The sequence below is a fragment of the Streptomyces sp. NPDC024555 genome, assembly GCF_055559335.1.
In genome coordinates this window covers 57155-103321 of record NZ_JBVHKV010000026.1, presented here as the reverse complement: position 1 = coordinate 103321, position 46167 = coordinate 57155, and the positions used below count along the sequence as shown (strand labels likewise).

42 protein-coding genes and 1 pseudogene (1 of these 43 running past the window's edge) are annotated in these 46167 nt (G+C 72.6%); 28 read left to right on the top strand and 15 right to left on the bottom strand.

Annotated features, from left to right (window positions below):
* Positions 1 to 205: 205 nt before the first annotated feature.
* The 3 genes and pseudogenes from ACZ4FH_RS33060 to prcA form a co-directional block, all read left to right on the top strand.
* Positions 206 to 397 (top strand): annotated as a pseudogene (locus tag ACZ4FH_RS33060) (endonuclease domain-containing protein); the annotation flags it as partial.
* Positions 349 to 1197 carry a proteasome subunit beta gene (prcB, locus tag ACZ4FH_RS33055; RefSeq protein WP_383645514.1) on the top strand — a complete coding sequence of 283 codons (849 nt, stop codon included), beginning with the start codon at positions 349 to 351 and terminating at the stop codon, positions 1195 to 1197. The pseudogene ACZ4FH_RS33060 and the gene prcB, both read left to right, overlap by 49 nt.
* Positions 1198 to 1256: 59 nt before the next feature.
* Positions 1257 to 2111 (top strand): proteasome subunit alpha, encoded by an 855-nt coding sequence (prcA, locus tag ACZ4FH_RS33050; RefSeq protein ID WP_467309461.1) that lies wholly within the window; start codon positions 1257 to 1259, stop codon positions 2109 to 2111.
* Positions 2112 to 2168: 57 nt separating this feature from the next.
* Here the strand turns inward: prcA and ACZ4FH_RS33045 are convergent, their stop codons facing one another.
* Positions 2169 to 3206: a LacI family DNA-binding transcriptional regulator gene (locus tag ACZ4FH_RS33045; RefSeq protein WP_467309460.1), complete on the bottom strand. Its 1038-nt coding sequence runs from the start codon at positions 3204 to 3206 to the stop codon at positions 2169 to 2171.
* 133 nt (positions 3207 to 3339) lie between these two features.
* Between ACZ4FH_RS33045 and ACZ4FH_RS33040 the strand changes: the two genes are divergently transcribed.
* The 12 genes from ACZ4FH_RS33040 to ACZ4FH_RS32985 all read left to right on the top strand — a co-directional run bounded on the left by ACZ4FH_RS33040 (position 3340) and on the right by ACZ4FH_RS32985 (position 15382).
* Positions 3340 to 4602: an MFS transporter gene (locus ACZ4FH_RS33040; RefSeq protein ID WP_467309459.1), complete on the top strand. Its 1263-nt coding sequence runs from the start codon at positions 3340 to 3342 to the stop codon at positions 4600 to 4602.
* Between the two features lie 9 nt (positions 4603 to 4611).
* Positions 4612 to 5973, top strand: a complete 1362-nt coding sequence (gene pafA, locus ACZ4FH_RS33035) for a Pup--protein ligase (RefSeq protein WP_383645526.1) — start codon at positions 4612 to 4614, stop codon at positions 5971 to 5973.
* A 126-nt stretch (positions 5974 to 6099) separates the two neighbouring features.
* Positions 6100 to 7056, top strand: a complete 957-nt coding sequence (locus tag ACZ4FH_RS33030; protein ID WP_467309458.1) for an FKBP-type peptidyl-prolyl cis-trans isomerase — start codon at positions 6100 to 6102, stop codon at positions 7054 to 7056.
* Between the two features lie 44 nt (positions 7057 to 7100).
* Entirely contained in the window at positions 7101 to 7475 is a 375-nt protein-coding gene (locus ACZ4FH_RS33025) for an FKBP-type peptidyl-prolyl cis-trans isomerase (protein ID WP_467309457.1), read from the top strand.
* 114 nt (positions 7476 to 7589) lie between these two features.
* Positions 7590 to 8543, top strand: coding sequence for a helix-turn-helix transcriptional regulator (locus ACZ4FH_RS33020; protein ID WP_467309456.1), 954 nt, complete (start codon positions 7590 to 7592; stop codon positions 8541 to 8543).
* Between the two features lie 13 nt (positions 8544 to 8556).
* Positions 8557 to 9534, top strand: coding sequence for a helix-turn-helix transcriptional regulator (locus tag ACZ4FH_RS33015; protein WP_383645539.1), 978 nt, complete (start codon positions 8557 to 8559; stop codon positions 9532 to 9534).
* On the top strand, positions 9531 to 9809 hold the full coding sequence (locus ACZ4FH_RS33010) for a hypothetical protein (protein ID WP_467309455.1): 279 nt from the start codon (positions 9531 to 9533) through the stop codon (positions 9807 to 9809). The genes ACZ4FH_RS33015 and ACZ4FH_RS33010 overlap by 4 nt, the downstream gene beginning before the upstream one ends.
* Positions 9810 to 9853: 44 nt before the next feature.
* Positions 9854 to 10054, top strand: a complete 201-nt coding sequence (locus ACZ4FH_RS33005; protein WP_467309454.1) for a hypothetical protein — start codon at positions 9854 to 9856, stop codon at positions 10052 to 10054.
* A 223-nt stretch (positions 10055 to 10277) separates the two neighbouring features.
* A complete protein-coding gene (gene tatA / locus ACZ4FH_RS33000) occupies positions 10278 to 10571 on the top strand; it encodes a Sec-independent protein translocase subunit TatA (RefSeq protein WP_383646132.1) in 294 nt (97 codons plus the stop codon).
* A 49-nt stretch (positions 10572 to 10620) separates the two neighbouring features.
* Complete coding sequence (gene tatC / locus ACZ4FH_RS32995) at positions 10621 to 11577, top strand: twin-arginine translocase subunit TatC (protein ID WP_383645548.1); 957 nt, start codon at positions 10621 to 10623, stop codon at positions 11575 to 11577.
* Positions 11578 to 11594: 17 nt separating this feature from the next.
* A complete protein-coding gene (locus ACZ4FH_RS32990; RefSeq protein WP_467309453.1) occupies positions 11595 to 12503 on the top strand; it encodes a diacylglycerol kinase in 909 nt (302 codons plus the stop codon).
* 44 nt (positions 12504 to 12547) lie between these two features.
* Positions 12548 to 15382 (top strand): DEAD/DEAH box helicase, encoded by a 2835-nt coding sequence (locus tag ACZ4FH_RS32985; RefSeq protein WP_467309452.1) that lies wholly within the window; start codon positions 12548 to 12550, stop codon positions 15380 to 15382.
* Positions 15383 to 15527: 145 nt separating this feature from the next.
* On the opposite strand, the gene ACZ4FH_RS32980 is transcribed toward ACZ4FH_RS32985, so the two are convergent.
* From ACZ4FH_RS32980 to ACZ4FH_RS32965, 4 genes are all read right to left on the bottom strand, one after another.
* Positions 15528 to 15977, bottom strand: a complete 450-nt coding sequence (locus tag ACZ4FH_RS32980) for an SPW repeat protein (protein ID WP_467309451.1) — start codon at positions 15975 to 15977, stop codon at positions 15528 to 15530.
* A gap of 98 nt (positions 15978 to 16075) precedes the next feature.
* Positions 16076 to 17065 (bottom strand): ADP-ribosylglycohydrolase family protein, encoded by a 990-nt coding sequence (locus ACZ4FH_RS32975; RefSeq protein ID WP_467309450.1) that lies wholly within the window; start codon positions 17063 to 17065, stop codon positions 16076 to 16078.
* Between the two features lie 58 nt (positions 17066 to 17123).
* Positions 17124 to 17768, bottom strand: a complete 645-nt coding sequence (locus tag ACZ4FH_RS32970) for a fasciclin domain-containing protein (protein ID WP_467309449.1) — start codon at positions 17766 to 17768, stop codon at positions 17124 to 17126.
* 174 nt (positions 17769 to 17942) lie between these two features.
* Entirely contained in the window at positions 17943 to 19490 is a 1548-nt protein-coding gene (locus ACZ4FH_RS32965; RefSeq protein ID WP_467309466.1) for a molybdopterin-dependent oxidoreductase, read from the bottom strand.
* A gap of 702 nt (positions 19491 to 20192) precedes the next feature.
* On the opposite strand from ACZ4FH_RS32965, the gene ACZ4FH_RS32960 reads away from it, so the two are divergent.
* The 3 genes from ACZ4FH_RS32960 to ACZ4FH_RS32950 all read left to right on the top strand — a co-directional run bounded on the left by ACZ4FH_RS32960 (position 20193) and on the right by ACZ4FH_RS32950 (position 22862).
* Positions 20193 to 20855, top strand: coding sequence for a PadR family transcriptional regulator (locus ACZ4FH_RS32960; RefSeq protein ID WP_467309448.1), 663 nt, complete (start codon positions 20193 to 20195; stop codon positions 20853 to 20855).
* A gap of 214 nt (positions 20856 to 21069) precedes the next feature.
* Positions 21070 to 22086 (top strand): ATP-binding cassette domain-containing protein, encoded by a 1017-nt coding sequence (locus tag ACZ4FH_RS32955; RefSeq protein WP_467309447.1) that lies wholly within the window; start codon positions 21070 to 21072, stop codon positions 22084 to 22086.
* On the top strand, positions 22083 to 22862 hold the full coding sequence (locus ACZ4FH_RS32950) for an ABC transporter permease (RefSeq protein WP_467309446.1): 780 nt from the start codon (positions 22083 to 22085) through the stop codon (positions 22860 to 22862). Before ACZ4FH_RS32955 ends, ACZ4FH_RS32950 begins: the two co-directional genes overlap by 4 nt.
* Before the next feature lie 10 nt (positions 22863 to 22872).
* On the opposite strand, the gene ACZ4FH_RS32945 is transcribed toward ACZ4FH_RS32950, so the two are convergent.
* Together ACZ4FH_RS32945 and ACZ4FH_RS32940 are read right to left on the bottom strand one after the other, a co-directional pair.
* Complete coding sequence (locus tag ACZ4FH_RS32945) at positions 22873 to 23364, bottom strand: ABA4-like family protein (RefSeq protein WP_467309445.1); 492 nt, start codon at positions 23362 to 23364, stop codon at positions 22873 to 22875.
* Positions 23361 to 24293: a hypothetical protein gene (locus ACZ4FH_RS32940; protein WP_467309444.1), complete on the bottom strand. Its 933-nt coding sequence runs from the start codon at positions 24291 to 24293 to the stop codon at positions 23361 to 23363. The genes ACZ4FH_RS32945 and ACZ4FH_RS32940 overlap by 4 nt, the downstream gene beginning before the upstream one ends.
* Before the next feature lie 155 nt (positions 24294 to 24448).
* On the opposite strand from ACZ4FH_RS32940, the gene ACZ4FH_RS32935 reads away from it, so the two are divergent.
* A complete protein-coding gene (locus ACZ4FH_RS32935; protein ID WP_467309443.1) occupies positions 24449 to 25087 on the top strand; it encodes a MerR family transcriptional regulator in 639 nt (212 codons plus the stop codon).
* A gap of 241 nt (positions 25088 to 25328) precedes the next feature.
* Here ACZ4FH_RS32935 and ACZ4FH_RS32930 read toward each other — a convergent pair whose 3' ends face one another.
* Together ACZ4FH_RS32930 and ACZ4FH_RS32925 are read right to left on the bottom strand one after the other, a co-directional pair.
* Positions 25329 to 26171, bottom strand: a complete 843-nt coding sequence (locus ACZ4FH_RS32930) for a siderophore-interacting protein (protein WP_467309442.1) — start codon at positions 26169 to 26171, stop codon at positions 25329 to 25331.
* An 80-nt stretch (positions 26172 to 26251) separates the two neighbouring features.
* Positions 26252 to 27160, bottom strand: coding sequence for a 5'-3' exonuclease (locus ACZ4FH_RS32925; RefSeq protein WP_467309465.1), 909 nt, complete (start codon positions 27158 to 27160; stop codon positions 26252 to 26254).
* 325 nt (positions 27161 to 27485) lie between these two features.
* Between ACZ4FH_RS32925 and ACZ4FH_RS32920 the strand changes: the two genes are divergently transcribed.
* The 3 genes from ACZ4FH_RS32920 to ACZ4FH_RS32910 all read left to right on the top strand — a co-directional run bounded on the left by ACZ4FH_RS32920 (position 27486) and on the right by ACZ4FH_RS32910 (position 31870).
* Positions 27486 to 28544 carry a quaternary amine ABC transporter ATP-binding protein gene (locus ACZ4FH_RS32920; RefSeq protein ID WP_467309441.1) on the top strand — a complete coding sequence of 353 codons (1059 nt, stop codon included), beginning with the start codon at positions 27486 to 27488 and terminating at the stop codon, positions 28542 to 28544.
* The gene (locus ACZ4FH_RS32915) at positions 28537 to 31170 is read left to right on the top strand and encodes an ABC transporter permease/substrate binding protein (RefSeq protein WP_467309440.1); all 2634 of its coding nucleotides are present in this window, start codon (positions 28537 to 28539) and stop codon (positions 31168 to 31170) included. Before ACZ4FH_RS32920 ends, ACZ4FH_RS32915 begins: the two co-directional genes overlap by 8 nt.
* A 154-nt stretch (positions 31171 to 31324) precedes the next feature.
* A complete protein-coding gene (locus tag ACZ4FH_RS32910; protein WP_467309439.1) occupies positions 31325 to 31870 on the top strand; it encodes a helix-turn-helix domain-containing protein in 546 nt (181 codons plus the stop codon).
* Positions 31871 to 31885: 15 nt separating this feature from the next.
* Here ACZ4FH_RS32910 and ACZ4FH_RS32905 read toward each other — a convergent pair whose 3' ends face one another.
* Complete coding sequence (locus tag ACZ4FH_RS32905) at positions 31886 to 33034, bottom strand: TDT family transporter (protein ID WP_467309438.1); 1149 nt, start codon at positions 33032 to 33034, stop codon at positions 31886 to 31888.
* A 71-nt stretch (positions 33035 to 33105) separates the two neighbouring features.
* On the opposite strand from ACZ4FH_RS32905, the gene ACZ4FH_RS32900 reads away from it, so the two are divergent.
* Positions 33106 to 34038, top strand: coding sequence for a LysR family transcriptional regulator (locus ACZ4FH_RS32900; protein ID WP_467309437.1), 933 nt, complete (start codon positions 33106 to 33108; stop codon positions 34036 to 34038).
* Between the two features lie 63 nt (positions 34039 to 34101).
* On the top strand, positions 34102 to 35061 hold the full coding sequence (locus ACZ4FH_RS32895) for an aminoglycoside phosphotransferase family protein (RefSeq protein WP_467309436.1): 960 nt from the start codon (positions 34102 to 34104) through the stop codon (positions 35059 to 35061).
* A 16-nt stretch (positions 35062 to 35077) separates the two neighbouring features.
* On the opposite strand, the gene ACZ4FH_RS32890 is transcribed toward ACZ4FH_RS32895, so the two are convergent.
* The 4 genes from ACZ4FH_RS32890 to ACZ4FH_RS32875 all read right to left on the bottom strand — a co-directional run bounded on the left by ACZ4FH_RS32890 (position 35078) and on the right by ACZ4FH_RS32875 (position 39309).
* Positions 35078 to 36142: a class I SAM-dependent methyltransferase gene (locus ACZ4FH_RS32890; RefSeq protein ID WP_467309435.1), complete on the bottom strand. Its 1065-nt coding sequence runs from the start codon at positions 36140 to 36142 to the stop codon at positions 35078 to 35080.
* Between the two features lie 186 nt (positions 36143 to 36328).
* Positions 36329 to 37078, bottom strand: coding sequence for an ethanolamine ammonia-lyase subunit EutC (eutC, locus tag ACZ4FH_RS32885; protein WP_467309434.1), 750 nt, complete (start codon positions 37076 to 37078; stop codon positions 36329 to 36331).
* On the bottom strand, positions 37078 to 38475 hold the full coding sequence (locus tag ACZ4FH_RS32880) for an ethanolamine ammonia-lyase subunit EutB (protein ID WP_467309433.1): 1398 nt from the start codon (positions 38473 to 38475) through the stop codon (positions 37078 to 37080). Before ACZ4FH_RS32880 ends, eutC begins: the two co-directional genes overlap by 1 nt.
* Before the next feature lie 12 nt (positions 38476 to 38487).
* Positions 38488 to 39309 carry a hypothetical protein gene (locus ACZ4FH_RS32875; protein ID WP_467309432.1) on the bottom strand — a complete coding sequence of 274 codons (822 nt, stop codon included), beginning with the start codon at positions 39307 to 39309 and terminating at the stop codon, positions 38488 to 38490.
* A gap of 158 nt (positions 39310 to 39467) precedes the next feature.
* Between ACZ4FH_RS32875 and ACZ4FH_RS32870 the strand changes: the two genes are divergently transcribed.
* Both ACZ4FH_RS32870 and ACZ4FH_RS32865 read left to right on the top strand, forming a co-directional pair.
* Positions 39468 to 40607, top strand: coding sequence for a hypothetical protein (locus tag ACZ4FH_RS32870; RefSeq protein WP_467309431.1), 1140 nt, complete (start codon positions 39468 to 39470; stop codon positions 40605 to 40607).
* A gap of 30 nt (positions 40608 to 40637) precedes the next feature.
* Positions 40638 to 41564, top strand: a complete 927-nt coding sequence (locus ACZ4FH_RS32865) for a DUF2510 domain-containing protein (protein ID WP_467309430.1) — start codon at positions 40638 to 40640, stop codon at positions 41562 to 41564.
* Positions 41565 to 41592: 28 nt separating this feature from the next.
* Here the strand turns inward: ACZ4FH_RS32865 and ACZ4FH_RS32860 are convergent, their stop codons facing one another.
* Positions 41593 to 42795: an amino acid deaminase/aldolase gene (locus tag ACZ4FH_RS32860; protein ID WP_383645618.1), complete on the bottom strand. Its 1203-nt coding sequence runs from the start codon at positions 42793 to 42795 to the stop codon at positions 41593 to 41595.
* A 1479-nt stretch (positions 42796 to 44274) separates the two neighbouring features.
* Here ACZ4FH_RS32860 and ACZ4FH_RS32855 point away from each other — a divergent pair.
* Together ACZ4FH_RS32855 and mycP are read left to right on the top strand one after the other, a co-directional pair.
* On the top strand, positions 44275 to 45165 hold the full coding sequence (locus tag ACZ4FH_RS32855; protein WP_467309464.1) for a hypothetical protein: 891 nt from the start codon (positions 44275 to 44277) through the stop codon (positions 45163 to 45165).
* A protein-coding gene (gene mycP, locus ACZ4FH_RS32850) for a type VII secretion-associated serine protease mycosin (protein ID WP_467309429.1) crosses the window boundary here: on the top strand, positions 45162 to 46167 show its 5' portion. It continues 200 nt past the right edge of the window; the window shows 1006 of its 1206 coding nt (coding positions 1-1006); its start codon is at positions 45162 to 45164; its stop codon lies beyond the right edge, outside the window. Before ACZ4FH_RS32855 ends, mycP begins: the two co-directional genes overlap by 4 nt.

Here is a 46167-nt window from a genome sequence, read left to right as displayed (position 1 = left end):
GCGCACTCTGGCTGTCGGCGGCCTGTGCCGTGTCCGTCCTGGCGGTGGGCCGCCGCGACCACTGAGCCCCGGGACCGGCGCACCGGACGGCGGTGGGGCCCCCCCCCGCCCCCCGGGGGGGGGGGGGGGGGGGGGGGGGGGGGGGGGGGGGGGGGGCGCCCCCCCCCCCCCCCCCCACGGCGCGCACCGGGCGATCGGTCCGAATGCCTCCGCCACACATGTGGATCACCGCCCTCGGACGGGTAGGGTCCGTGGCATACGGTGCTTCAACTGCAATTCGGCCGTAGGCAAGTTGGCAGACGCTCCTGACACCTTGCGCGGGGCCATCGCTTACCTGGAGGGAAACGCGTGGAAGCCAACACTCGTAGCACCGGGCGTCTACCAGCAGCCTTCCTGACGCCTGGATCGTCCTCCTTCATGGACTTCCTGTCCGCGCAGTCGCCCGAGCTGCTTCCGGGCAACCGGCAGCTCCCGGTCACCAGCGGCGTCGTCGAGGCGCCGCACGGCACGACGATCGTCGCGGCGACCTTCCCCGGCGGCGTCGTCCTGGCCGGTGACCGGCGGGCGACCATGGGGAACATGATCGCGCAGCGCGACATCGAGAAGGTCTTCCCGGCCGACGAGTACTCGGCGGTGGGCATCGCCGGTACGGCCGGTCTGGCCGTGGAGATGGTCAAGCTCTTCCAGCTCGAGCTGGAGCATTTCGAGAAGGTCGAGGGCGCCCAGCTCTCCCTGGAGGGCAAGGCCAACCGGCTCTCCACCATGATCCGCAGCAATCTCGCGATGGCCATGCAGGGGCTGGCCGTGGTGCCGCTCTTCGCCGGGTACGACGTGGACCGCGAGCGGGGCCGCATCTTCAGTTACGACGTCACCGGCGGGCGTTCCGAGGAGCACGTCGGCTACGCGTCCACCGGCTCCGGCTCGATCTTCGCCCGGGGCTCGATGAAGAAGCTCTACCGCGAGGACCTGACGGAGGCGGAGGCGCTGACGCTGGTCGTGCAGGCGCTGTACGACGCGGCGGACGACGACTCGGCGACCGGTGGCCCGGACGTCGCCCGGCGGATCTATCCGATCGTCACCGTCATCACCGAGGAGGGTTTCCGGAGGCTGCCCGAGGCGGAATCCTCGGAGATCGCCCGCTCGATTCTGGAACGCCGGCTGGAACACCCCGACGGCCCCCGCGCCGCGCTGCTCTGACGTCCCGTTCCCTGGCTTCTTCGATGCTCCTGCCACTGACAGAAAGGGACGGATAGCCGGTGTCGACGCCGTTCTATGTCTCACCTCAGCAGGCCATGGCCGACCGGGCGGAATACGCCCGGAAGGGCATCGCCCGTGGTCGCAGCCTGGTTGTGCTGCAGTACGCCGACGGCATTGTGTTCGTCGGCGAGAACCCGTCCCGTGCGCTGCACAAGTTCAGCGAGATCTACGACCGGATCGGTTTCGCCGCCGCCGGAAAGTACAACGAGTACGAGAATCTCCGCATCGGCGGCGTGCGCTACGCCGATCTGCGCGGATACACCTACGACCGCGACGACGTGACGGCGCGTGGACTGGCGAACGTCTACGCGCAGACGCTCGGCACCATTTTCTCCAGTGCGGCCGAGAAGCCGTACGAGGTGGAGCTGGTGGTCGCGGAGGTGGGTGCCGAGCCGGAGGGGGACCAGATCTACCGGCTGCCGCACGACGGCTCCATCGTGGACGAGCACGGCTCGGTCGCGGTCGGCGGCAACGCCGAGCAGATCAGCACCTTCCTGGACCAGCGGCACCGTGACGGAATGTCGCTCGCCGAGGCGCTGAAGCTCGCGGTGCAGGCGCTCTCCCGCGATCCCAACGGAAGCGAGCGGGAGATCCCCGCGGAGCGTCTCGAGGTCGCGGTCCTGGACCGCACGCGACCGCAGCAGCGCAAGTTCAAGCGGATCGTCGGGCGGCAGCTGGCCCGGCTGCTGGAGGCCGACGGTGCGGGCTCCACGCCCACGGACGCGCCGTCGGACGCCGAGGACGGCGAGGGCGCGGACACCTCCGCGGCCACGCCGGAGTCCGGCGGCACGGACAAGAAGAAGGCCGCCCCCGACGCCGGCGGGTCCACCGACTCGGGCGGCGACGTGGAGTAGCCGGCCCGCCCCGGCCCGTGGTGCCCCGGTCCGCCCTTCCGGCGGGCCGGGGCACCGTCATGCGGTGGGGCGGACCGGTGGCGGCGCGCTGGAGCCCCGGACCACCAGCCGCACGGGCAGGCTGCCGGTCTCTGCCGGCCGGCCGTCCAGCACGGCGAGCAGGGCGCGCATCCCGCGTTCCCCGACCTCCTCGGCGGGCAGCCGCACCGTGGTGAGCTCCGGTTCCACGGCCGTGGCCAGGGCCAGATCGTCGAAGCCGGTGACGGACAGGTCGTCGGGGACCCGCAGTCCCAGCCGCCGGGCCGCCTTGCAGGCTCCCGCGGCCAGGATGTCGTCGTCGCACACCAGCGCGGTGGGGCGCGGTCCCGGGCCCGCCAGGGCTTCCTCGGCGGCCCGCCGTCCGGCCCGGACGTCCAGTGCGGCGGGGACGGTGACGACCTCGGTGCCGGGGACCGCGCGCACCGCCTCGTGCAGCGCGCGGGCCCGGACGGCGAAGGTCCAGGAGCCGACCGCCGAGGCGAGGTGGACGAAGCGGCGGTGTCCGAGCCCGAGGAGATGGTCCATCACCTGCCGCATGCCGTCGGCGATGTCCAGGTTGACCCGGGCGGCGGGACCGGGCGCGGCCGGATCGCTGTCGAGCATCACGAGGGGGAGCCCGGCCCCGTGCAGGGCGCCGAGCGCGTCGGCCGCCATGGAGGAGGCGATCACGCCGTCCAGGGCCGCGCGGGCCGAGGCGAAGGGGTCCCGGGCCGGGCCGACCCCGTCCGGCGAGGGGTAGAGGACCACCCCGAACTCATGGGCGGCGGCGACCGCGGCGGCACCCGTGTAGACACGGGCGAAGAACTCGTTGGTCAGCGCGGGGACGACGAGCAGCGCGGTGCGGGTGCGGCCGAGCCGCAGATTTCGGGCGGCGAGATTGGGCCGGTAGCCGAGCCCGCGGGCGGCGTCCCGCACCCGGCCCGCGGTGGCCTCGGAGACCCGGCCGCGCCATTTGTCGCCGAGGACGAGGGAGACGGTCGCCTGGGAGACACCGGCGGCCCGTGCCACGTCGCGACTGGTGGGGCGGGGCGGGCCGGGCGGTGCTGGGGTGGTCACGCGGGCCTCCGGGCCGCTCGGGCAGGCGCGCTGAGGTGGACCTGCGGACTGGCCTCATGGTACGTATGAACCCGGAAGTTATACGTAAAACTTCGGGTGCTCCGACCGGCGCTCCCAGGAAGAGGGGCGGGCCATGGCCGCGGGATATCTGGACATCCTCCGGGCGCGGCATGCCGCCCGGCTGCTGACGGGCACCCTGGTGGGCCGGCTGCCGAACGGCACCGCCAACATCGCCATCGTGCTGTTCATCCGCGCCGAGGGCGGCAGCTACGCCCTCGCGGGGGCGCTCGCCGCGGTCTACGGCCTGGCCACGGCGGTCGGGCAGCCGCTGCTGGGCCGGGCCGTCGACCTGTACGGGCAGCCCCGGGTCCAGCTCCCGGCCGCCGTCGTCTCCGCCCTCGGCATGGCCCTCCTCGCCGCGGCCGGGCTCGGGACGCTGCCGCTCGCGTACGCGGCCGTGACCGTGGCCGGCCTCTTCACCCCGCCGCTGGAGGGCGGACTGCGGGCCCTGTGGCCGAGCGTGCTGGGCGGCGAGGAACAGCGGGTGCACCGCGCGTACGCCATGGACGCGGTGGCCCAGGAGGTCATGTTCACCGTCGGACCGCTGCTGGTGACCCTGCTGGTCTCCCTCTGGTCCCCGGCCGCCGCCCTGCTCGTCATCAACGCCATAGGCGTCCTCGGCGCCCTCTCCGTCGTCGTCTCCCGGCCCTCCCGGGAGTGGCGTTCCGCCCCGCGCGAGGCGCACTGGCTCGGCGCCCTGCGCTCGCGCGGGCTGCTGGCCCTGCTGGGCTCGTTCTTCTTCGTCGGGCTCGCGCTCGGCTCGATCACCGTCGCGGGCGTGGCCTACGCCGACGACCACGGCCGCGCGTCCGTCTACGGCTGGCTGATGGCGGCGCTGGGACTGGGGGCGCTGATCGGCGGGGCCGTGTACGGGGCGCGGCAGTGGTCCGGGGCGCCCGAGCGCCGGCTCCGGGTGATCGTGGCGCTGCTGGCGCTGGGCTATCTGCCCCTGGTGCTGACCCCGGGGCCGGTCGCGATGACGGCGCTGGCCGCGGTCTCCGGAGTGTTCCTCGCCCCCGCCGTCGCCTGTTCGTTCATCGTGGTGGACCGGCACGCCCCGCGCGGCACGGTGACCGAGGCGTTCTCCTGGTTGGTGACGACCTTCGGGGTGGGCGCGGCGGCCGGCACGGCCGTGGCGGGCCCGGCCGTGGAACTGGGCGGGACCTCGTGGAGCTTCGCCGTCGCGGGCGCCGGGGGAGTGGCCGCGCTGCTCGTCCTGCTGGCCACCGGAAAGGTCCTCGCAGCTCCCGGGCGTACTGCCGTCGCGGTGCGAGGATCGGAAAATGATCGAAACGGTGCCGTCGAACCCGGTTTCAGCTCGGGCCATCAGGCGTAATGTTCAGTCATGGACCGCCGCATTTTCGGGCTGGAGAACGAGTACGGCGTCACGTGCACGTTCAGGGGACAGCGCCGACTGTCCCCTGATGAAGTGGCGCGCTACCTCTTCCGCCGTGTTGTGTCATGGGGCCGCAGCAGCAATGTCTTTCTGCGGAACGGCGCCCGCCTCTACCTCGACGTGGGATCGCATCCGGAATATGCAACCCCCGAATGCGACAACCTGACCGAACTGGTCACCCACGACAAGGCCGGTGAGCGCATTCTCGAAGGCCTGCTCGTCGACGCCGAGCGCCGCCTGCACGAGGAGGGAATCGCGGGCGACGTCTATCTCTTCAAGAACAACACCGACTCCGCGGGAAACTCCTACGGATGCCACGAGAACTACCTCGTGGCCCGGCACGGAGAATTCTCCCGGCTCGCGGACATCCTCATTCCCTTCCTCGTCACCAGGCAGCTGATCTGCGGCGCCGGCAAGGTGCTGCAGACCCCCCGGGGCGCCGTGTACTGCGTCAGCCAGCGTGCCGAGCACATCTGGGAGGGCGTCAGTTCCGCGACCACCCGTTCGCGTCCGATCATCAACACCCGCGACGAACCGCACGCGGACGCGGAGCGCTACCGCCGCCTCCACGTCATCGTCGGCGACTCCAACATGTCCGAGACGACGATGCTCCTCAAGGTCGGGGCCACCGACCTCGTGCTCCGCATGATCGAGGCGGGCACGGTGATGCGCGATCTGACGCTGGAGAACCCGATCCGGGCGATCCGCGAGGTCAGCCACGACATCACGGGGCAGCGCAAGGTCCGCCTGGCCAGCGGTCGCGAGGCCTCCGCCATCGAGGTGCAGCGCGAGTACTACGAGAAGGCCGTGGACTTCGTGGACCGCCGCGGCATCCGCACCGGCAACGTCGAGCGCGTGCTCGAACTGTGGGGCCGCACGCTCGACGCCATCGAGGCCCAGGACCTCGACCGGCTCGACACCGAGATCGACTGGGTCATGAAGTACAAGCTCATCGAGCGGTACCGGGCCAAGCACAACATGACGATGTCGAACCCGCGGGTCGCCCAGATAGACCTCGCCTACCACGACATCCACCGTCGCCGCGGCCTCTACTACCTCCTGGAGCGCAAGGGGCAGGCGGCCCGCGTCTGCAACGACCTGAAGATCTTCGAGGGCAAGTCCGTGCCCCCGCAGACCACCAGGGCGCGACTGCGCGGCGACTTCATCCGCCGGGCCCAGGAGCAGCGCCGCGACTTCACCGTCGACTGGGTCCATCTCAAGCTCAACGACCAGGCGCAGCGCACCGTGCTCTGCAAGGACCCGTTCCGCTCGGTCGACGACAGGGTGGAGAAGCTGATCGCGGGTATGTGAGACCACTCCGGGCCGTCCCCCGGCCCCACGCGCGACGCGGGCCCCGTACGTTCCTCGTACGGGGCCCTGCGCACGCCCTAGAGTGTCGGGGACCCCCTAATGTGTCGTCTGAGATCTGAGGAACCAGTGCGCCGACTTGCCGGCCTTCTCGTCGTCCCCCTGCTGCTGGTATCAGCGGCCTGCGGCAGCGACGACAAGGGCTCCGACTCCGCTTCCGCCTCCGCGTCCGCCCCCAGCAAGGGCGGCTTCCCCGCCATCACCGCGGGCGCGAAGTTCGGTGAGAAGCCCACCCTGGCCAAGGGCACGGGTACCCCGCCCAAGGAGCTGAAGACCAAGGTCATCAGCGAAGGGGACGGCGCGACGCTCAAGAACGGCGACGCGATCCAGGTCAACTACCTGGGCCAGTCCTGGGACTCCGACAAGCCGTTCGACAACAGCTTCGACCGCAAGCAGCCGTTCGACCTGACCCTCGGCGCCGGCATGGTCATCCAGGGCTGGGACAAGGGCCTGGTCGGCCAGAAGGTCGGCAGCAGGGTCCAGCTCGTCATCCCGCCGGACCTCGGCTACGGCGCCCAGGGCCAGGGCGACATCAAGCCCAACGCCACCCTCGTCTTCGTCGTCGACGTCCTGAAGGCGCAGCAGATCCCCACGTCGGCCAAGGGCACCGAGGTCCCGCAGACCGACGCGGCCCTGCCCAAGGTCGGCACCAACACCGACGGCAAGGCCCCCACCGTCAAGATCCCCACCAAGACGGACCCGCCGAAGAAGCTCGTCTCCAACTACGTCCTGGAGTCCAAGGGCGACGTCATCAAGGAGACCGACAGCGTCATCGTGAACTACGTGGGCCTGCTGTGGAAGGACGGAAAGACCTTCGACAGCACCTACGCGACCGGCAAGACGCAGACCTTCCCGCTGGCCCAGGTCACGCTCAAGGGCCTCAAGGACGGGCTGATCGGCAAGAAGATCGGCAGCCGGGTGCTCCTCGTCATCCCGCCGGACCAGGCGTTCGGCGACAAGGAGCAGCAGACCATCCCCAAGAACTCCACGCTCGTGTTCGCCGTGGACGTCCTCGCGAAGATGTAAGACTGTCCCGGTTGCGCAGTTCATCAGTAAAGAGGAGCGAGTCAGTGAGCATCGACAAGCCGGAGATCGACTTCCCGGAAGGCCCGGCGCCGACGGAACTGGAGATCAAGGACATCTGGGTGGGCGAGGGCGCCGAGGCCAAGGCCGGCCAGACCGTCTCCGTCCACTACGTCGGAGTCGCCTTCTCCACCGGCGAGGAGTTCGACGCCTCCTGGAACCGCGGCAGGCCGCTCGAGTTCCAGCTCGGCGCCGGCCAGGTCATCAAGGGCTGGGACCAGGGCGTGCAGGGCATGAAGGTCGGCGGGCGCCGCCGGCTGACCATCCCCTCGCACCTCGCGTACGGCGAGCGCGGCGCCGGCGGCGGCGCGATCGCCCCGGGCGAGACGCTGATCTTCGTCTGCGACCTGGTCGCCGTCTGACCGGCGCGCGTACCGCTCCGAGGGCCCGTGCCGCAAGGCGCGGGCCCTCGCTTTTGTCCCGGCACTCCGGGGCGGTACGGTCGACGGTCGTAGAGCGAAACAGAAAGGGCGTCGATGGCGATTGCCAAGGCCGAGCGGCTGATGAACCTGGCACTGTGTCTGCTCGGGACCCGGCGCCCGCTCAGCAAGCGCGAGCTGCGCGGATCCATCGAGGCCTACCTCGAAGCCGCCTCCGACGACGCCTTCAACCGGATGTTCGAGCGCGACAAGGACGATCTGCGCGAACTCGGACTGGTCATCGAGACCGTCGAGAACCTGGACGGCGACACCGGCTACCTCGCCCGCCGCGACAGCAACCGGCTGCCCCCGATCACGCTCGACGCGGAGGAGGCCGCCGCCCTGGGACTGGCCGCCAAGGTGTGGCAGCAGGCCCGGCTCGCCGGCGCCGCCAGCGGCGCCCTGCAGAAGCTGCGCGCCGCCGGCATGCCGGAGACCGAGGACACCTACGAGGTGCACAGCGCCCTGGAGCCGCGCATCCCCGTCCACGAGGCCGCCTTCGAACCCCTGATGCTCGCCTGCCGCGACCGCCGCCCGGTCACCTTCGACTACCGCAAGGCCAACGCCGCCCGCCCCGAGCAGCGCCACGTCGAACCGTGGACGCTGGAGTGCTGGCGCGGCCACTGGTACCTGGCGGGCTGGGACCGCGACCGCGGGGCGGAGCGGGTCTTCCGGCTCTCCCGGATCAGCGGCAAGGTCCGCTCCCGGGCCGGCGCCTTCACCGCCGAGGTCCCCGACGTGGTCACCGTCCGCGAGACCGTCGAGAGCTGGGCCGGCGAGACCGCCACCCGCACCGCGCTCATCCGGCTCCGCGCCGACTCCGGCTACCCGCTGCGGGCACGGGCCGTATCGGTCCGGGAACTCGGAGACGGGTGGGAGGAGTTGGAGATTCCGTACGGACACGGTCTGGACGCCTGGCTCGTCGAGTTCGGCCCCGACGTCGTCGTGACCGGTCCCGCTGACCTGCGGGCCGACGTGGTGGACCGGCTGCGCGCCGTGGCCAAGGACTGAGGGGACCGTATTCATGGCCGCGAACGCCATCGACCAGACGCGCCGGATGCTCTCCCTGGTGACCTATCTGCGCGAGCGCCCGGGGGCGCACGTCCAGGACGTCGCCCGCGCCTTCGGGATCACCGAGGACGAACTGATCTCGGACCTCGACGTGCTGCCCATGTGCGGCACCAGCTTCCGCGGCGGCGACCTGCTCGACATCGACACCGACGGCGACCGGATCTGGTGGCACAACCCCGACGACGTCGCCGAACCGCTACGGCTCGCGGCCGACGAGGCGACGGCTCTGCTGGTCGCCGCCCGCGCCGTGGCCACGCTGCCCGGACTGCGCGAGAGCGACCGCCAGGCGCTGCTGCGCGCCACCGCCAAGCTGGAGACCGCCGCCGGTGAGGTGGGCGCCGCCAGCTCCCGGCTCTCGGTCACCTTCGAGTCCGAGGGCGGCGTCTTCGCCGACGTGGACCGGGCGATCTCGGAGCGCCGCAGGCTCTGGCTGCGCTACTACTCTCCCGCCCGCGACGAGCTCACCGAGCGCGAGGTGGACCCGATCCGGCTGTTCGCCGTCGGGCACACCTATATGGAGGCCTGGTGCCGCTCCTCGGAGGACCGGCGGACCTTCCGGCTCGACCGGGTCGCCGAGATCCGGCTCCTCGACGAGCCCGCCGCACCCCCGGAGCTGGAGCTGCGGGACCTGTCCGAGGGACTCGTCCAGCCCGCGGCCGAGGACCCGGAGGTCGTGGTCGAGGTCGGCCCCGGCGGCCGCTGGGTCGCCGAGTACTATCCGCACGACCGCGCGGAGGAGCTGCCCGACGGCGGGCTGCGGATCACACTGCGCACCCCCGATCCGGCGTCGCTGCGCCGGCTGGCGCTGCGGCTCGGCCGGGAGGGGCGCATCGTCTCGCCGCCGGAGCTGGCCCGCAGCGCGCGGGACGCGGCCCGCGCGGCGCTCGCCGCGTACGACGAACCGGCCCGGGGGACGACCGAGGAGCGATGACTCATATGCCTGTGGTGTCGGACGTCCCGGCCGTGCCGACGGTCGTCGTTCCCGAATCGGTGCGGTTCAAGGCCGCGTGCCCGGAGTGCCGGGCCCGGTTCGAGCTGGCCGCCGCGGAGTTCCGGCTCGCGATCGGCGCCAGCAGCCGGACCACGTTCTACTCCTTCACCTGCCCCTCCTGCGAGGCCTCGGTCCGCCGGCCGGCGGGGGAGCGGATAGTGGAACTCCTCACCGGCGGCGGGGTGCGCACGCTCCGCCTGCACCCCGGTGTCTGACGGCCCACCCGACTCCGTACACGAGACACATCGAGGCTCCGCGCATGTTCTGGCCCATGCTCGCCATCGCCCTGGGATTCCTCGGGATCGCCGTTCTGGGCGTGCTGGCCGTCAAGGTCTTCGTCGAGGCGCAGCGCCTCGGCCGGCAGGTGGCCGCCACCACCGAGCGCATCAACCGGGCGGCCGAGGACCTGGAGCGGGCGGCCGTCGGTCTCGCCGCCGGAAGCGGCCGGAACCGCTCCTAGCGGTGCCGTCCCGCCCGTGGACGCGGCCTCCAGTTTCCCCGTTCCGGGAGGTAGGCTGCTCGGAACGGCCCAGGCAGGGAGGTGCGGGCCGCTACGAAAGTATGCACGGGCATTGCCTCGCGTTTACTCCCGCGGGTTACGATCGCTGCCAGCGAAGGGTCGGACGGGTGTCCGGCCAAGGGCAGTGAGCCCACCTCCAGCCGCCTCAGCGAGAAGGAAGCACATCATGGGCAATCTGAAGCCTCTCGAGATCGTTCTGATCATCGCTGTCATTCTGCTGCTGTTCGGCGCCAAGAAGCTTCCCGACATGGCCCGTTCGCTCGGCAAGTCGGCCCGCATCCTGAAGAGCGAGGCCAAGGCGATGCGCAAGGACGACGAGCCCGCGGCCACCGCCACCACCGAGGCCGCCGCCGACCAGAGCGCCCAGCAGCCCGCCGCGCGTACGATCCAGGCCGCCCCCGGCGACGTCACCAGCTCCCGCCCGGTGAGCGAGCCGAAGCCCACCACCCAGAGCTGATCGCCGACGGGTCCTCCCGGAAGCTGCCGCACGAGACGAGGGAAGTGGGTTGCTCAAGTCTGCCCGCAAGCAGGAGAAGGACAGCGAGGGGCGGATGCCTCTCGCTGATCACCTGCGAGAGTTGCGTAACCGACTGCTGATCTCGGTCGTGGCGGTCATCGTGATCACATCGATCACGGCCTTCTTCTACAAGGAACTGATCGACTTCCTGATCCGGCCGATCCTCGGATCGGTCGGCTGTGCCGACGGCCAGCACAAGCAGGTCAACGGGCGGCCCTGTGCGGAGATGACGGTCAACGGTCTGGTCGGTCCGTTCTCGATCGCGCTCAAGGTCTCCCTCATGGCGGGTGTGGTCTTCTCCACCCCGGTCTGGCTCTACCAGCTCTGGGCGTTCCTCGCCCCGGGCCTGCACAAGCACGAGAAGAAGTACGCGCTGAGCTTCGTGGGCGCCGGAGTGCCGCTGTTCCTCGTCGGCGCCGCCCTCGCGTACGTCCTCATGCCGCAGACCGCGGAGGTCCTGCTCGGCTTCACCCCGGACAACACGACCAACCTGCTGCCCGTCGACGACTACCTCAACATCGTCACGCGCATGGTCATCGTGTTCGGTCTGGCCTTCGAGCTCCCGCTCCTGCTGGTCCTGCTCAACTTCACCGGGGTGCTCTCGGCCAAGCGGCTCGCCTCCTGGTGGCGCGCCATGGTCATGGGGATCACGATCTTCGCGGCCGTCGCCACCCCGACCGGCGACCCGCTCACGATGATCACGCTGGCCGCGCCGATCGTGCTGCTGTACTTCCTGGCGCTCGGCATCTGCATGGTCAACGACAGCCGTCGGCGCCGCGGCAACCCCGATGCCGAACTGGACGACGACGAGGCGTCCGATCTGGACCTCACGCCCTCGGACCTCGGCGACATGGAGCACGTCTCCGCCTCGCTGCCCGAGCAGGCGGACGGGGAACGGGACGGCGGACGGTCCTCCCGGCGAGACGGTTTCGACGACATCACCTGACCGGTAAGGTCCCCCGGGTGACCAGCGAGATCACCCTCTTCGTCAATCCCACCGCGGGAAGCGGCCGGGGCGCGCGTGCCGCGCAGCCGGCCGCTTCCGCGTTGCGGGACGCCGGATTCTCCGTCCGTACGGTCCTCGGGGAGGACGCCGAGGACGCCCTGCGCCGGGCCCGCGAGGCCGTGGGCGGCGGAACCGGCGCGCTCATAGCCGTCGGCGGGGACGGACTGATGTCCCTCGCCCTCCAGGCCGTCGCCGGGACTTCGACCCCGCTCGGCGTCGTCGCCGTCGGCACGGGCAACGACTTCGCCCGCGCCCTGGGCCTGCCGATACGGGATCCCGCCGCGGCGGGACGGCTGGCCGCCGAGGCCCTCAAGCAGGGCACGGTGCGCACGATCGACCTCGGCCGGATCGGCGAGCGGTGGTTCGGCTCCGTGCTCGCCTCCGGCTTCGACTCCCGGGTCAACGACCGGGGCAACCGGATGCGCTGGATCGGCGGCCGCTTCAAGTACGACCTGGCGATCCTCGCCGAACTCGCCGCGTTCCGCCCGACCGCCTACCGCGTCCGGCTGGACGGCGGGCCGGTCCGGGAGATCGAGGCGACGCTGATCGCCGTCGGCAACGGCACCTCCTACGGCGGCGGGATGCGGATCTGCGCCGACGCCGTCATGGACGACGGCCTCTTCGACGTGACCGTGGTGGGCGACTGCAGCCGCACCACCCTCCTCAAGGTCTTCCCCCGGGTCTACAAGGGGACGCACCTCGACCACCCCGTCGTCACCGTGCACCGGGCCGCCTCCATCGAACTGGAAGCGGTCGGCGTCACCGCGTACGCGGACGGCGAGCCGCTCGGCCCCCTGCCGGTCGCCGCCACCTGTGTGCCCGGCGCGGCCCGGGTGCTCGGTGCGGTGCCTGCGACCGCTCGATAAAGATCGCGTCACTGTCGGAGGCGGCGGGTAGGCTCGTGGACAAGATGACAGAAGACCTCTCACCAGCTGAGCGATACCAGGCTTCCAGGCTCCGGGCCGCCGATCGGGCGACCGCGCTCGGACCGTTCCGCGAGATGTACGAGTTCGATCTGGACCCCTACCAGATCGAGGCGTGCAAGGCGCTGGAGGCCGGCAAGGGTGTGCTCGTCGCCGCCCCGACGGGTTCGGGCAAGACGATCGTGGGCGAGTTCGCCGTCCACCTCGCCCTGGCCCAGGGCCGCAAATGCTTCTACACCACGCCGATCAAGGCGCTGTCCAACCAGAAGTTCGCCGACCTCGTCAAGCGCTACGGCGCGGACAGGGTCGGCCTGCTGACCGGGGACAACAGCGTCAACGCCGACGCACCGGTGGTCGTCATGACCACCGAGGTGCTGAGGAACATGCTGTACGCGGGCTCCCAGGCGCTGGACGGCCTCGGTCACGTGGTCATGGACGAGGTCCACTACCTCTCCGACCGCTTCCGGGGCGCCGTCTGGGAGGAAGTGATCATCCACCTCCCCGAGTCGGTCACGCTGGTGTCCCTGTCGGCGACCGTGTCCAACGCGGAGGAGTTCGGCGACTGGCTGGACACCGTCCGCGGCGACACCGAGGTGATCGTCTCCGAGCATCGCCCCGTCCCGCTCTGGCAACACGTGCTGGCCGGGCGCCGGATGTACGACCTCTTCGAGGAGGAGAGCGACCACGGCGGCCGCGGCGCGGGACGCCGCGAGGTCAACCCCGACCTCGTCCGGCTCGCCCGCATGGAGAACCAGCGCGGGTACAACCCGCGCGAACGCCGCCGCGGGAAGATGGTCCGCGAGGCCGACCGCGAGCGCGAGCGGCGCCAGCGCAGCCGGATCTGGACCCCCTCGCGGCCCGAGGTCATCGACCGGCTGGACGCCGAGGGGCTGCTGCCCGCCATCACCTTCATCTTCAGCCGGGCCGGCTGCGAGGCCGCCGTCCAGCAGTGCCTGCACGCCGGGCTGCGCCTCAACGACGAGGAGAAGCGGCGGCTGGTCCGCGAGATCGTCGAGCAGCGCACCGCGTCCATCCCCACCGAGGACCTGCACGTCCTCGGCTACTACGAATGGCTCGAAGGCCTGGAGCGGGGCATCGCCGCGCACCACGCCGGCATGCTGCCCACGTTCAAGGAGGTCGTCGAGGAGCTGTTCGTCCGCGGCCTCGTCAAGGCGGTCTTCGCCACGGAGACCCTGGCCCTCGGCATCAACATGCCGGCGCGCTCGGTGGTCCTGGAGAAGCTCGTCAAGTGGAACGGCGAGCAGCACGCCGACATCACCCCCGGCGAGTACACCCAGCTCACCGGTCGGGCCGGGCGCCGCGGCATCGACGTGGAGGGCCACGCCGTGGTCCTCTGGCAGCGCGGCATGGACCCGGGCGGACTGGCCGGTCTCGCCGGGACGCGGACATATCCCCTGCGCTCCAGCTTCCGCCCCTCGTACAACATGGCGGTCAATCTGGTCCAGCAGTTCGGCCGGCACCGTTCGCGCGAGCTGCTGGAGACCTCCTTCGCCCAGTTCCAGGCGGACCGCTCGGTCGTCGGGATCTCCCGCCAGGTCCAGAAGAACGAGGAGGGCCTGGAGGGGTACCGGGAGGGCATGACCTGCCACCTCGGCGACTTCGAGGAGTACGCGCGGCTGCGCCGCGAGCTCAAGGACCGCGAGACGGAGCTGGCCAAGCAGGGGGCGACCCAGCGGCGGGCAGCGGCCGCGGCCTCGCTGGAGAAGCTCAAGCCGGGCGATGTCATCCATGTCCCGACCGGGAAGTTCGCCGGACTGGCGCTGGTCCTCGACCCGGGGCTCCCGGGCGGCCGGACCAATGGGCACGGACACCGGGGCACGGAGTACCACGACGGGCCGCGGCCCCTGGTGCTGACGGCGGAGCGCCAGGTGAAGCGGCTGGCCTCGATCGATTTCCCGGTGCCGGTGGAGGCGCTGGAGCGGATGAGGGTCCCGAAGTCCTTCAACCCCCGTTCGCCGCAGTCGCGCCGCGATCTGGCGTCCGCGCTGCGGACCAAGGCCGGGCACATCGTGCCGGACCGGCACCGACGGCAGCGGTCCGCCGCCGCCGACGACCGCGAGATCGCCCGTCTGCGGACCGAGCTGCGCGCGCACCCGTGCCATGGATGCGACGAGCGCGAGGACCACGCCCGCTGGGCAGAGCGCTACTACCGCCTCCAGCGCGACACCCGGCAGCTGGAGCGGCGGATCGAGGGACGGACGAACACGATCGCCCGCACCTTCGACCGGATCGTGGCCCTGCTGACCGAGCTGGACTATCTGCGGGGCAGCGAGGTCACCGAGCACGGCCGGCGGCTGGCCCGGCTCTACGGGGAGCTGGACCTGCTCGCCAGCGAGTGCCTGCGGGCCGGCGTGTGGGAGGGGCTCAACCCGGCCGAGCTGGCCGCGTGCGTCTCGGCCCTGGTGTACGAGGCACGGCAGTCCGACGACGCGGTGGCCCCGAAGCTGCCGTCCGGGCCCGCGCGGACCGCGCTCGGCGAGATGGTCCGCATCTGGGGCCGGCTCGACGCCCTGGAGGAGGACTTCAAGATCAACCAGGCGGAGGGGGTCGGCCAGCGCGAGCCCGATCTCGGCTTCGCCTGGGCCGTCTACATGTGGGCCTCCGGGCGGAGCCTGGACGAGGTGCTGCGCGAGGCGGAGATGCCGGCCGGTGACTTCGTACGGTGGTGCAAGCAGGTGATCGATGTGCTCGGACAGATCGCCGCCGCCGCGCCGCGCGAGGAGAGTTCGGTGGCGCGCAGCGCGCGCAAGGCCGTCGACGAGGTGCTGCGCGGCGTGGTGGCGTACAGCTCGGTGGGCTGAGCCCACGGGCCGCGGGCCCTCGGGTACGCCGATCGGCCGGTCCCTGTGCGGGCCGGCCGACGGTCGTACGGAATCGTGGATCCTTTCTCCGGCCCGGACGGCGTGCGTCCGGGGACGCGGCGGGTGCGGGGCGCGGGTCCGGACGTCAGGTCTTGGCGTGCCTGCTCCCGCTCCTCATGGACGCACCGGCGCAGACCAGTCCCAGCAGGGCGGTCAGACCGCCGATGATGACGTTGTTGAGCACGACACCGGTGTCCGGGCTGCTGCCCACCACCCACGGCGAGATGATCATCCAGGCGCCCATGGCGCAGATGGCCCAGCTCAGGCCGTACATGCGCTGCGGCATCACGGTGAACCCGAGTCCCAGCACGGCGATCGCGATGCCCATGACCAGGTTGTGGGTCACCAGCGGGGTCTGCGAGGTCGTGAAGTGCAGGACCCACGGCGAGACGGCGCAGTACAGACCGACCAGGAAGACCGGGGCGTCCACGAGCGCCACATCGCGCCCGCCCATCATCCGGTCGTAGCGGTCGCGCATTTCGGAGACATCGGGATGTCCGGCCATGTCATGGCCGACATGCGAGACGTTTGACATGAAGCTCGTCTCCTTCGGTCGCGCAGGCCACGGTGCTGCTCTGTTCGACAAGCGGCCTGCTCTGCCATTCTGCTCTTATATGTCCCTTATGTGTAGGGTCAAGGCGTCGGAATATCCGCAGGATCCGCACCGGTCGCCGCGTCGTCCAGCCGCCGGGCCAGGGAGACCAGCTCCGGCGTCCGCAGCACACGGTCGCCGTACCCGGGAAGCGGGACGTGCAGGGGCTCCGTCCAGCGCGCGGGAATCGCCGCGAGGCCGTACACGGCCCCGGCGAGCGCTCCCGTGACCGCCGCCACGGTGTCCGTGTCCCCGCCCGCGTCGACGGCCGAGGCGAGCGCCTCCTCGTACGACCCCGTCGTGCGCAACGCCCACAGCGCCGTACCCAGGCACGGCCACACCGCACCGTTGAACTCCGTCGCGCACTCCGGCCGCCAGTCGGCGGCCAGAACGGTCGTCCACCGTTCGCGGTGCGCGGCGTCCACCCGGGCCAGTGCGTCCGGAACGGCGGCGAGCGGGTCGTCGCCGTTCAGTGCCACCCGGATCAGCTCGTGCAGCACGGCCGTGCCCTCCCGGGCGGCACGGTCCCCGTGGGTGAGGGCGGCGATCCGGCGAGCGGCCTCCATGGTCAGCTCCCGGGCCTCGGCGGCCGGACGGTCCGGTGCGGCGAAGCGCACGGCGGAGGTGGCGGCGCGCATCAGTGAACCGTTGCCCGCCGCACGGCTGTTGACCTGGAAATGCAGCGCCGCCGCGAGGTCCCAGGGGTCCCCGCCGGTCAGGACCGCCTCCGTCTGGAGGCCGATGTCCTTCGGATCGCCGGCCGCCCACCGCCGGAAGCGGGCGAAGAGCTCGGGCAGGTCCAGGCCGCCGCACTCCAGGAGGGACTCCGCGACGAGCACCGCCATCTGCGTGTCGTCCGTCGCCTCGCCCGGATCCCAGCCACCGCCGCCGCACATCGTGCCCGCGCCGTCGGGGAAGCGGGCGCTGTAGGCCCCCGGCGGCCCGAACTCGAACGGTGCGCCCAGGGCGTCACCGACGGCCGATCCGACCACGGCGCCCGCCGCTCGGTCCCGTCTGTGCGAGGAGCTCATGCGGTCAGCCTACGGAGGTCCGGTCCTCCGTAGGCCGCCGCCGGGAGATCCGTGCGCGTCAGTCGGCCGGCATCAGCACCGTGTCGACGAGGTACACGGTCGCGTTGGCGGTCGGCACGTTCCCGCAGACGACCTTGGACGAGTCGTTCACGGTGTACGTCACGCCCGAGCCCGAGGTCTTCAGTTCGCTCTTCTCCAGCGTGCTGAAGGAGCCGTGCGCCAGCTGTTCCGGCGTCAGCTTCCGGCCCACCACGTGATACGTCAGCACCTTGGTGAGCGCTGCCCGGTCGGCGAGGAGCTTGTCGAGGTCGGCCTTCGGGACCTTGGCGAACGCCGCGTCGGTCGGGGCGAACACGGTGATGTTCCGGGCGTTGTTCAGGGTGTCGACCAGATCGGCCCTCTTCACGGCCGCGACCAGGGTCGAGAGCGAGGGATTGTGCGAGGCGGCCGTGGCGACCGGGTCCGCGGCCATGCCGTTGAACGAACCCGCGCCGCTCTTCGGCACCGCCGAACAGCCCGGTCCGAAGGGTGCCTTCATGGGATCGACGGCGGCCTCGGACGCGGGTGCGGAAGCCTTGGACGAGCTCGCCTCGGAGCCCGCTGCGCTGTCCTCGGACTCACCGGAACAGGCCGTCAGGGCCAGGGGGAGGATGAGCGCGGCGGTCAGGGCGACAGCGGCGCGGCGGGTGTGCAGGACGTTCATGATGTACTCCCTTTCGCTCTGCGTGAGCGAAGCTTTGCTTTGTGTGATCACTTGATCGTTTGGTCGATTGAGCGGTTGGCTTTTTCGTTTGATCGTTTGGCTGATCGTTTGGCTGGTCGTTTGGCTGATGGGTCGGATGACGGAGGCCGCGCCCGGAGGGGCGGGATGTGTCCGTCAGGACACGTCGAGCACCACCGTGTGGTGACCGGTCGCTCCGTCGGGGACGGTGCCCGTGCGCCGGGCGGTCTGCGTGGCGCCGGTGCCGTCGGTCGCGCGGACTTCGAGGGTGTGGCGGCCGGACGTGGCCGGCCAGTTCCACACCCACTGGCGCCAGGTGTCGCGGCTGTCCTGGGCGGCCAGGCGGGCGGTGTGCCACGGGCCGCCGTCGACCCGGACCTCGACCCGGGAGATGCCCCGGTGCTGGGCCCAGGCGACCCCGGCGACCGGGACGCGGCCGGCCTTCGGGGAGGACAGGGGGCGGGGGGTGTCGATGCGGGACTGGGTCTTGACGGGGGCCTGTGCGGACCAGGACCGCTTCACCCAGTACGCGTCGTAGTCGGCGAACGTCGTCAGTTCGATGTCCTTGATCCATTTGCAGGCCGACACGTATCCGTACAGACCCGGGACCACCATCCGCACCGGGAAACCGTGTGTGAACGAAAGCGGTTCCCCGTTCATGCCGAAAGCGAGCAGGGCGTCCCGTCCGTCCATGACGGCTTCGACCGGGGTGCCGATCGTCATGCCGTCCACCGACCGGGCCACCAGCTGGTCGGCGGGCCCGCCCCGGGACGGCGGCTCCACCCCGGCCTCGCGCAGCACGTCGGCCAGTCGTACGCCGAGCCACCGGGCGTTGCCGACGTACGGACCGCCGACCTCGTTGGAGACGCAGGCCAGCGTGATGTCGCGCTCGACGGTCTCGCGGCGCAGCAGGTCCCGCAGTGTGAGCGTCAGCGGGGTGCGGACGCCGCGGCCGTGGATCCGCAGCCGCCAGCCGTCGGCGTCGATACGCGGGACGACCAGGGCCGTGTCCACGCGGTAGAAGTCGCCGGCCGGGGTGGTGAACGGGCCGAGCCCGCGGATGTGGAGGTCGGCGCCCGGGGGGACCGGGCGCGCGGGCGAGTCCGGTACGGGGAGCACCAGGTCGCGCCGGGAGGCCTCGGCCCCGGCCTGGACGGAGGAGGTCAGCCGCCGGCCGAGGAACCCCGCGCCGGCCGAGGCCGCGGCCGTGACCGCCGCGGCGACGACGAACCGCCGTCGGTCGAAGGCGTCTTCGGTCTGCCCGGGGGCGGGCGTGCGCACCGGTGCGAGCCGTCCGACGAGGAGGTACAGCACCCCCGCCGCCACCACGGCACCCACCACCGACGGCAGGGCGTCGGACAGCCGGCCCTCCGGCCGGCCGACCGCCGCGGCCGCCCCGATCCCGCCGAAGACCAGCACCGCCGCCGCGCCGGTCCGCCGGTGCCGCAGCGCCAGCAGTCCGACGAGCACGGCGAAGACCGCGAGCAGGACCACGATGCCCAGCTCCAGCACCAGCTTGTCGCGCGTGCCGAAGTTCCGTACGGCAAAGTCCTTGAGCGCCGGGGGAGTGCGATCGATCACCGCGCCGCCCACCGCCGTGACCGGCCCCGCCTCGGGGCGGACCACCGCCGCGACGAACTCGGCCACGGCCAGGGCGCAGAATCCGGCGATCAGCCCGGCGAGTGCGGCGCACGCGGCACGCAGCAGGCGCGGCGGCCGGGACGCCCGGGGGCGGTCCCGGTGTGCGGCGTCGGGGCCGTTTGCGTCCCCGGTTCCGTTGCCGCTTTCGCTTCCACTTCCGCTTTCGTTTCTGCTTTCGCTTTCGTTTTTGCCCGGCGGTTGCTTTCGATCTTCGCTCACGAAAGGGATTCGTACCCCATCGCCGTCCGGATGTGTCGCTCACTCCGACGAGTGAGGTGCGGACATCAGTGCGCCCCGCACACCGGCCGCCTCCCAACGGCCAGATGTGCGGGGCGATCACCGCGAAGCGGTCGTGGCCCGCCCGGGACGACCCGGCCCGGTCGGGCGCCTCGACCGCCGCGTCAGGGGGGTGGGCCGGCTTCCCGTGCGGCCGCCCACGGTGAACGGATGCCCCTTCGCGTGCCGTTCACGCCGGTGGGAGGGGTGCCGGAGTCCGCGGTGCGGTCGGGGCGCGCCTCGGGGCGGCGGGGCGCGTCGTTCCTCTGCGGTCGGTTGATGCGTACGTCTTCCTTCACACGGGTCTCCTTCCGGGGTGACGGGCGGTGCTCCCGGGGGATCCGGGGGCCGGTCGGGCGGCGGTTGCGTCCAGGCGCGAGATCTTTCCATGCCCTCGAAGATTCGCGATACATCGCGGTTGACCCTCCGAAGAGATTCGCGATATGTTCGTGGACGAGTATTCGATGGCGGAGAAGGGGGTGGGAGGCGGTGGCCAAGCGGCGCAAGCTCAGCAATCCGCTGGCGCTCACGGTCATGGTGCTGCTCGACGAGGGCCCCATGCACCCGTACCAGATCGCCCAGACCCTCCGCCGCCGAGGCAAACAGCACAGCGTGAAGATCAACTTCGGCTCGCTCTACACCGTGGTCCAGAACCTGGAGAAGCACGGATATGTCGAGGTCACGGGCGTGCAGCGGGAGGGGAACCGCCCCGAGCGCACGCTGTACGGCCTGACCGAGGCGGGGCGCGACGAGATGCTCGCGTGGCTCTCCGATCTGATCGCGGTGCCGGCCGACGAGTTCCCCGTCTTCGAGACGGCCCTGTCCCTCCTCCCGGCGCTTCCGCCGGGCGAGGTGGCGGAACTGCTGGCGGACCGGGAGCAGACCCTCGTCGTACAGGCCGCGGCGTTCCGGGGCGTCCTCACTCAATTGGGTGACACGCTTCCCCGCATCTTCATCATCGAGACCGAATTCCAGCTGCACATGATCGAGGCGCAGCTGGAGTGGGTGAGGGGCTTCCGCAAGGAGCTGACCGAATCCACGCTCGAAGGCATCGAACAGTGGAGGACCTTCCACGACACGGGCGCGGTGCCCGAGGAGTGGAAGGACCTCGACGAGCAGGACATCGTCCTCGACCCCGGCCAGGAGGACTGACCCGGGGGAGGGGCGAAGAGAGGAGGACCCCGGCGGGGGCTGTTGCAGCAGCACCCGCCGGGGTCTCGAACCCCGGACCGGACACGCCGTGAAAGCGCGCGGGCCATCGAGGTGCGGCACACCCAGGATAGCCCGGCGACACTCACGCGGACCGGTTCGGCCCATCGGGCGCACGGAACACCGTGCGCCCCGCCGACCACAGGAGAGCTCCGCCATGAGCACCCGTGCGCCCGCCGTCGAGGCGCGGCAGCTGATCAAGACCTATCCCGGTGACGTCACCGCGCTGAACGGCATGGACCTCACCGTCGCGCCCGGCACCGTCTTCGGGCTCCTCGGGCCCAACGGCGCCGGGAAGTCCACCACCGTCAAGATCCTCACCACTCTCGCCCGCCCGGACTCCGGTACCGCGTCCGTCGCCGGGCACGACGTCCTCGCCCACCCCGACCGGGTCCGCCGGTCGATCGGCGTGGTCGCCCAGAAGTCCGGCGCCGACCCGGTCGCCACCGGCCGGGAGAACCTGCTGCTCCAGGGCCGCCTCTACGGAATGCGGGGCGCCGCCGTCCAGCGCCGCGCCGATGAGCTGCTGGAACGCTTCGACCTCGCCGATGCCGGGAAGCGCCTGGTGAAGGGGTACTCCGGCGGGATGCAGCGCCGGCTCGACGTGGCGATCGGCCTGGTCCACCGCCCCGAGGTGCTCTTCCTGGACGAGCCGACGACCGGCCTCGACCCGGAGGCCCGCACCGCCATGTGGGACGAGATCTCCCGGCTGGCCGGTGAGGAGGGGCTGACCATCGTGCTCACCACGCACTATCTGGAGGAGGCCGACCGCCTCGCCGAACGCGTCGCGATCGTCGACCGCGGCCGGGTCGTCGTCGAGGGCACCCCCGACGCGCTCAAGGGCGAACTGCGCGGCGACGCCGTCCATCTGGAACTGCGCGCCGCCCATGTCCCCGACGGCACGACCGCCGTGCTCGACGGACTGCCCGGGGTGCACGAGGTCCTGGCCGACGGCCGCCGGGTCAGCGTCCGCGCCGAGGACGGCGCCGCCGCCGTCCCGGTGCTGCTCGCCGCCCTGGAACGGGCCGGTACGGGCGTGGCCTCGGCCACCGTGGCCCGTCCGTCCCTCGACGACGTGTATCTGCGCTACGCAGGCCGCCGCTTCGCGGAGGCGGAGGCGGACGCCCCGTCCGCCTCCGCTCCCGCCCCGGCCGTCGCGGGAGGTGTCCGATGAGCAGTCAGTCGTTCGCCCAGACCTGGTACATGACCCAGCGCCAGCTGATGCAGATCCTGCGTCAGCCGGTCTTCGTCGTCATCTCGCTGATCCAGCCGGTGATCTGGCTGTTCCTGTTCGGCAACCTCTTCAGGAAGGTCGTCGAACTCGGCGGGTTCGGCACCACCTCCTACCTGGACTACCTGATCCCCGGCATCGTGGTGATGAGCGCCCTCGGATCGAGCATGTGGGCCGGTATGGGGACCCTGGAGGAGATCGAGCGCGGCACGCTCAACCGCTTCCTGACCACGCCGGTCAGCCGCAACGCGTTGATGAACGCCAACGTGGTGCAGACCGGCATCAGCACGGCGTTGCAGTCCCTGGTCATCATCCTGCTCGGCCGGGCGGCCGGAGCCGCCTATCCGGGCGGGGCCGCCGGGCTGTTCGTGCTCGTCGCGGCCTCGATCCTGCTCGGGACGATCTTCGGGGCGCTGTCCAACGCGCTCGGCATGCTGGTGCGCCAGCGGGAGTCGATCATCGGCATCAACACCTTCCTGCTGCTGCCGCTGACCTTCTTGTCGTCGTCCTTCATGGCACCGAGCCAGATGCCGTCGTGGATGAGCCGCGTCGCCGACTTCAACCCGGTCAACTGGGCCATGGTCGCCGGCCGGTCGGCGCTGAACGGGAATCCCGACTGGGGGCTCGTGCTCGGCCGGGGCGCGGCGCTGCTGGCGCTGGCCGCGGTTGCCGTCTGGCTGTCCACCCGCACCTTCCGCTCGTACCAGAAGTCCGTCTGAGCGCCGGGGCTCACCGGTCCGCAACCGTGTCCCGGACGGGTGCGGACCGGCTCCCGGCCGTGCCGGGAGCCGACGCGGACCGGGCCCCGCGCAGCCGGGCCGCGCGCAGGGCGAGGAAGATCAGCAGGGCGAACGGCGAGAGCAGGATGGTGAGCACCAGCAGCGGGCCCATCGCATAGGGCGTGACACCCAGCCGTCGGCCCTCCAAATACATCCACTGCCCCAGCAGCAGATCCCAGGCGATCACCTGCGCCCAGACGGCCCCGGCCCCGTTCGCCAGGGCCGTCAGGTCGCGGAAGGTGTCGATGTCCGGGCTCCGTACGGCCGTCCAGAGCTCCGGGAGGACGGGCAGGGCCATCGTCAGATAGACGGCCAGGACCGGCAGCACCGTCAGCGGTGACCGGGCGACGCGGGCCGTCACCTCCCGGCCGGGCAGGAAGATCATCATCAGCCAGAACGGCGCCGCCAGCAGGAAGGCGGCCTCGAAGAGCGCACCGGTCATGACACGGACTCCTTCACGGAAGGGGAAGCGGGGGGTTCGGGGGCGCCGGACGGGTCCGGTACGGGGGAGCGGCGCAGCGCTCCGTACGTCCCGGCCGCCGTGGCGGCCACGATCAGAGCGGCGGCCGCGAGGGTCGCGCCGTCCGGGTGGACGAGCGGCTGACCGCGCAGCGCCTGCCAGGTGACCAGGGCGGTGAGTGCCGCGTACGCCGCGGAGGCGACCAGCACCAGCCGCAGGCGGACCTGGGGGTCGCGCAGCCGGGCGAAGCGCGGGGCCAGGGCCATGAGCGTCATCAGGAGGAGCGGCAGCAACTGGAGCGCGTGCATGCCCACGAAGTGCGGGACGCGCAGATCCCCGCCGGTCGTGGACCAGCCGGTGAACGGCATCGAGGGGCCGCCGTCCGGCACGCCCACGGCATGTCCGCCGATCACGTCGGCCGTGTCCAGACCGCCCGCCGCCCGCTGCTCCTCGGTCGGTTGCGTCATCAGGAAACCGAGCCCCGCGCCCAGCAGGGCGAGGATCACGCCGGACCGGATCGCCCAGGCGGCGGCCCGGTCCGGTATTCGGGCCCGGAGCAGCAGGACCGCGATGACCAGGGTGCCGGCCCAGAGGACCACGACCGTCACCGCCATCGCGTCGAACAGCGCCGAGTCGAACGGCGTGGCGTGGTTGAAGTGGCTCCGTTTCCCCCGGACCACCTGCCCCGTGATGATCGCCATCTCCACGAGGCTGGACACCGCGACCACCGTCCCCGCCCACCAGCCGACGCGCCGGCCCCGGGTGAGCAGCGTCAGCATCCACGCGAGCGCCAGCGCGTACACCACGAACGACACGGCGAACTTGAAGGGCTTGGCCCAGATCGCCGCCCCCACGAGGATCCGGTCGTCGACCAGCAGGCCGACGGCCGAGACGATCGTCATGACCGCCATGGAAGCGGCGAAGAGGACTAACGGACGGTGCCAGGTACGCCATTGAGGCATAGGTCCCCCCAGGGAGTTATAGATAGTGGAGCTTACCGCTATCCGATAGGGGAACTATCTATGATGGGGTTCGGTCTGGCAAGCAGGAGTGGGGAGAACGCGCGGTGCGCATCGGCGAGTTGAGCCGCAGGTCCGGGGTTCCGGTTCCGACGATCAAGTTCTATGTGCGGGAGGGGCTGCTGCCCGCCGGTCGGCTGACCAGCCCCAACCAGGCCAGCTACGACGAGGGGCACGAGCGCCGGCTGCGGCTGATCCGCGCCCTGCTGGATGTCGGGGGGCTGTCGCTGTCGGCCATCGGGGAGGTGCTGAAGGCCACGGAGGACCCCGTGCGGACCGTGCACGACGTGCTGGGGGCGGCGGCGAAGCGTCTGACGCCGGCCCAGGCGGACGACGCCGGGCCCGAGTTCGACGACGCGCGCGAGGACGTGGCGGACCTGCTGGAGCGCCGGGGCTGGCTGGCCGGGGCGGGGAGTCCGGGCGGGGAGGCGCTCGCCGAGGTGCTGGTCGCGCTTCGCCGGGCCGGGCACGGCGGCTTCGTCGAACTGCTCGACGTCTACGCGAGCGCGGCCGAGGGGATCGCGCGGGCCGACCTCGACTACGTCGGGCGGCGGGTGGCCCGGGAGGACCTCGTGGAGAGTGTCGTCGTCGGCACGGTCCTGGGCGAGGCGATGTTCGGTGCCCTGCGCCGCCTCGCACACGTGAACGCCTCCGTGCGCGCGTACGGCGAGGGGGCGGACGGCTGAGAAGCGCTGCGGACACCCGCACGCGTGGGCGTACGGCGAGGGTCGGCCACTCCCGTACGCCGGGACGTCCGCGATCAGCCGCACAGCGGCCGCCCGGCCCCGCCACCGCACAGTGTCCGCCCGCCCCCGCCCCGCGCGCTCGCCGGTTCGCGGTCGTCCGCACCCCGCCCCGCGTACGACGACGCCCGCGCCCCGGTACGGAAATCGGGGCGCGGGCGTCGAGGCGTGGGGAAGGCGTGGGTCAGGCGGCGTTCTCCTGCTCGCGTTCCACCTGCTCGTTCCAGGCGCGCTTGACGGAGCGCCAGGCGTCGTCGTTCTGGCCGAGCCGCCAGTAGCCGGAGATCGACAGCTGCGGCAGCGGAACGCCGCGCTCCAGGCGGAGGTGGCGGCGGATCTCCTTGACGAAGCCCGCCTCGCCGTGGACGAAGGCCTGCACCTCGCCCGCCGGGAACTCCAGCTCCCGCACGGCGGCCACGAGCGCCTCGCCCACCGGGCGTTCGCCGCGGTGCAGCCAGGTGACCTCGACGCCGTCCGGCGTGGCGATCTTCTGCTCCTCGGAGGCGTCGGACACCTCAAGGAAGGCGTGCACCACCGCGCCCGGCGGCATCTGCTCCACCGCCACCGCGACGGCGGGCAGCGCGCTCTCGTCGCCCACCAGCAGATGCCAGTCGGCCGAGGCCTCGGGGCCGTAACCGCCGCCCGGTCCCAGGAACGTCACCCGGTCGCCGGGCACGGCACGCGCCGCCCACGGACCGGCCAGGCCCTCGTCGCCGTGGACCACGAAGTCGATCGCCAGCTCCCGGGTGGCCGGGTCCCAGGAACGCACCGTGTACGTACGCGTGGTGGGCCACAGCTCGCGCGGGAACTCCTCGCGGATGCGGGCCACGTCGAAGGGGTGCTCGTACGTCGCGCCCTCGGGCGCGAAGCACAGCTTGACGTAGTGGTCGGTGAAGCCCGAGAGGGCGAAGTCGGCGAGGCCGTCACCGCCGAGCACCACCCGGACCATGTGCGGAGTGATCCGCTCGGTGCGCAGGACCTCCGCACCCCGCGCACGGGGTGCCTGGCGTGCCGGTCGTTCTGCCACGGGTCGTCTCCCTGCTGCCGGTAACCGGACCGAGGAACCCCGAACGGCCCATCAGTCTTAGGGTTACCTAACCTAACACCTCAGACGGTGAGTGTGGACAGCAGGCGCTGCAGCGCCCCACCCAGCCCCCACCGCTCCGCGAGCGCGTCCAGCGCGGCGGGATCGCGGGGCGCGGCGGGCAGGGCGGCGTCGAACGCGGGCAGCGGGACGTCCCCGGCGACCCGGACCACCTTCGGGGCCACCGCCACGTAGTCGCGGGCCTCGTCGAGCCGCTTGCGCTGCGAGGGGGTGAGCCCGGCGGCCGGGTCGTCGACGGCGGCCATGATCCCCGCGAGGTCGCCGAAGGCGTCCAGCAGCTTCGCCGCCGTCTTCTCGCCGATCCCGGGCACCCCCGGCAGCCCGTCGCTCGGGTCGCCCCGCAGCAGCGCGAGGTCGACGTACCCGGGACCGGACACCCCGTACTTCTCGCGCAGCCACGCCTCGTCCGTCAGCTGAAGGGTGCCGACGCCCTTCAGGGGGTAGAGCACCCGCACCTCCCGGGCGTCGTCCACCAGCTGGTACAGGTCCCGGTCGCCCGTGACGATGTCCACCGGGCCGGTCGCGCGGCCCGTCAGGGTCCCGATCACGTCGTCCGCCTCGTACCCCGCGACACCCACCCGGGCGATGCCGAGCGCGTCCAGCACCTCGGCGATCACCGGCACCTGCGGGGCCAGCGTGTCCGGCGTCTCCTCCTCGTCGGGCACGCCCCGGTCCGTCTCCTCCGCGACGCGGTGCGCCTTGTACGAGGGGATCAGGTCGACCCGCCACTGCGGACGCCAGTCCGCGTCCCAGCAGGCCACGAGGTCGTCCGGGCGGTGGTCCTGCACCAGCCGGCCGATGAAGTCCAGGAGTCCGCGCACGGCGTTGACCGGGGTCCCGTCCGGTGCGCGCACCGAGTCGGGGACGCCGAAGTAGGCGCGGAAGTAGAGGGAGGCGGTGTCGAGGAGCATCAGGCGTCGCGTCACACCCCGATGATGCCGCACCCCACCGACACCGCCGCCCCTGGACGCGGTTCCCGGATCGAGGCCGCTCTTCTGTGACCTGGCTCACTCTTGTGTTTGCTCCGTGTAAGCGGGGGCAGGCGCGGCATCGGAGCGAACCACGTCGCATTTTCAACTAATGCATGTGCCATGCGGGCCGAACCCGCACCGCTCCACGGTCTGCCGGAGGGGGTGGCAGAGCGTATTCGGTTCAACGCGTGAGGTGTATGTGTCAAGGCTGCAGGCCGAGCACTTGTACAAGGTGTTCGGCAGACGACCCGATCAAGCCGTACGAATGCTGGAGAGCGGCACGGACCGCGAGGAACTGCGCGCCGACGGAACGACCGCCGCGGTGATCGACGCCTCGTTCACCGTGGAGCCCGGCCAGATCTTCGTCGTGATGGGTCTGTCGGGGTCCGGCAAGTCCACGTTGCTGCGCATGCTCAACGGACTGCTGGAGCCCACCGCCGGCCAGGTGCTCTTCGACGGCCAGGACCTGACCGCCCTGAGCCCCGCGGAGCTCCGCCACGTCCGCTCCACCAAGATCAGCATGGTGTTCCAGCACTTCGCGCTCTTCCCCCACCGGAGCGTTCTGGAGAACGCCGCGTACGGCCTGGAGGTGCAGGGCGTCCCGCGCGCCGAGCGCGAGCGCCGCGCCACCGAGGCACTGGAGCTGACCGGCCTCGCCGGCTGGGAGAAGTCCTGGCCCGACGAGCTGTCCGGGGGCATGCAGCAGCGCGTCGGCCTGGCCCGCGCGCTGGCCACCGACGCCGATCTGCTGCTCATGGACGAGTCGTTCAGCGCGCTCGACCCGCTGATCCGCCGCGATATGCAGGACCAGCTCCTGGAGCTGCAGAAGCGGCTGAAGAAGACCATCGTCTTCATCACCCACGACCTCAACGAGGCCATGCGCCTCGGCGACCGCATCGCCGTGATGCGCGACGGCCGGATCGTCCAGCTGGGCACCGCCGAGGACATCCTCGTCACGCCCGCCAACGACTACGTCGCCTCCTTCACCCAGGACGTGGACCGCACCCGGGTGCTGACCGCCGGCGCCATCATGGCCGAGACGCAGACCGTCATGGGCACCCTGTGCGACCAGGGCAAGGAACTGAGGAGCGCGGACGACGTGCTGCGGGCCACCCCGGCCACCGTCACCGAGTCCACACCGATCATCGAGCTGTTCACGCCCTGCTCGCGCAGCAGGGTCGCGGTGGCCGTGACCGACGACAAGGGCAAGCTGCTCGGCGTCGTCCCCCGGGAGCGCCTGCTCGCCGTCCTCGGCGAGCCCATGACCCCCGCCGACGCCGCACCGTCCGCCCCGATCTCCACGAAGAAGGTGGCCGGTGTTTAGGCTCCACCTCGGCGACTGGGTCGACTCCGCCGTCGACTGGCTCCAGTCCCATCTGTCCTGGCTCTTCGACGCCATCAGCTCCGTGGTGAGCGGCATGTTCGACGGCATCGCCGCCGTGCTCTCCGCCCCCGCCCCGCTGCTCTTCGCGGGCATCGTCGCCGTCATCGCCTGGTGGCTGCGCGGTCTGCTCGCCGGTGTCCTCGCGTTCGCGGGCTTCGCCCTCATCGACTCCGTCGAGCTGTGGGACGAGGCGATGGACACCCTCACCCTGGTGCTCGTCGCGACGATCGTGACGCTGGTGCTGGCCGTCCCGCTCGGCATCTGGGCCTCCCGGTCCAAGGCCGTCAGCGCGGTGACCCGGCCGGTCCTGGACTTCATGCAGACCATGCCGGCCATGGTCTACCTGATCCCCGGCGTCATCTTCTTCGGCGTCGGCGTGGTCCCCGGGATCATCGCCACCATCATCTTCGCGCTGCCCCCGGGCGTACGGATGACCGAACTCGGCATCCGCCAGGTGGACGGCGAACTCGTCGAGGCGGCCGAGGCCTTCGGCACCACCTCGCGCAACACCCTGCTGAAGGTCCAGCTGCCGCTGGCCCTGCCCACGATCATGGCGGGCGTCAACCAGGTCATCATGCTGGGCCTGTCCATGGTGGTCATCGCCGGCATGGTCGGCGGCGGCGGCCTCGGCGGCTCCGTCTACCGCGCCATCGGCAACGTCGACGTGGGCCTCGGATTCGAGGCGGGCGTCTCCATCGTCATCCTGGCGATGTACCTGGACCGCATGACCGGTGCGCTGGGCCGCGAGGTCTCCCCGCTCGGCCGGCGCGCGGTCGCCAAGGCGCAGGCGATGGCCGGCGGACTCAAGGTGTGGAACCACCGCCCGCAGCCCGTCGTGGCCGTGGTCGGCGTCGTGGTCCTCGCCCTCGTCGCCGGAGGCATGGGTCTGTTCGGATCCTCCGACACGGACGACACCGCGGGCTCGGACCCGGCGAAGATCGGTGCCGGCAAGAAGATCAGCATGGGCTACATCCCCTGGGACGAGGGCATCGCCTCCACGTTCCTGTGGAAGGAGCTGCTGGAGCGGCGCGGCTTCGAGGTCGAGGTCAAGCAGTACGAGGCCGGCGCGCTGTACACCGGCATGGCGGGCGGCCAGATCGACTTCGAGACGGACTCCTGGCTGCCGGTCACGCACGCCGCGTACTGGAAGAAGTACAAGGACCGCCTGGAGGACATGGGCTCCTGGTACGGCCCCACCTCGCTGGAGCTGGCCGTCCCCTCGTACGTGAAGGGCGTCGAATCGCTCGCCGACCTCAAGGGGAAGGCGTCCGACTTCAAGGGCCGGATCGTCGGCATCGAGCCGAGCGCCGGTGAGTCGGGGCTGCTCAAGGACAAGATCCTGCCGGGCTACGGCCTGGACAAGGAGTACAAGGTCGTCGACGGCTCCACGCCGTCCATGCTGGCCGAGCTGAAGCGCGCGTACGGCAAGAAGGAACCGATCGTCGTTCCGCTCTGGTCGCCGCACTGGGCGTACAACCAGTACGAGCTGACCAAGCTCAAGGACCCCAAGAACCTCTGGGGCAAGGGCGACGGCATCCACACGCTGGCCCGCAAGGGCTTCTCGGCCGACAACCCCGAGGTCGGGGCGTGGCTGAAGAACTTCAAGATGACCGAGGACCAGCTCACCAGTCTGGAGGCGCAGATCCAGAAGAGCGGTACCGGCAAGGAGCAGGAGGCCGTCCGCACCTGGCTGAAGGCCAACCCGGACGCCGCCGACGCCTGGACCCCGGTCGCCGGGGCCGCCGCCAAGGGCGCGAACGGCAAGGACGAGCGCGACCGTCCCATCGAGATGGCCTGGTTCCCCTGGGAGGAGGACATCGCCGCCACGTACCTGTGGAAGGCCGTCCTGGAGGAGCGCGGCTACACGATCAACCTGAAGCAGTTCGAGGTCGGCCCGATGTACGCCGCGATGTCCCGCGGCCAGATCGACGTGCAGTTCGACGGCTGGCTCCCGTACACCCAGAAGAACTACTGGGACAAGTACGGCACGAAGCTGACGGACATCGGCTCCTGGTACGGCCCGACCTCGCTGGAGGTCGCGGTGCCCGACTACGTCAAGGACGTGAAGTCCCTGGCCGACCTCAAGGGCAAGGGCTCGCGGTTCAAGAACCGGATCGTCGGGATCGAGCCGGGCACGGCCACGATGGAGAACCTGAAGAAGAACGTGCTCCCGGCCTACGGTCTGGACGACGAGTACAAGGTCCTCGACGGCTCCACCCCGGCCATGCTCGCCGAGCTGAAGCGCGCGTACGCCAAGAAGGAGCCCATCGCCGTCCTGCTGTGGACCCCGCACTGGGCGTACAGCGAGTACTCCATGACCAAGCTGAAGGACCCGAAGAAGGCCTTCGGCGACGGTGACCGGCTGCACACCATCGCCTCCAAGCAGTTCCCGGAGCTGTACCCGCGGCTGACCGAGTGGTTCAAGGACTTCAAGCTCAGCGAGGACCAGCTCGCCGGACTGGAGAACGAGATCCAGAAGCGCGGCAGCGGCCACGAGGCCGAAGCGGTGCGCGCCTGGATGGACGAGAACCCCGGCATCGCGGACACCCTGGCGCCGCAGAGCTGACCGGCCCCCGGACGAAGGAAGGGGTGGGCACCGCCGACGGCGGAGCCCACCCCTTCCGGCGTGTCCGGACCCACCATTACCCGCCGTCCTCGCGCAACGGAGTGCGTAAGGTGCTGGCAGCCGGGAGGATGGCGAGTCGGGAGGGAGCGGGACTATGGACGAGAAGGAAACACTCCGGGTGGGTGCCGCGGTCCGGCGACAGCGCAGGTCCCTGGGACTGACCCTGGCCGCCGTCGCCGCGCGCAGCGGCCTGTCCGTGCCGTTCCTCAGCCAGATCGAGAACGAACGGGCCAGACCCAGCCCCCGTTCCCTCGACCGCGTCGCCGAGGCACTGGAGACCACCACCGCCCGGTTGCGCGCCGCGGCGGACTCGGCCCGCGCCGTCGACGTGGTGCGCGGCACCGAGGAGGAGGGGGCGCGCCGGGTGGTGCGCGGACGCCACCAGCTCACCGCCGTGGAGTTCTCCGGCGAGATCGATCCCGGGCGGGAGTTCCAGCACCGCAACGACGAGGTGCTGTACGTCGTCGAGGGCGCCGCCGAGGTCGAGGCCGAGGGCCAGGCCTACCGGCTGGAGCGGGGCGACACGCTGTTCCTCTCGGGCGGGGTGCGCCACCGCTGGCGGGCCGCGGACCCCGGCACCCGGCTGCTGTTCGTCGCCGTCGCCGAGCACATCGACGCCACCTTCGACCCGCGGCGCTGAGCCTCCGGCGCCCGGTCAGACCGTACGGACGGCGAGCGGGGCCGGCGGACGCGGGGCGGCGAGCAGCGCCCCGTCCAGCAGCCCGCGCACGGTCCGCACCCCGGCCACCGCCCAGGCCGCCACCAGCAGCGCGTACAGCGCCACCGCCAGCCACTCGAAGGCCACCAGACCGGTGTGCCGGGCGAGGCCCGAGGCCCCCGTGACGCACGTCCCCACGGGGAAGGTGAAGCCCCACCAGGTCATGGCGAACGTCATCCCGCCGCGCACCGCCCGCACCACCAGCGCGACCGACAGGGCCAGCCACAGCAGCGCGAAACCCATCACCGGCACCCCGTACAGCACCGCGAAGGCACCCAGGGCCTCCGCGTACGGCGCCCCGACCGCGCCCGGCGCCGCGTCCGCCAGCGCGTTCACCGCGGTCGTCGACTGGCCCAGCGGACCGAGCACCAGGAAGAGCGTGGGCGTCAGCACCAGCGGCAGCGGACCGTGGTGGACCAGCCGGGCGAAGACCAGCGGCAGCATCACCAGCGTCGCCAGGAGGCTCAGCCCGAACATCGCGTAGCAGCCGAGCAGCAGCGCCTCCCGGCCCTGGCCGGCCGGCAGCTCCGTCACCAGCAGCGGCCCGAGCGCGGCCGACACCATGGGCGCCACCACCGGCAGCAGCCACACCGGGGACGCGCTCCCCGGCTCGGTGCGGTGGCGCGTGATCATCAGGTACGGGATCGCCGCCGCGGCCACCAGACCGGTCACCGTGCCCGCGGTGAACAGCACCACGTCCAGCACCAGGGCCGCCCCGTGCCCGATCAGGTCCCGGCCCACCACCATCCCGGAGCCCCCGACGGCGAGCAGCGCCATCGACAGACAGCCGTAGAACGGCGCCACCGCCGGGTCCAGGAGATGGGCACGGGCCTGGTCGCGGTGGGCGGCCCAGTGACCGGCGCGGGCCGTGAGCACCGCGGCCAGCAGCAGCGCGGACAGCGCCCAGACGAGGGCGCAGACCGGACGCAGCCCCGGCACGTCCACCGGCAGGGTGGCGCCCGCGCTCGCCACGATGGCGGTGCCCATCACCGTGGCGTACCAGTTGGGCCCGAAGTGCCGCAGCGCCGGGCGGCGGACGGTCCCGGAGGGAGGGGGAGCGGGAAGGGTGCGCGGAAAGGTGGCCATGCCATCGATTTTCGGCGCCCGGATCGTCCCCCACCAGGGAGTCCCGCCCTATGAGGTCATAAGGTGGGTTTATGTCCAGTGAGCCGTCCGCACCGCTGTCCCACCGCGTCCCCGACCTCGGCGCCCTGGAACTCCTCCTCGCCGTCGCCCGCCACGGCAGCCTCGGCCGCGCCGCCCGGGACCTCGGCATCACCCAGCCCGCCGCCAGCAGCCGGGTCCGCTCGATGGAACGGCAGTTGGGCCTCGCCCTCCTGGACCGCTCGCCGCGCGGCTCCCGGCTCACCGACGCGGGCGCGCTCGTCACCGACTGGGCCCGCCGGGTCGTGGAGGCCGCCGAGGCCTTCGACGCCGGCGCCCAGGCGCTGCGCGACCGCCGCGACTCCCGGCTGCGGGTGGCCGCCTCGCTGACCATCGCCGAGTACCTGCTCCCCGGCTGGCTGATAGCGCTGCGCGGCGCCCGCCCGGACACCGCCGTCTCCCTGCTGGCCGGGAACTCCGCCGCCGTCGCCCGCCGGCTGACGAGCGGCGAGGCGGACCTCGGCTTCGTCGAGGGCCTGTCCGTCCCCGAAGGGCTCGACGGGACCGTCATCGCCCACGACCGCCTGGTCGTCGCCGTCGCCCCCGCGCACGCCTGGGCCCGCCGCCGCACCGCGCTGACCCCCCGGGAGCTGGCCGCCACCCCCCTCATCCTGCGCGAGCACGGCTCCGGCACCCGCCAGGTCCTGGACGCCGCCCTCGCCGTCCACGGCCCGCTCGCCCCGCCGCTGCTCGAACTCTCCTCGACGACCGCCGTGAAGGGCGCCGCGGAGAGCGGCGCCGGCCCCTGCGTCCTGAGCGAACTGGCCCTCGGCGAGGAACTCTCCGCCCGCCGCCTGGTCACCGTGCCCATCGCCGGCGTCCGGCTCCGCCGCCAGCTCCGCGCCGTCTGGCCCTCCGGCCACCGCCCCACCGGACCCGCCCGCGACCTGCTCTCCCTCACCCGGTCCGGCCCGGCCGAACACTGAGCCTCGCCCGAGTCCGCCGAAATCCGCTGGCCCGCCCGTCCGCCGCACCGGAAGGATGGGCCCATGACCGTCACCGCCCCGCCCGCCGAAGGCGTCCGCCACCACTGGGCCGATCTGCCCGCCGTCGTACGCGAGGCCGTCACGGACATCCTCGGCGCACCCGTCGTCGAGGCCCGCACCCAGAACGGCGGATTCTCCCCGGGCGTCGCCGCCCGGGTCCGCCTCGCGGACGGCCGCCGCGCCTTCGTCAAGGCGGTGAGCGCCGAGACCAACCCCGGCAGCCCCGGTCTGCACCGCGCGGAGGCCCGCAACACCGCCGCCCTGCCGCCGCACGCCCCCGTACCCCGGCTCCTCGGCTCGTACGACGACGGCACCACGGTCGCGCTCGTGCTGGAGGACATCGACGGACACCAGCCGCGCGTCCCCTGGGACCGGGACGAACTCGACCGCGTCCTGGACGCCGTCGCCCGGCTCGGCACGCTCCTCACCCCCGCCCCCTTCGACGCGCCGGACATCGCCGTACGCGAGGACTCGATGTTCACCGGCTGGCGGAGCCTCCACGCGGCGGGGGACACCGCCCGCCTCGACCCCTGGGCGGCCCGGCACCTCGGGGCCCTCGCGGACCTGGAAGCGGGCTGGGCGGCACCCGCCACCGGCGACACCCTCGTCCACGCCGACCTGCGCGCCGACAACATCCTCCTCACCGAGGACCGCGTCGTCTTCGTCGACTGGCCGCACGCCCGGCGCGCCGCACCCTGGTTCGACCTGCTGGCCATGCTCCCGAGCGTGGCCGCCCAGGGCGGCCCCGACCCGGAGGCGGTCTTCACCGCGCACCCGCTCGGCCGGGACGCCGACCCCGACGGGGTCACCGCCGTCCTCGCCGCACTGGCCGGCTACTTCGTCGCGCACTCACTGCGCCCCGACCCGCCGGGCCTGCCCACGGTCAGGGCGTTCCAGGCCGCACAGGGCGCGGCCGCGCTGGACTGGCTGCGGCGCCGGCCGGGGCCCGGCCTCGACGGCTGATCCCGTAGGCCACCGCTCAGCGCCGCGCCACGTAGTACACGTTCAGGATGTCGCCCTCCACGCGCCGGGTCTCCACGTCGCCGAAACCGGCCTCGGCGAGCATCCTCCGGGCGGTCTGCTCGCCCCAGACGGTGCCCAGCCCCTCACCGCCCTCGCCCAGCGACACGCTCATGCAGTAGAACACCGAGAACGTGTAGAGCGCCGGGCCCAGCGGATGGTCGATGTTCTCCTCCAGACGGCTCGACGCCGCGATGTCCCCCATCAGGAACACCCCGTCCGCGGCCAGCGCGGTGTGGACGGCGGCCAGCGCACGCGCCGGCCGGGCCAGATCGTGGACGACGTCGAACGCGGTGATCAGATCGTAGGAACCGTCCACCTCGGCGCAGTCACCGATGTCGAAGGCGGTGTTGCCCAGTCCGAGCGCGGCGGCCTCCGCACGCGCGGCGGCGATGCCCTCCTCGGACATGTCGATCCCCTGGAAACGGCTCGCCGGGAAGGCCCCGGCCAGCACGTTGACCGCGTGGCCGTGGCCGGTGCCGATGTCCAGCACCTCGATCCCGGCCCGCAGCCGCTCGGGCAGACCGGGCACCAGCGGTACGATGGCGTTCACCAGCGCCAGATCGAAGACCTCCCCGGACTCCTCGGCCTGGAGGGACTGGAACCGCGGATACGCGGAGTACGGCAGCCCGCGCCCGGTGCGGAACGCCTCCAGCACCTGCTGCTCCACCTCGCCCATCATCCCGAAGTCCTGCGCGATCCGGGCCAGGTTGTCGGGGCCCGCCGCCCGCGTCAGCGAGGCCGCGTGCTCCGGCGGCAGCGCGTACGTCCCGTGGTCGGGGTCGTAGTCGACGACGCCCCCGACGACCATCGCGCCCAGCCACTCCCTGACATAGCGCTCGTTCAGCCCGGCGGCCTCCGCGATCTCCGCACTGGTGCCCGGCGCCCGGCCGGACATCGTGTCGAACAGACCGCTCTGGTGCCCCAGCCCCGCCATCAGCCCCAGGCAGGTGTCGTTGACCACCTGGACCATGCGGCCCGCGAACGCCTCCTGTTTCACCTTGTCCGGTGCTGTCACGGACATCGTTCCTCCTTTCGCCGCCGGGCCGCGGGAGGGAGGCGGGACAGGCGGCCGACGCGCTCACGGCGGGCGGCCCGACGAGACGGCGACGGATACGCTCCTGTCCGCCACGCTACGCCGCGGCGGCGGCCACGGCCGCCCGGGACCGCCGCCCTTCCCGCGGGACCACCGAACCGCCGCGCCGCCCGCTCACACCCCGTCGCCCGAGGCCGGTCCCAGCGCCGCGTCGCCCAGCGCCAGCCCCGTCGCGCCCTGCCGCAGCGCGCGCTCCACCAGGTCCGCGAGGGCCACCGCCGCCGCGCGGTGGCCCAGCCCCCCGGGCGGGTGGATGTTCGAGAGACAGGTGCGCTCGGCGTCCCGGCGGCCCACCCGGGGCGCGTACGTCACATAGACCCCGAGACTGTCGGCGGCGCTCAGTCCGGGGCGCTCCCCGATCAGGACGACGACGAGCCGGGCACCGGTCAGCTCGCCCACCTCGTCGCCGAGGGCCACCCGCGCCTGGGACGCCAGCACCACGGGGGCGGTGCCCAACGGGCCCAGCAGCGGGCGCAGTTCGGTCAGCAGCGGCAGCGCGTGCGCCCCGACCGCCGTGGCCGACAGCCCGTCCGCGACGACGAACACCAATTCCTTGGCCCGGACCCCGGAGAGCAGCCCCGCATCGTCCGGACGCACCCGCCGCCCGAGATCGGGACGGCGCAGATACGTGGCGCGGTCGGGGGCGGCGCTGCGCACCTCCACGACCCGGTGCCCGGTCAGCCCCGCCCGCAGCGCCGAGAAGTCCACCGGCGTGTGCACGGCGTCCCGTGCCAGGGCGTGCGCCGCCTGGAACTCCAGCAGCCGGCCGGCCGGCAGCCCCGCCCCGGTGCGCCCCAGCCCGATCCGGGCCGGGGTGTGCCGGCGCAACGGCTCCCACAGCTCCGGCGGCACCTCCCCGTCCATCACGCCCCCTCGATCATCGCGGCCATCCCGGCCGTCAGCCCGGAGTGCGGCACCGGGCTCCGCAGCGCCCCCGCGTCGTCGTACATCCCCATCCGCTCCAGCCAGGCCTCGAACTCCGGCGCGGGGCGCAGATTCAGGGTGTCGCGCACGTACAGGGCGTCGTGGAACGAGGTGCTCTGGTAGTTCAGCATCACGTCGTCCGCCCCCGGCACCCCCATCACGAAGGTGCACCCGGCCACACCGAGCAGCGTCAGCAGGGTGTCCATGTCGTCCTGGTCGGCCTCGGCGTGGTTGGTGTAGCAGACGTCGCAGCCCATCGGCAGTCCGAGGAGCTTGCCGCAGAAGTGGTCCTCCAGACCGGCCCTGACGATCTGTTTCCCGTCGTACAGATACTCCGGACCGATGAAGCCGACCACCGTGTTGACCAGCAGGGGACGGAACCGGCGCGCGACCGCGTACGCCCGCGCCTCCAGCGTCTGCTGGTCCACGCCGTGGTGCGCGTCCGAGGACAGCGCGCTGCCCTGGCCGGTCTCGAAGTACATGACGTGGTCGCCCACGGTGCCCCGCTCCAGCGAGAGCCCCGCCGCGTGCGCCTCGCCGAGCAGGGCGAGGTCCACGCCGAACGCCCGGTTGGCGGCCTCGGTCCCGGCCACCGACTGGAAGACCAGATCGACGGGGGCCCCGCGCTCGATGGCCCGGAGGGTCTGGGTGACGTGCGCCAGCACACAGCTCTGGGTGGGGATCTCGTACCGCTGCCGGATGTCGTCCGTCAGCCGCAGCAGATCGACGACGGCGCCCGGCGCGTCCGAGGCCGGATTGATCCCGATCACGGCGTCGCCGCAGCCGTACAGCAGCCCGTCCAGCACGGAGGCCGCGATTCCGCGCGGGGAGTCCGTGGGGTGGTTGGGCTGCAGCCGCACCGACAGCCGGCCGGGCAGGCCGATGGTGTTCCGGAACCGGGTGACGACCGTGCACCGGCGGGCCACCTGGATCAGGTCCTGGTTGCGCATCAGCTTGCTGACGGCGGCCGCCATCTCGGGGGTGACGCCCGGCGCCAGGGCGGACAGCGCCGTCGTGGTCGCGGCGGGGGAGAGCAGCCAGTCGCGGAAGCCCCCCACGGTCAGCGAGGCGACCGGGGCGAACGCCGCCGCGTCGTGCGTGTCCACGATCAGCCGGGTGACCTCGTCGTCCTCGTACGGGACGACCGCCTCGTCCAGGAAGGTCCGCAGCGGTACATCGGCCAGCACCCGGCGGGCGGCCACCCGCTCCGCGTCGCTGCCGGCCGCGAGCCCCGCCAGTTCGTCCCCCGAGCGGGCGGGGGAGGCCCGGCCCAGCACCGTGCGCAGATCGGGGAAACGGAATCCGGCGGGGCCCACCGAGGCCGCGTAACGCGTCACCGGCCGGACCGGTCAGACGCCGACGGCGTACGGCGTGAAGTCGTCGAGCATCACGACCCAGCCCTCGTCGCGGAAGACCTGTGTGCCCTCGTCCCGCACCGCGGCGTCCTCCGTCGCCCGCTCCACCCAGGACTGCGGATCGGGGCCGAGCAGTTCCCGCAGCCGGGGCGAGGCGGCGAGCAGTTCGCCGAGCAGGGCGGCCTGGTCGCCCTGGGCGGGGCGCGGCGCCCCGTCCGGACCGGCCAGCACCCCCATCGCGCTGGTGTACAGATGGGCCTCGTCCAGCAGCGTACCGTTCGGCAGCCGCATCGGGTACGCCTCCCGGGGCAGCACCACCCGGGTGTAGAAGGGCAGTTCCGTCTCGTCGACCGCCTTCAACTGGTCGTCGTCCAGCCAGGTCACCGCGAGCGTCCGCGCGGCCGTCCGGTCGGCGAACGGGGCGGTCGCCACGTAACCGGCCGGGTAGATGTGCGCGCACATCCCGATCGCGATGCCCCGGGTGCTCACCGGCACCATCGGGACCGTCCCCGACAGGCCCCGGCTCACCAGCTTGTTGTTCAGCTGGGCGGGGGAGGCGTTGGAACCGACCGAGACCGCGGGGTGCCGCTCGGCGAGCGGGGCCAGCCCCTCCGCCTTGAGGTGGTCGTCGAGCGGGACCGGCCCGTCACCGGTGAGGACGTTCCAGCCGTGGACGGGGCCGTCGTCGGCCTCCAGTTGCAGCAGACACCCCTGGTGCAGGAGGGACGGTTCCGTGATCGGACGTCCGGGATAGGTGAGCGGGGCCTTGGCGGGAACGGTGGCAAGGCCGAGGGCTTGCAGCGAACGGTTCAGCACCCTGCTTCTCCTTATCGGCGACACGGTCGACTGGGGCGAGCTTGCCACAGGGCGACGGCAACGGCGGTGAACGCGCGGGCACGCCGCCCGGAAGTCCCGCCCGACGTGACTAGAATTGACGCCTCACGGCCCAAGTAGCTTGAACGGGGGGCTCATTGATGATGCTCACGCGAGCGATGATCAGCGGTCGGGGCCATCCGCGTTTCCGTACCTCGCTGCGGTGGTGGATCGCCGAACGGACCGTGCCGATGCTGTTCGCCCTGGCCATCGGCGGCCTCGTGCTGTTGTCCGCCGCGATGGCCGCCGGTCTGACGCTGACGTTGAACTCGCCACGCGGCCTCGCGGACCGGCTCGGTGACGGGCACGAGATGCTCATCCTCACCCTCCAGTCGCTGCGGGCCTGTGTGGGCACGGACAACCTCAGCCCGCAGGAGGGCAACACCGCCCACGAGGTCCTCTCCACCGTCGCCTCCGTCATCGGCGCCGTCGTGCCCGCCACCCTCATCGGTGTCGTCTTCATCAAGCTCTTCTCGGTACGGCCCTTCGTCTGGCGCCGCAAGGTCAGTCTCAGCTACGCCCACCAGGCCGACGCCCGCGAGTTCGCCGAGGCGCACGCCGGGAGCGACGACCGGATCATCGCCGTGCGGTTCTACAACCGGATGGAGAACCTCTCCATCATCGACCTGACCGCCCGCGTCTACCTCTGGTACCTGCGCACCTCGCCGCACGACGGCACCCCGGTCTTCTACAAGCAGCCGCTGAGGGTGCTGGACCAGCAGGGCCGGCCGGCGGACGAGCGGAACTGGTTCGTCATGGACCGGGGATCCCCGTTCACCGTCTGGATCCCCGTCGAGGCCGCGGTGCCGACTCTGCCGATGACCCGGATACAGGGCACGGATCTGGCGGGCGCCGAATCGGTGCGGATGCTCGTCCGGCTGACCGCCAAGGCGGGCGGACTGGGGACCGAGGTGTTCGGCGAGCGCTGGTTCGACCTGGGCGGCGACGACTTCGAACTCGGCCGCTTCGCGCCGCTCAAACCACGGGTGGACGCGGACATCCGCACCTGGGACGGATGGCGCCGCTTCGACGAACTGCACACCCCCGAACCGGCCGCCCGCGAGGAGCTGCCCCCGCCCGTGAAGGAGCCGTCGCCCGTGAACGGGGCGGCTCCCGTGAAGGAGGCGACTCCCGTGAAGGAAGCGGCGCCCTCCCGCCGTGCCCGGACCGGCTGGGCCCGGTTCCGCGGCCGCTACGCCGCCCCTCGCACCGCCGCCTCCCGCCCCGCGACCGGCGGCTGACCCGCCCGGGGCAGGTCCTAAGGTGGAGCGATGAGTTACCCGACCCCGCCCGGCTGGTACCCGGACACGGCCGCGCCCGGCACCGAACGCTGGTGGGACGGCGCGGCCTGGACCGCCCACGTCCGCCCCGGCGCCGCGTCCGCGTCCATGCCCGCGCCCGTGCCGGTGGCCCCGGGGGCGCCGCGCGGCGGTGGCGTCCGGACCGTCGCGGTGGTGGCCGCCGCCGCGGTGGTCGTCGGGGCCGCCGTGACCGGAGCGGTGCTGCTGACCGGCGACGACGGCGACACCCCGGTCGCGACCCGGTCCGCCGGTCCCGCACCGCGGCCCGCGCCGACGGGGACGGACACCGCGTCCGGCCCCGCCCCGGACGGCTCGCCCGACGGATCGGACCCGGCGGTCCTCGTCGACCAGCTCAACGGCATCACGCTGCCGATCCCCGCCGGCTGGGAGCGCCCCGAGAAGACCGTCGAGGAGATGCTCACGATGCGCACCACCGGCTCCTACGACTGCCCCGGTGCCTCCTCGTCGTTCTGCTACCACGGCACCGTGACCACCCGGACCGCCGGCAACACCGACGCCACCACGCCCCGGGCCATCGCCGAGGAGGACATCGTGCAGGCCGCGAACCGGGCGTACGACGAGGACGTCGTCGGACGCCGGATCCACGGCGGCATCACCTCGCACCGGCAGATCGCCGCGGGCCCGGTGACCGTCGCGGGCCGCACCGGCTACCGGGTGCGCTGGCGGGTCCTCACCGGCAAGGGACCGGGCGGCTACGTGCAGTCGACGGCCTTCCCCTCGGCGGTCGGCAGCGAGTCGCCCGTCGTCGTCCGGTACGCCTTCGACGCCGGCCCGGACGGGCCGCCGCTCGCCCTCATGGACACCCTCACCCGGGGCATCCGGCCGATCGGCGACACCGCGACCGACGGGGGCGTCGGCAGCTCGATCGCCCCCTGACGGGCCGACGGCCGACGGGCCGGCCGGATCAGAGGAAGGTGCGGCCCTCGCCCCGGTACGTCGGCGCGGTCGCCGTCACCCGGTCGCCCTCGATCAGATGCAGGGTGTCGAACCTCTCGCACAGCTCCCCGGCCTTCGCGTGCCGGAACCACACCTTGTCGCCGATCAGCAGATCGTCGGCCGGGGCGCCCAGCAGCGGGGTCTGCACCTCGCCGGGCCCCTCCTGCGGGTCGTAGCGCAGCCCCTCGGGGAGGTACGGGACCGGCAGCCGGTCCGCACCGGCCGCACCGGACGCCGGATAGCCGCCGCCGAGCACCGTCACCACGCCCACCCCGGGCCGCCGCACCACGGGCTGCGCGAACAGGGCCGCCGGACGGGCGCTGAACGAGGTGTAGTTGTCGAAGAGCCGGGGCACGTAGAGGCCCGATCCCGCGGCGATCTCGGTGACCGCCTCCTCCGCCGCGGTGTGCTGCACACTGCCGGTGCCGCCGCCGTTGACGAACTCCAGGTCCGGGGCGACGGCACGGACCGCCCGCACCACCTCGGCCCGCCGGGCCGCCAGTTCCCTGCGCGCGGTGGCCTGCATCAGCCGGATCGCCCGGGACCGCAGCGGCCGCCCCGCGACCGAGTCGCCCACCCCGGCGATGTGCCCCTCGTACGCCATCAGCCCCACCAGCCGGAACCCCGGCCTGCGCGCCACCGACCTGGCCAGCTCGGTCAGTTGCGCGGGGGTGCGCAGCGGGGAGCGCAGGGCGCCGATGCGGACCCGGCCGCCGAGCATCCGCAGCGAGGTGTCCAGTTCCAGACAGACCCGGATCTCCTCGGTGCCCCCGGCCCGCGCCGCGTCGATCAGCTCCAGCTGCGCGTGGTCGTCCACCATCACGGTCACCGCGGCGGCCAGCTTGGGATCGGCGGCCAGCTCGGCGAAGGCCGCCCGGTCGGCCGACGGATAGGCGAGGAGCACGTCCTCGAAGCCGGCCCGCGCCAGCCACAGCGACTCCGCGAGCGTGAACGACATGATCCCGGCGAACCCGGGGCGCGCCAGCACCCGTTCCAGCAGCGCCCGGCACCGCACCGACTTGCTCGCCACCCGGATCGGCTTCCCCGCCGACCGTCGGACGAGGTCGTCGGCGTTGGCGTCGAAGGCGTCGAGATCGACGACGGCGATCGGGGCGTCGAGATGGGCGGTGGCCCGGTTGTAACGGGTCCGGTCAGCGGCACGGGCAGTCATGGCCGCAGCTTGCCAGACGACCGTACCGCTGGGTAGGGGGACGATCCGCGCAGATCGGCCGCCCCGGACCGGCCGGCACCGCGCCCGCTCCCACCGGGGCCGCCGCAGCCCGTAGAGTGACGGGCACGCGGCGAGCGACGCGCCTGTCCGTGCGGGCGGATCGCACGGGCGGTACGGAACGGACCAGGGGGGCGGATGAGTACCGAGGCGCAGCGCGCTCCCGTCCCACCCCGCCCGACGACCCCGCCCCGCGTCCCCCCGACCACCCCGCCCCCTCTTCCGCCGGCCCCCGCGGACCCACCACCCGCCGAGGACCCGCCCCGGGTTCCGCCCGCGCCGCCTCTCCCGGCCGCCACACCTGCGCCCGCGCCGCCTTCCCTGGCGCCTGCACCGGCGCCCTCGCCGCCTTTCCCGGCCCCTGCACCTGCGCCCGCGCCGCTTCTCCCGGCCCCCGTGCCGCCCGCCCGGAACCCGGCACCGTCCGGCGCCTCCGCGCCCACGTCACCGCCCGCCGCCACGCCCGCACCCGTGCCGCCCGCCCCGACCCCGGCACCGTCCGGCGCCTCCGCGCCCGCACCCGAGCCACCTGCCGCCACGCCTGACCGTCACTCGCCTCCTGCGTTCGGTGGAGGGCCTGCCTCGGCCGGAATTCCCGGGCCCGTTTCGGCTGGAGCTTCCGGGTCCGTTTCGGCTGTGGAGCCGCCGGCCGCCCTGCCCGGTCGGAATGCGGCGTCCGCGTCCGTCGCGCCGCCTTCCTCGGCCGGAGCTCTCGCGCCCGCCTCGGCTTTGGTGCCGCCGACCGCCCCGCCCGGCCGGAACCCGGCATCCGCGTCCGCCGCGACGCCCACGCCGACCGGAACGCCCACGCCGACTGCAACCCCCGCACCGACCGGAACCCCTTCGCCCGCCTCCGGACCGGCCCCCGCCCCGAGCGCCGCCCGTGTCCCCGACGACGGGAACGAGCAGCGGAAGCCCGTACCTCAGGCCGCCCCGCCCGCCGCGCCTCCGGCACCCGCCTCCCTCCCGGCCGCGCCTCCCGCCTCACCACCGGCCGCGTCCGCGACGCCGACCTCGGCGCCCGCTCCGGCGCCCGCTGTCCCTTCCGGGTCGCCCGCCGGCGCGCCGCTTCCGCAGCCGCGCCCTCCGGCCGGACAGGGCCCCGCGTCCGGCACCGGCGGCCCTGCGCAGAGTCCCGCGCCCGGCAGCGGTGGTCAGGCCGCGCCCGCCTCCGGACACGCCTCCGCGGACATGCTCGGCATGCCCGAGTCGCCCGCGCAGGCCGCCCAGAGGGGCCCCGCCGCACCTTTGGGGTCCCGGGCCTCCGTGACGGACGGGGTCGATTTGCCGTCGCCCGCCGAGACCACCGCGCGGCTGCGGCCCGTGCCGCCGGTGGTGCCGGCCCCGGGGCGGAACGCGCAGCCGGGTGCCGTGCCTCCGCCGCTGCCGCGCACCCCGCCCCCGGCGACCCGGCGGCGGCCCGTGGGGGCGGTGGAACTCGGGGGGCCGCCGGTCAGGGGCGCCTCCGGCGCGCCGTACGCGTACCGGCCCGCGCACACCGGCGTGCCCGCCGAGACGCCGGCCGAGCGGACCGCGCGGCTGCGGCCGGTGCGGGTGCGGCACCCGTTCAGGACGGCGGCGGCGGCCGTCTGCGTGGTCCTCGGACTGGGGCTGATCGGCGGGGCGGCCACCGGCAGTTGGCTGATCAGCGACTCGGAGGCCGATCCGGCGGAGCACAGCGCGTACACCGTGGGCGCCGCGGCCTGGCACAGCATTCCGGTCGACACCCTGTTCCCGCGCACGCTCAAGGGCGACGGGGCGGGGCCGGGCCGCTCCGACCGGGTCTGGACCCGGATCGCGGTCGCGCCGGACGGCGGCTGCGCGGAAGGGCTCGACCCGCTGCTCCTCAAGACGCTGGCGCAGGCCGGCTGCGCCCGGCTGCTGCGCGCGACGTACACGGACGCGACGCGCAGCAGCGTGATCACCGTCGGGATGGTGTTCACCGAGGCCGACGCCGCGGGCATGCGGGCGCTGAACACCCGCTTCACCACCGAACACCTCGACACCCGCGCCGACCTGATGCCCCGTCCGTACGCCGTGAAGGACACCCCGGCCGCCGGGTTCGGCGACCGGCAGCGGGCCAGTTGGACCGTGCACGTGCTGACCGAGGTGCCCGTCGTCGTGTTCTCCGTCTCCGGGTTCGCCGACGGGCGGAAGGTCGCCGATCCGCAGCCCGCCGACAAGGCCATGGTGCCGAACGCGACGACCGCCGCCGCCCAGGCCGGGCTGGGCCACGAGGCCCGGGGCGTGGCCGACCGGATCGAACGCGGACTGCGCCGCACCGTCGCCGACCTCACGGAGAAGCCCGAATGATCCGCCGCGCCCGCGCCCGCGCCCGCTCCCGCGGACTCCTCGGCGCGGTCTGCGCCGCCACCGCGCTCGCCCTGCTGCCCGTGACGCCCGCGGGCGCCGACACCATCCGGGCCCAGCAGTGGGGCCTGGACGCCCTGCACACCGAGAAGGCCTGGAAGACCACCCGGGGCAAGGGGATCACGGTCGCCGTCGTCGATACGGGCGTCGACGGAACCCTGCCCGATCTCGCGGGCCAGGTCCTCCCCGGCAAGGACCTGATCGGCTTCGGCGCCGCACGCGGCGACCGCTCCTGGGCCCGGCACGGCACGGCGATGGCCGGGATCATCGCCGGACGCGGCCACGGAGACGGACGCGAGGCGGGCGTCCTCGGCGTGGCGCCCGAGGCGCGGATCCTGCCCGTCCGGGTCATCCTCGAAGCCGGCGACCCCGCCCGCGCCAAGGCCCGCAAGACCCGGGGGACCGCACTCGCCGACGGCATCCGCTGGGCCGCCGACCACGGCGCCGACGTCATCAACCTCTCCCTCGGCGACGACAGCGCCTCCGCGCACCCCGAACCGGGCGAGGACGCGGCCGTCCAGTACGCCCTGAAGAAGGGCGCCGTCGTCGTCGCCTCCTCCGGCAACGGCGGCGAGAAGGGCGACCACATCTCCTACCCGGCCGCCTACCCCGGTGTGATAGCGGTCGCCGCCGTCGACCGGTACGGCACCCACTCCTCCTTCTCCACCCGGCGCTGGTACGCCACCGTGAGCGCCCCCGGCGTCGACATCGTCGTCCCCGCGCCGGACCGCAAGTACTACGTGGAGTGGGGCACCTCGGCCGCCGCCGCGTTCGTCTCCGGCGCCGTGGCCCTGGTCCGCGCCGCGCACCCCGGGCTCACCCCGGCCCAGGTCAGGAAGCTCCTCACCGACACCGCGCGCGACGCCCCGTCCGGCGGCCGCGACGACGCACGCGGCTACGGCATCGTCGACCCCGCCGCCGCGATCAAGGCGGGCGCCGCGCTGC

Coding starts and splice junctions, on each gene's coding strand:
- ACZ4FH_RS32860 (WP_383645618.1), bottom strand. CDS start 42,795: ATGACTGCCCGTGCCGCTGACCGGACCCGTTACAACCGGGCCACCGCC.
- ACZ4FH_RS33015 (WP_383645539.1), top strand. CDS start 8,557: ATGGCCGCGAACGCCATCGACCAGACGCGCCGGATGCTCTCCCTGGTG.
- ACZ4FH_RS32900 (WP_467309437.1), top strand. CDS start 33,106: ATGTCCAGTGAGCCGTCCGCACCGCTGTCCCACCGCGTCCCCGACCTC.
- pafA (WP_383645526.1), top strand. CDS start 4,612: ATGGACCGCCGCATTTTCGGGCTGGAGAACGAGTACGGCGTCACGTGC.
- ACZ4FH_RS32950 (WP_467309446.1), top strand. CDS start 22,083: ATGAGCAGTCAGTCGTTCGCCCAGACCTGGTACATGACCCAGCGCCAG.
- ACZ4FH_RS33020 (WP_467309456.1), top strand. CDS start 7,590: ATGGCGATTGCCAAGGCCGAGCGGCTGATGAACCTGGCACTGTGTCTG.
- eutC (WP_467309434.1), bottom strand. CDS start 37,078: ATGGACGGGGAGGTGCCGCCGGAGCTGTGGGAGCCGTTGCGCCGGCAC.
- ACZ4FH_RS32955 (WP_467309447.1), top strand. CDS start 21,070: ATGAGCACCCGTGCGCCCGCCGTCGAGGCGCGGCAGCTGATCAAGACC.
- ACZ4FH_RS32925 (WP_467309465.1), bottom strand. CDS start 27,160: ATGCTCCTCGACACCGCCTCCCTCTACTTCCGCGCCTACTTCGGCGTC.
- ACZ4FH_RS33040 (WP_467309459.1), top strand. CDS start 3,340: ATGGCCGCGGGATATCTGGACATCCTCCGGGCGCGGCATGCCGCCCGG.
- ACZ4FH_RS32945 (WP_467309445.1), bottom strand. CDS start 23,364: ATGACCGGTGCGCTCTTCGAGGCCGCCTTCCTGCTGGCGGCGCCGTTC.
- ACZ4FH_RS32865 (WP_467309430.1), top strand. CDS start 40,638: ATGAGTTACCCGACCCCGCCCGGCTGGTACCCGGACACGGCCGCGCCC.
- ACZ4FH_RS32980 (WP_467309451.1), bottom strand. CDS start 15,977: ATGTCAAACGTCTCGCATGTCGGCCATGACATGGCCGGACATCCCGAT.
- ACZ4FH_RS32890 (WP_467309435.1), bottom strand. CDS start 36,142: ATGTCCGTGACAGCACCGGACAAGGTGAAACAGGAGGCGTTCGCGGGC.
- ACZ4FH_RS32975 (WP_467309450.1), bottom strand. CDS start 17,065: ATGAGCTCCTCGCACAGACGGGACCGAGCGGCGGGCGCCGTGGTCGGA.
- ACZ4FH_RS33005 (WP_467309454.1), top strand. CDS start 9,854: ATGTTCTGGCCCATGCTCGCCATCGCCCTGGGATTCCTCGGGATCGCC.
- ACZ4FH_RS32940 (WP_467309444.1), bottom strand. CDS start 24,293: ATGGCGGTCATGACGATCGTCTCGGCCGTCGGCCTGCTGGTCGACGAC.
- ACZ4FH_RS32895 (WP_467309436.1), top strand. CDS start 34,102: ATGACCGTCACCGCCCCGCCCGCCGAAGGCGTCCGCCACCACTGGGCC.
- ACZ4FH_RS32870 (WP_467309431.1), top strand. CDS start 39,468: ATGATGCTCACGCGAGCGATGATCAGCGGTCGGGGCCATCCGCGTTTC.
- ACZ4FH_RS32920 (WP_467309441.1), top strand. CDS start 27,486: ATGCTGGAGAGCGGCACGGACCGCGAGGAACTGCGCGCCGACGGAACG.
- ACZ4FH_RS33010 (WP_467309455.1), top strand. CDS start 9,531: ATGACTCATATGCCTGTGGTGTCGGACGTCCCGGCCGTGCCGACGGTC.
- ACZ4FH_RS32970 (WP_467309449.1), bottom strand. CDS start 17,768: ATGAACGTCCTGCACACCCGCCGCGCCGCTGTCGCCCTGACCGCCGCG.
- ACZ4FH_RS32905 (WP_467309438.1), bottom strand. CDS start 33,034: ATGGCCACCTTTCCGCGCACCCTTCCCGCTCCCCCTCCCTCCGGGACC.
- ACZ4FH_RS32910 (WP_467309439.1), top strand. CDS start 31,325: ATGGACGAGAAGGAAACACTCCGGGTGGGTGCCGCGGTCCGGCGACAG.
- ACZ4FH_RS32985 (WP_467309452.1), top strand. CDS start 12,548: ATGACAGAAGACCTCTCACCAGCTGAGCGATACCAGGCTTCCAGGCTC.